Annotated in this window: 53 protein-coding genes (1 of these 53 cut by a window edge); 34 read left to right on the forward strand and 19 right to left on the reverse strand. The window is 57.5% G+C overall.

What is annotated here, in order from left to right:
* The 4 genes in view from gyrB to dnaA are tightly spaced (at most 39 nt apart) and all read right to left on the reverse strand, a layout consistent with a single transcriptional unit that may run on beyond the window.
* Nucleotides 1–73, reverse strand: partial view of a DNA topoisomerase (ATP-hydrolyzing) subunit B gene (gene gyrB, locus J2Y56_RS06475; protein WP_007948108.1) — the start only. Its footprint begins 2,345 nt before the window's first position; the window shows 73 of its 2,418 coding nt (coding positions 1–73); it begins with the start codon at nucleotides 71–73; its stop codon lies off the left edge, out of view.
* 5 nt (nucleotides 74–78) lie between these two features.
* Nucleotides 79–1,182 carry a DNA replication/repair protein RecF gene (gene recF / locus J2Y56_RS06480; RefSeq protein WP_310349323.1) on the reverse strand — a complete coding sequence of 368 codons (1,104 nt, stop codon included), beginning with the start codon at nucleotides 1,180–1,182 and terminating at the stop codon, nucleotides 79–81.
* Nucleotides 1,183–1,202: 20 nt separating this feature from the next.
* Complete coding sequence (gene dnaN / locus J2Y56_RS06485; RefSeq protein WP_007948106.1) at nucleotides 1,203–2,306, reverse strand: DNA polymerase III subunit beta; 1,104 nt, start codon at nucleotides 2,304–2,306, stop codon at nucleotides 1,203–1,205.
* A 39-nt stretch (nucleotides 2,307–2,345) separates the two neighbouring features.
* Nucleotides 2,346–3,869, reverse strand: coding sequence for a chromosomal replication initiator protein DnaA (gene dnaA / locus J2Y56_RS06490; RefSeq protein WP_007948104.1), 1,524 nt, complete (start codon nucleotides 3,867–3,869; stop codon nucleotides 2,346–2,348).
* Between the two features lie 566 nt (nucleotides 3,870–4,435).
* Here dnaA and rpmH point away from each other — a divergent pair.
* From rpmH to J2Y56_RS06600, 22 genes are all read left to right on the forward strand, one after another.
* Nucleotides 4,436–4,570: a 50S ribosomal protein L34 gene (gene rpmH / locus J2Y56_RS06495; protein ID WP_003213577.1), complete on the forward strand. Its 135-nt coding sequence runs from the start codon at nucleotides 4,436–4,438 to the stop codon at nucleotides 4,568–4,570.
* A 16-nt stretch (nucleotides 4,571–4,586) separates the two neighbouring features.
* Nucleotides 4,587–4,988: a ribonuclease P protein component gene (gene rnpA / locus J2Y56_RS06500; RefSeq protein WP_027926203.1), complete on the forward strand. Its 402-nt coding sequence runs from the start codon at nucleotides 4,587–4,589 to the stop codon at nucleotides 4,986–4,988.
* Nucleotides 4,981–5,226, forward strand: coding sequence for a membrane protein insertion efficiency factor YidD (yidD, locus tag J2Y56_RS06505; protein WP_310349326.1), 246 nt, complete (start codon nucleotides 4,981–4,983; stop codon nucleotides 5,224–5,226). The genes rnpA and yidD overlap by 8 nt, the downstream gene beginning before the upstream one ends.
* Nucleotides 5,227–5,228: 2 nt before the next feature.
* Nucleotides 5,229–6,914 (forward strand): membrane protein insertase YidC, encoded by a 1,686-nt coding sequence (gene yidC, locus J2Y56_RS06510; protein WP_007948101.1) that lies wholly within the window; start codon nucleotides 5,229–5,231, stop codon nucleotides 6,912–6,914.
* Nucleotides 6,915–6,993: 79 nt separating this feature from the next.
* Complete coding sequence (gene mnmE / locus J2Y56_RS06515; protein ID WP_007948100.1) at nucleotides 6,994–8,364, forward strand: tRNA uridine-5-carboxymethylaminomethyl(34) synthesis GTPase MnmE; 1,371 nt, start codon at nucleotides 6,994–6,996, stop codon at nucleotides 8,362–8,364.
* Between the two features lie 551 nt (nucleotides 8,365–8,915).
* Entirely contained in the window at nucleotides 8,916–10,808 is a 1,893-nt protein-coding gene (gene mnmG / locus J2Y56_RS06520) for a tRNA uridine-5-carboxymethylaminomethyl(34) synthesis enzyme MnmG (protein ID WP_007948099.1), read from the forward strand.
* Nucleotides 10,805–11,449: a 16S rRNA (guanine(527)-N(7))-methyltransferase RsmG gene (rsmG, locus tag J2Y56_RS06525; protein ID WP_310349330.1), complete on the forward strand. Its 645-nt coding sequence runs from the start codon at nucleotides 10,805–10,807 to the stop codon at nucleotides 11,447–11,449. Before mnmG ends, rsmG begins: the two co-directional genes overlap by 4 nt.
* 18 nt (nucleotides 11,450–11,467) lie before the next feature.
* A complete protein-coding gene (locus J2Y56_RS06530; protein WP_007948095.1) occupies nucleotides 11,468–12,265 on the forward strand; it encodes a ParA family protein in 798 nt (265 codons plus the stop codon).
* A 9-nt stretch (nucleotides 12,266–12,274) separates the two neighbouring features.
* Nucleotides 12,275–13,147: a ParB/RepB/Spo0J family partition protein gene (locus J2Y56_RS06535; RefSeq protein WP_008027541.1), complete on the forward strand. Its 873-nt coding sequence runs from the start codon at nucleotides 12,275–12,277 to the stop codon at nucleotides 13,145–13,147.
* 148 nt (nucleotides 13,148–13,295) lie between these two features.
* Complete coding sequence (locus tag J2Y56_RS06540; RefSeq protein ID WP_007948092.1) at nucleotides 13,296–13,703, forward strand: F0F1 ATP synthase subunit I; 408 nt, start codon at nucleotides 13,296–13,298, stop codon at nucleotides 13,701–13,703.
* Between the two features lie 16 nt (nucleotides 13,704–13,719).
* On the forward strand, nucleotides 13,720–14,589 hold the full coding sequence (gene atpB / locus J2Y56_RS06545) for a F0F1 ATP synthase subunit A (protein ID WP_007948091.1): 870 nt from the start codon (nucleotides 13,720–13,722) through the stop codon (nucleotides 14,587–14,589).
* Nucleotides 14,590–14,722: 133 nt separating this feature from the next.
* A complete protein-coding gene (gene atpE, locus J2Y56_RS06550; protein WP_002555987.1) occupies nucleotides 14,723–14,980 on the forward strand; it encodes a F0F1 ATP synthase subunit C in 258 nt (85 codons plus the stop codon).
* A 56-nt stretch (nucleotides 14,981–15,036) separates the two neighbouring features.
* Nucleotides 15,037–15,507, forward strand: a complete 471-nt coding sequence (locus J2Y56_RS06555; protein ID WP_007948090.1) for a F0F1 ATP synthase subunit B — start codon at nucleotides 15,037–15,039, stop codon at nucleotides 15,505–15,507.
* Nucleotides 15,508–15,519: 12 nt separating this feature from the next.
* Nucleotides 15,520–16,056 (forward strand): F0F1 ATP synthase subunit delta, encoded by a 537-nt coding sequence (locus J2Y56_RS06560; RefSeq protein ID WP_007948089.1) that lies wholly within the window; start codon nucleotides 15,520–15,522, stop codon nucleotides 16,054–16,056.
* 21 nt (nucleotides 16,057–16,077) lie between these two features.
* Nucleotides 16,078–17,622: a F0F1 ATP synthase subunit alpha gene (gene atpA / locus J2Y56_RS06565; protein ID WP_007948088.1), complete on the forward strand. Its 1,545-nt coding sequence runs from the start codon at nucleotides 16,078–16,080 to the stop codon at nucleotides 17,620–17,622.
* 50 nt (nucleotides 17,623–17,672) lie between these two features.
* Entirely contained in the window at nucleotides 17,673–18,533 is an 861-nt protein-coding gene (gene atpG, locus J2Y56_RS06570; protein WP_007948087.1) for a F0F1 ATP synthase subunit gamma, read from the forward strand.
* Nucleotides 18,534–18,560: 27 nt separating this feature from the next.
* Nucleotides 18,561–19,940: a F0F1 ATP synthase subunit beta gene (gene atpD, locus J2Y56_RS06575; protein ID WP_007948086.1), complete on the forward strand. Its 1,380-nt coding sequence runs from the start codon at nucleotides 18,561–18,563 to the stop codon at nucleotides 19,938–19,940.
* A gap of 45 nt (nucleotides 19,941–19,985) precedes the next feature.
* Nucleotides 19,986–20,411, forward strand: coding sequence for a F0F1 ATP synthase subunit epsilon (locus tag J2Y56_RS06580; RefSeq protein WP_007948085.1), 426 nt, complete (start codon nucleotides 19,986–19,988; stop codon nucleotides 20,409–20,411).
* Nucleotides 20,412–20,527: 116 nt separating this feature from the next.
* Complete coding sequence (gene glmU, locus J2Y56_RS06585; protein WP_007948084.1) at nucleotides 20,528–21,895, forward strand: bifunctional UDP-N-acetylglucosamine diphosphorylase/glucosamine-1-phosphate N-acetyltransferase GlmU; 1,368 nt, start codon at nucleotides 20,528–20,530, stop codon at nucleotides 21,893–21,895.
* Nucleotides 21,896–22,075: 180 nt separating this feature from the next.
* Nucleotides 22,076–22,852 carry a DeoR/GlpR family DNA-binding transcription regulator gene (locus J2Y56_RS06590; RefSeq protein WP_007948083.1) on the forward strand — a complete coding sequence of 259 codons (777 nt, stop codon included), beginning with the start codon at nucleotides 22,076–22,078 and terminating at the stop codon, nucleotides 22,850–22,852.
* A gap of 1 nt (nucleotide 22,853) precedes the next feature.
* Nucleotides 22,854–24,701: a glutamine--fructose-6-phosphate transaminase (isomerizing) gene (glmS, locus tag J2Y56_RS06595; protein ID WP_310349334.1), complete on the forward strand. Its 1,848-nt coding sequence runs from the start codon at nucleotides 22,854–22,856 to the stop codon at nucleotides 24,699–24,701.
* Between the two features lie 388 nt (nucleotides 24,702–25,089).
* Entirely contained in the window at nucleotides 25,090–25,650 is a 561-nt protein-coding gene (locus J2Y56_RS06600) for a magnesium transporter (protein WP_310349337.1), read from the forward strand.
* A gap of 32 nt (nucleotides 25,651–25,682) precedes the next feature.
* Here J2Y56_RS06600 and J2Y56_RS06605 read toward each other — a convergent pair whose 3' ends face one another.
* Genes J2Y56_RS06605 through J2Y56_RS06625 form a run of 5 tightly spaced genes read right to left on the reverse strand, consistent with a single transcriptional unit; the run spans nucleotide 25,683 to nucleotide 30,714 of the window.
* A complete protein-coding gene (locus tag J2Y56_RS06605; protein WP_310333326.1) occupies nucleotides 25,683–26,006 on the reverse strand; it encodes a cytochrome C oxidase subunit IV family protein in 324 nt (107 codons plus the stop codon).
* A 13-nt stretch (nucleotides 26,007–26,019) separates the two neighbouring features.
* Nucleotides 26,020–26,724 (reverse strand): heme-copper oxidase subunit III family protein, encoded by a 705-nt coding sequence (locus J2Y56_RS06610; RefSeq protein ID WP_007948078.1) that lies wholly within the window; start codon nucleotides 26,722–26,724, stop codon nucleotides 26,020–26,022.
* A 6-nt stretch (nucleotides 26,725–26,730) separates the two neighbouring features.
* A complete protein-coding gene (locus J2Y56_RS06615; RefSeq protein ID WP_150779572.1) occupies nucleotides 26,731–27,423 on the reverse strand; it encodes a cytochrome c oxidase subunit 3 in 693 nt (230 codons plus the stop codon).
* Nucleotides 27,420–29,192: a cytochrome c oxidase subunit I gene (ctaD, locus tag J2Y56_RS06620; RefSeq protein ID WP_310349420.1), complete on the reverse strand. Its 1,773-nt coding sequence runs from the start codon at nucleotides 29,190–29,192 to the stop codon at nucleotides 27,420–27,422. The genes J2Y56_RS06615 and ctaD overlap by 4 nt, the downstream gene beginning before the upstream one ends.
* Nucleotides 29,193–29,241: 49 nt before the next feature.
* Nucleotides 29,242–30,714, reverse strand: coding sequence for a c-type cytochrome (locus J2Y56_RS06625; RefSeq protein ID WP_310349342.1), 1,473 nt, complete (start codon nucleotides 30,712–30,714; stop codon nucleotides 29,242–29,244).
* A gap of 393 nt (nucleotides 30,715–31,107) precedes the next feature.
* Here J2Y56_RS06625 and J2Y56_RS06630 point away from each other — a divergent pair, with 393 nt between their 5' ends.
* The 4 genes from J2Y56_RS06630 to J2Y56_RS06645 all read left to right on the forward strand — a co-directional run bounded on the left by J2Y56_RS06630 (nucleotide 31,108) and on the right by J2Y56_RS06645 (nucleotide 35,266).
* Entirely contained in the window at nucleotides 31,108–31,443 is a 336-nt protein-coding gene (locus J2Y56_RS06630) for a hypothetical protein (protein WP_007948074.1), read from the forward strand.
* A 72-nt stretch (nucleotides 31,444–31,515) separates the two neighbouring features.
* Nucleotides 31,516–32,418 (forward strand): LysR family transcriptional regulator, encoded by a 903-nt coding sequence (locus tag J2Y56_RS06635; RefSeq protein WP_310333327.1) that lies wholly within the window; start codon nucleotides 31,516–31,518, stop codon nucleotides 32,416–32,418.
* A gap of 129 nt (nucleotides 32,419–32,547) precedes the next feature.
* Nucleotides 32,548–33,174 carry a glutathione S-transferase family protein gene (locus J2Y56_RS06640; RefSeq protein ID WP_007948072.1) on the forward strand — a complete coding sequence of 209 codons (627 nt, stop codon included), beginning with the start codon at nucleotides 32,548–32,550 and terminating at the stop codon, nucleotides 33,172–33,174.
* A 61-nt stretch (nucleotides 33,175–33,235) separates the two neighbouring features.
* A complete protein-coding gene (locus tag J2Y56_RS06645; RefSeq protein WP_310349345.1) occupies nucleotides 33,236–35,266 on the forward strand; it encodes a pyridoxamine 5'-phosphate oxidase family protein in 2,031 nt (676 codons plus the stop codon).
* Nucleotides 35,267–35,300: 34 nt separating this feature from the next.
* On the opposite strand, the gene J2Y56_RS06650 is transcribed toward J2Y56_RS06645, so the two are convergent.
* From J2Y56_RS06650 to J2Y56_RS06685, 8 genes are read right to left on the reverse strand one after another with little or no spacing between them, the layout of a single operon-like run.
* A complete protein-coding gene (locus J2Y56_RS06650; RefSeq protein ID WP_310349348.1) occupies nucleotides 35,301–36,431 on the reverse strand; it encodes a glycosyltransferase family 4 protein in 1,131 nt (376 codons plus the stop codon).
* Nucleotides 36,432–37,562, reverse strand: a complete 1,131-nt coding sequence (locus J2Y56_RS06655) for a glycosyltransferase family 1 protein (protein WP_150779580.1) — start codon at nucleotides 37,560–37,562, stop codon at nucleotides 36,432–36,434.
* Complete coding sequence (locus tag J2Y56_RS06660) at nucleotides 37,546–38,922, reverse strand: glycosyltransferase family 1 protein (protein WP_310349351.1); 1,377 nt, start codon at nucleotides 38,920–38,922, stop codon at nucleotides 37,546–37,548. The genes J2Y56_RS06655 and J2Y56_RS06660 overlap by 17 nt, the downstream gene beginning before the upstream one ends.
* Nucleotides 38,919–40,184 (reverse strand): ABC transporter ATP-binding protein, encoded by a 1,266-nt coding sequence (locus tag J2Y56_RS06665; RefSeq protein ID WP_310349354.1) that lies wholly within the window; start codon nucleotides 40,182–40,184, stop codon nucleotides 38,919–38,921. The genes J2Y56_RS06660 and J2Y56_RS06665 overlap by 4 nt, the downstream gene beginning before the upstream one ends.
* Nucleotides 40,184–40,981, reverse strand: coding sequence for an ABC transporter permease (locus tag J2Y56_RS06670; protein ID WP_310349358.1), 798 nt, complete (start codon nucleotides 40,979–40,981; stop codon nucleotides 40,184–40,186). Before J2Y56_RS06670 ends, J2Y56_RS06665 begins: the two co-directional genes overlap by 1 nt.
* Entirely contained in the window at nucleotides 40,982–42,424 is a 1,443-nt protein-coding gene (locus tag J2Y56_RS06675) for a mannose-1-phosphate guanylyltransferase/mannose-6-phosphate isomerase (protein ID WP_310349359.1), read from the reverse strand.
* Nucleotides 42,425–42,427: 3 nt separating this feature from the next.
* Entirely contained in the window at nucleotides 42,428–43,399 is a 972-nt protein-coding gene (gene gmd / locus J2Y56_RS06680; protein WP_310349362.1) for a GDP-mannose 4,6-dehydratase, read from the reverse strand.
* Entirely contained in the window at nucleotides 43,396–44,310 is a 915-nt protein-coding gene (locus J2Y56_RS06685) for a GDP-mannose 4,6-dehydratase (RefSeq protein WP_310349365.1), read from the reverse strand. The genes gmd and J2Y56_RS06685 overlap by 4 nt, the downstream gene beginning before the upstream one ends.
* A gap of 429 nt (nucleotides 44,311–44,739) precedes the next feature.
* Here J2Y56_RS06685 and J2Y56_RS06690 point away from each other — a divergent pair, with 429 nt between their 5' ends.
* The 7 genes from J2Y56_RS06690 (at nucleotide 44,740) to J2Y56_RS06720 (ending at nucleotide 53,963) form a co-directional block, all read left to right on the forward strand.
* Entirely contained in the window at nucleotides 44,740–46,329 is a 1,590-nt protein-coding gene (locus J2Y56_RS06690) for a glycosyltransferase (RefSeq protein ID WP_310349368.1), read from the forward strand.
* Nucleotides 46,323–47,627: a glycosyltransferase gene (locus tag J2Y56_RS06695; RefSeq protein WP_310349371.1), complete on the forward strand. Its 1,305-nt coding sequence runs from the start codon at nucleotides 46,323–46,325 to the stop codon at nucleotides 47,625–47,627. The genes J2Y56_RS06690 and J2Y56_RS06695 overlap by 7 nt, the downstream gene beginning before the upstream one ends.
* Complete coding sequence (locus tag J2Y56_RS06700) at nucleotides 47,624–48,517, forward strand: class I SAM-dependent methyltransferase (protein WP_310349374.1); 894 nt, start codon at nucleotides 47,624–47,626, stop codon at nucleotides 48,515–48,517. Before J2Y56_RS06695 ends, J2Y56_RS06700 begins: the two co-directional genes overlap by 4 nt.
* Nucleotides 48,514–49,671, forward strand: coding sequence for an acyltransferase (locus J2Y56_RS06705; protein WP_310349378.1), 1,158 nt, complete (start codon nucleotides 48,514–48,516; stop codon nucleotides 49,669–49,671). Before J2Y56_RS06700 ends, J2Y56_RS06705 begins: the two co-directional genes overlap by 4 nt.
* Complete coding sequence (locus tag J2Y56_RS06710) at nucleotides 49,665–50,492, forward strand: class I SAM-dependent methyltransferase (RefSeq protein ID WP_405046845.1); 828 nt, start codon at nucleotides 49,665–49,667, stop codon at nucleotides 50,490–50,492. The genes J2Y56_RS06705 and J2Y56_RS06710 overlap by 7 nt, the downstream gene beginning before the upstream one ends.
* Nucleotides 50,493–50,662: 170 nt before the next feature.
* Complete coding sequence (locus J2Y56_RS06715) at nucleotides 50,663–51,859, forward strand: DUF3142 domain-containing protein (protein WP_310349379.1); 1,197 nt, start codon at nucleotides 50,663–50,665, stop codon at nucleotides 51,857–51,859.
* A complete protein-coding gene (locus J2Y56_RS06720; RefSeq protein WP_310349383.1) occupies nucleotides 51,846–53,963 on the forward strand; it encodes a hypothetical protein in 2,118 nt (705 codons plus the stop codon). Before J2Y56_RS06715 ends, J2Y56_RS06720 begins: the two co-directional genes overlap by 14 nt.
* 3 nt (nucleotides 53,964–53,966) lie before the next feature.
* On the opposite strand, the gene J2Y56_RS06725 is transcribed toward J2Y56_RS06720, so the two are convergent.
* On the reverse strand, nucleotides 53,967–54,596 hold the full coding sequence (locus tag J2Y56_RS06725; RefSeq protein WP_310333339.1) for a LysE family translocator: 630 nt from the start codon (nucleotides 54,594–54,596) through the stop codon (nucleotides 53,967–53,969).
* Between the two features lie 145 nt (nucleotides 54,597–54,741).
* On the opposite strand from J2Y56_RS06725, the gene J2Y56_RS06730 reads away from it, so the two are divergent.
* Nucleotides 54,742–55,212 (forward strand): Lrp/AsnC family transcriptional regulator, encoded by a 471-nt coding sequence (locus J2Y56_RS06730; RefSeq protein ID WP_007943346.1) that lies wholly within the window; start codon nucleotides 54,742–54,744, stop codon nucleotides 55,210–55,212.
* A 112-nt stretch (nucleotides 55,213–55,324) separates the two neighbouring features.
* Here J2Y56_RS06730 and lpdA read toward each other — a convergent pair whose 3' ends face one another.
* Nucleotides 55,325–56,725 carry a dihydrolipoyl dehydrogenase gene (lpdA, locus tag J2Y56_RS06735; RefSeq protein WP_310349386.1) on the reverse strand — a complete coding sequence of 467 codons (1,401 nt, stop codon included), beginning with the start codon at nucleotides 56,723–56,725 and terminating at the stop codon, nucleotides 55,325–55,327.
* Nucleotides 56,726–56,835: the final 110 nt, after the last annotated feature.

The following is a 56,835-nucleotide window of genomic DNA, read 5'->3' on the forward strand; positions in this document are numbered from 1 at the left end:
GACGTTTGCGTACGGCATCCAGGCCTTTCAGCACTTTAATGCTCGTTGAGTCGTACGTATTTTCTTCGCTCAATGCCTTCACTCCCGATGGTCGTGGGTCTGGGTGATACGGCCCTGTTCCACGTGGAACAGAGCGACTGGCGTTTCCGTCTGCCAGCCTTCCCTCAATAATTCGTGATCTACACAGGTGATAAAGACCTGGCAGCGTAAGTCTTCCAGCAAGCGGCAAAGCGCGCGGCGGTGAAGCTCGTCCAGTTCGGACGGCAGGTCATCCACCAGATAAATACACTGGCCGCGTCGGGCCTGGCTAACCAGGTGCCCTTGGGCAATCCGCAATGCACAGACCACCAACTTCTGCTGACCCCGGGACAAAATGTCCGCGGCATTATGTGCGCCCAGTCTGAGGCGCAAATCAGCGCGTTGTGGTCCAGCCTGGGTGTGACCCATTTGCTGGTCCCGGTGAAGGGACCCAGCGAGTACGGCGCTCAGTTCGCGGTCTTTGTCCCAGCCTCGGTAATAGCTGAGGGTCAAGCCTTCAAGCTCAACCAGTTCGCTCAAGGTCTGTTCAAAGACTGGTTTCAAGGCTTTGATGTAAGCGCGGCGGTATTCATCTATTTCTGCGCTGGCCTGGCACAGTTCCCTGTCCCAAACCGCTTGCGAAACGGCGTCAAGTGTACCATGTCGCAGCCAAGAGTTTCTCTGGCGCAGGGCCTTCTGCAAGCGCTGCCAAGTGGACATGAAACGCGGTTCCACGTGGAACACGCCCCAGTCGAGAAACTGTCGCCGAATCTTCGGCGCGCCTTCCAGTAAGCGGAAGCTGTCAGGGTTGATCAGCTGGAGTGGCAGGATCTCCGCCAACTGCGCCGCGCTGCGGGCATTCTGACCGTCGATGCGAATTTGAAATTCACCCTGACGGTCACGCGAGATACCCAACGCGCTGTGCCCACCCTCAGCCAATTCAACCTGGCCAAACACGGTGCACGCCAATTGCTCGTATTGAATCACCGGCAACAGACGGCTGCTACGAAACGAACGGGCAAGCCCCAGCAGATGGATGGCTTCCAGAACACTGGTTTTGCCGCTGCCGTTGGCGCCGTAAAGAATGTTGATTCGGGGGGAGGGGGAGAAGGTCACCGGGTGCAAATTGCGCACCGCGGTGACCGAGACGCGACTTAGCGACATCTAGCTTCTGCTGAACATGATTACAGGCGCATCGGCATGACAACGTAAGCCGAGTCGTCGTTGTCGGACTCTTGCACCAGCGCACTGCTGTTGGAGTCGGACAGGATCAAGCGAACTTGCTCAGTGGTCATCACACCCAGCACGTCGAGCAGATAGCTGACGTTGAAGCCGATTTCCAGGGAGCCACCGTTGTACTCAACGCCAACTTCTTCTTCCGCTTCTTCCTGTTCCGGGTTGTTTGCCTGGATTTTAAGCTGGCCGTTGGCCAGTTGCAGACGGATACCACGGTACTTCTCGTTCGACAGAATCGCAGTACGGCTGAAGGCTTCACGCAGCGCTTGACGGTCGCCGAGTACCAGCTTGTCGCCGCCTTTAGGCAGAACACGCTCGTAATCCGGGAATTTACCGTCAACCAGTTTCGAGGTGAAGGTGAACTCGCCGGTGGTCGCACGGATGTGGTGCTGACCCAGGACGATGCTGACGATGCCGTCCGGCTCGGTCAGCAGTCGTGCCAGTTCAAGGATGCCCTTGCGTGGAACGATGACCTGATGGCGATCCGGCTGACCGATATCGGCCTGCATCGAGCACATGGCCAGACGGTGACCGTCGGTGGCCACGGCGCGAATGATGCCGGCCGAGACTTCCAGCAGCATACCGTTCAGATAGTAACGAACGTCCTGCTGGGCCATTGCAAAGCTGGTGCGCTCAATCAGGCGACGCAGCTTGCTTTGCTCCAGGCTGCAGGTCAGCGAGCCGGGGCCTTCTTCCACGGTAGGGAAATCGTTGGCCGGCAGGGTCGACAGGGTGAAGCGGCTACGGCCAGCCTTCACTACCAGTTTCTGTTCGTCGACCTTGATGTCGATCAGCGCGTCGTTTGGCAGGCTCTTGCAGATGTCCATCAACTTGCGCGCGGGCACAGTGATGGAACCTGGATCAGCCGGCTCTTCAAGTTGCACACGACCGACCAGCTCGACTTCCAGGTCGGTACCGGTCAGCGACAATTGCTGGCCTTCGACAACCAGCAGCACGTTGGAGAGCACCGGCAAGGTCTGTCGGCGCTCGACGACGCCTGCGACCAGTTGCAGGGGTTTCAACAGGGCTTCGCGTTGAATGGTGAAATGCATGGTCTAGTCCCTTGCCTTAATAAGCTGCGCTGGTGTTCATCAAGTGGTCAGTGTACGCAGCAGGTTCTTGTAGTCCTCGCGGATGTCCGCGTCGGATTCCTTAAGTTCGTTGATCTTGCGGCAGGCGTGCAAAACAGTGGTGTGGTCGCGGCCGCCAAACACATCGCCGATTTCCGGCAGGCTGTGGTTAGTCAACTCTTTGGACAATGCCATTGCAACCTGACGCGGACGTGCGACCGAACGTGAACGACGCTTGGACAGCAAGTCGGAGATCTTGATCTTGTAGTACTCGGCGACCGTGCGCTGAATGTTATCCACAGAGACCAATTTGTCTTGCAGCGCCAACAAGTCCTTCAGGGATTCGCGAATCAGTTCGATGGTGATGTCGCGGCCCATGAAGTGCGAGTGGGCGATCACGCGTTTCAGCGCGCCTTCCAGCTCACGGACGTTGGAGCGAATGCGTTGGGCAATGAAAAACGCGGCGTCATGTGGCAGATCGACTTTGGCCTGGTCAGCCTTTTTCATCAGGATCGCGACGCGCGTTTCCAGCTCCGGCGGCTCGACGGCAACCGTCAGGCCCCAGCCGAAGCGGGATTTGAGACGCTCTTCAAGGCCTTCAATTTCTTTCGGGTAGCGGTCACTGGTGAGAATGACCTGCTGGCCACCTTCAAGCAGGGCGTTGAAGGTGTGGAAAAACTCTTCCTGGGACCGTTCCTTGCGGGCGAAGAATTGAATGTCATCGATCAGCAACGCATCCACCGAACGGTAGAAGCGCTTGAACTCGTTGATCGCATTCAGTTGGAGCGCCTTGACCATGTCAGCCACGAAACGCTCGGAATGCAGGTAAACGACCTTGGCATTCGGGTTCTTCTTTAATAGATGGTTACCCACAGCGTGCATCAAGTGGGTCTTACCCAAGCCAACGCCGCCATAAAGGAAGAGCGGGTTGTAACCGTGCTTGGGATTGTCCGCCACCTGCCAGGCCGCGGCCCGGGCCAATTGGTTGGACTTACCTTCAACGAAATTTTCAAAGGTGAAGGTGCGGTTCAGGTAACTGGTGTGCTTGAGCGCGCCTTCAACTTGCACGGTGCGCTGTTCGGAGCGCACCGGTGCTTGTTGCGAGCTCGCGCCAGCCATCGGGTCGAAGCTGTCGCGGGACGGCTCTTCATTGATCTCGGCCACTTTTTGCGTTGCACGTTTGGTCGGTGCGCTGGCAGTCGGCGCTGGTGCCGGAGCACTCACGGGTGCTTGAGCAGCCTGAGCCTGAGACGCAGCGGCAGCCAACGGCGCATTCGGAGCAGCACGCGGTGCCGAACTGCGTTTGCTGCCTATTAATAAGGACAGCACCGGCGCCATGCCGTTGCCGTGCTCATCGAGCAGTTCAAGAACGCGGCCCAGATACTTTTCGTTGACCCAGTCGAGAACAAAGCGGTTCGGTGCGTAGACACGCAACTCGTCGCCTTCGGCTTCGACCTGTAGTGGACGGATCCAAGTGTTGAATTGTTGGGCTGGCAGCTCTTCGCGCAAAAGCTCCACGCACTGCTGCCAAAGTTCCACTGACACGGATATCCCCTAAGTTGAAAGCCGGTGAGGCAAAAACAAGCGGCCATTGTAGCGACCAGACGCCGACTTATCCACACGTAGGTGGATCACTGAACAAGAACAATCAACGCTTTATACGCAAAAAACACGACGAGTGGTCTGTGCATAAGCTCTGTGGATAACCGGGTCTAAGGTCGTTGCACAAGTAGGGGGGAAACTCGGTGGATAACCAGCCTGTGGATAACAAGCCCTTTCACCCACAGGTTATCCGACAGCGCAGCACAGGCTGCCCCCTGTTTTCCACGGTAGTTGTCATTCTCTGTACAGCACGGATTAGAAGGCTCAAAGGCAGTTATCCACAGATGATCGCTTGCCTAGCTTTTATAAGCTTTACAGAAAAGCTTTAAATAATTCCTTTCTTATATTTATTTCTGACGGCGGGTTAATCACGGGCAAAACCTCTGGAGATCTATTTATAAGGAAACGTTGGTTGGAAATTGACCTAGAGGCTTGCTTTCTCTAGAATCCCCGGTCTCTTAAAACGGGGGCCATTCCGGCCCGTTGTGGACGAACCAGGTAACACGACAATGAAACGTACTTTCCAACCAAGCACTATCAAACGCGCTCGTACCCACGGTTTCCGTGCTCGCATGGCTACCAAGAACGGTCGTGCCGTCCTGTCGCGTCGTCGCGCCAAAGGTCGTGCGCGTCTGGCAGTTTGATAATCCGGCACTGGAGGTGAGTCAGGACTTCAGTCGGGAAAAGCGTCTGCTTACTCCCCGGCATTTCAAGGCAGTCTTTGACTCCCCTACCGGCAAGGTTCCGGGGAAAAATCTCCTGCTCCTTGCGCGCAACAACGATCTTGATCACCCCCGTCTCGGGTTGGTTATCGGGAAAAAGAGCGTAAAGCTCTCCGTCGAGCGCAATCGCCTCAAACGTCTGATGCGCGAATCGTTCCGTCTGCACCAGGATTCACTGGTCGGCTGGGACATCGTTATCGTCGCGCGCAAAGGTTTGGGTGACGTAGAAAACCCCGAATTGATTCAGCATTTCGGCAAACTCTGGAAGCGTCTGGCACGCAGCACGCCGGTACCAGCAGTCAAAACCGAAACTGTAGGGGTAGACAGTCCCGATGCGTAAACTGGCACTCGTTCCGATCCAGTTTTATCGCTATGCCATTAGTCCTCTGATGGCCAGTCACTGTCGCTTCTACCCCAGTTGTTCCTGCTACGCGTATGAAGCCATAGAAAATCATGGCCTTCTGCGCGGTGGCTGGCTGACCTTTCGTCGTTTAGGTCGCTGTCATCCGTGGAATCCCGGTGGTTATGACCCGGTTCCATTTATCCCTACCTCCCGTTCTTCTTCGATGGCCGAGTAATCATGGATATCAAACGCACGATCCTGATCGTCGCCCTGGCAATCGTGTCCTACGTTATGGTTCTTAAATGGAACCAGGACTATGGTCAGGCTGCCCTGCCGACTCAGAATGTTGCTTCCAGTACTACCGCACCGGGCTTACCGGATACGGCTACTGGCAATAATGCTTCTGTCAGTGACGACATTCCACGCGCCGCAAGCGATACCAGTGCCACTGCACCTGCTGAAACACCAGTAGCTGCAAGCAAAGACCTCATCCAGATCAAAACGGATGTGCTCAACCTGGCCGTCGATCCACAAGGTGGGGATGTTGCCCAGCTGACGCTGCCGCTGTATCCACGTCGCCAGGACCATCCGGATATCCCGTTCCAGTTGTTCGATAACGGCAACGAGCTGACTTATCTGGCTCAAAGCGGTTTGATCGGCACTGATGGTCCGGATGCAAGTCCTGCCGGTCGTCCGGTCTGGTCCTCGGAGAAAAAGGTTTACCAACTGGCTGACGGTCAGGACCAATTGGTCGTAGACCTGAAATTCAGCAAGGACGGCGTCAACTACATCAAGCGTTTCACTCTGAAACGCGGCCAGTACGATGTCGGCGTTTCCTACTTGATCGACAACGAAAGCGCCAAACCTTGGTCGGGTGCGATGTTCGCCCAACTGAAGCGTGATGCCAGCTCCGATCCTTCTTCCAGCACTGCCACCGGCACCGCGACTTACCTGGGCGCAGCCCTGTGGACAAGTAACGAGCCGTACAAGAAAGTGTCGATGAAGGACATGGACAAGGCTGCGCTGAAAGAAACCGTCAACGGTGGTTGGGTTGCCTGGTTGCAACACTACTTCGTGACTGCGTGGATTCCGGCGAAGGGCGAAAACAATGTCGTCCAGACCCGTAAAGACAGCAAAGGCAACTACATCATCGGCTATACCGCCCCGGCAATCACCGTTGCGCCAGGTGCGAAAGCTGAAGTCAGCGCTGTTCTGTACGCCGGGCCGAAAAGCCAGGCAGTCCTGAAAGAGTTGTCCCCAGGTCTGGAATTGACCGTCGACTACGGCATTCTGTGGTTCATTGCCCAGCCAATCTTCTGGCTGTTGCAACATATCCACGCGCTGGTCGGTAACTGGGGCTGGTCGATCATCTTCCTGACCATGCTGATCAAAGGGATTTTCTTCCCTCTGTCGGCCGCCAGCTACAAATCCATGGCGCGCATGCGTGCAGTGGCTCCGAAACTGGCCGCGCTGAAAGAGCAACATGGCGATGACCGGCAGAAAATGTCGCAAGCCATGATGGAGCTGTACAAGAAAGAGAAGATCAATCCGCTGGGTGGTTGCTTGCCAATCCTCGTGCAGATGCCGGTATTCCTTTCGCTGTACTGGGTTCTGCTGGAAAGCGTTGAAATGCGCCAAGCGCCGTTCATGCTGTGGATCACTGACCTGTCGATCAAGGATCCGTTCTTCATTCTGCCGATCATCATGGGTGCAACCATGTTCATCCAGCAGCAGTTGAACCCGACACCTCCGGACCCGATGCAGGCCAAGGTAATGAAGCTGATGCCAATCATCTTCACCTTCTTCTTCCTGTGGTTCCCGGCTGGTCTGGTGCTGTACTGGGTAGTGAACAACTGCCTGTCCATCGCCCAACAGTGGTACATCACACGTAAAGTTGAAGCGGCTGCCAACGCAGCTGCCTGATTTACACTGTAGATAACCACTCAAAACGCCCCCTAGTGGGGCGTTTTGCTATCTGTCACTTTTGTCTGGATACCGGTTTATGAGCGCTCCTCGTGAAACCATCGCAGCTGTCGCGACCGCTCAAGGTCGAGGCGGCGTAGGCATTGTCCGAATTTCCGGACCGTTGGCGAGCCTTGCAGCCAAGGCCATCAGCGGTCGGGAACTGAAACCCCGGTTTGCCCATTACGGGCCGTTCCTCAGTGCAAACGAAGAGGTGCTGGACGAAGGCATCGCGTTGTATTTCCCGGGACCGAACTCCTTCACCGGCGAAGACGTGCTTGAACTGCAGGGCCATGGCGGGCCGATCGTTCTGGATATGCTGCTCAAACGTTGCCTGGAACTGGGCTGCCGTCTTGCCCGCCCCGGCGAATTCAGTGAGCGCGCCTTCCTCAACGATAAACTCGACCTGGCTCAGGCTGAAGCCATCGCCGACTTGATCGAGGCAAGTTCTGCACAAGCTGCACGCAACGCACTGCGTTCCTTGCAGGGCGCCTTTTCCCAGCGTGTGCATAACCTCACGGAGCAACTGATAGGCCTGCGCATCTATGTCGAGGCGGCCATCGACTTTCCAGAGGAAGAAATCGACTTCCTTGCCGATGGTCATGTCTTGGCCATGCTCGACAAAGTACGCGATGAATTATCCACAGTGTTGCGCGAAGCCGGGCAAGGCGCCTTGCTCCGGGACGGGATGACGGTGGTAATTGCCGGTCGGCCGAATGCTGGTAAGTCCAGCTTGTTGAATGCCCTGGCGGGGCGGGAAGCGGCGATCGTGACCGAAATTGCGGGCACAACCCGGGACATTCTTCGCGAACATATCCACATTGATGGCATGCCGCTGCACGTGGTTGATACCGCTGGTCTGCGAGATACTGACGATCACGTGGAAAAAATCGGTGTTGAACGCGCGTTGAAAGCCATCGGTGAAGCGGATCGCGTGTTGCTGGTCGTCGATGCGACTGCTCCTGAAGCGTCAGACCCCTTCGCATTGTGGCCGGAATTCCTCGAAATCCGCCCCGATCCAGCGAAAGTCACGCTGATCCGGAACAAAGCGGATCTCACCGGCGAAGCCATTGCCCTGGAAATCAGTGAAGATGGCCACGTCACGATCAGCTTGAGTGCCAAGTCTGCGGGCGAAGGTCTGGAGTTACTGCGCGAACACCTCAAGGCTTGCATGGGTTACGAGCAAACCTCAGAGAGCAGCTTCAGTGCACGCAGGCGTCACCTTGAGGCACTCCGTCATGCCAGCGCATCTCTTGAGCACGGCCGCACGCAGTTGACCCTGGCAGGTGCCGGCGAGTTGCTGGCCGAGGATTTACGTCAGGCTCAGCACTCGCTGGGTGAAATCACCGGTGCATTCAGCTCTGATGATCTGTTGGGACGAATCTTTTCCAGCTTCTGTATCGGTAAATAGCCCTTTCGTTGTTCACAGACAGGACATTCGCGCCTGTCTGCTCCCTCCTTTTTTGTAAATTTTCCAGCAGTGCCGAGCTGATTGCTTCTGCTTGAGCGGCTTTTCCGTATCCGGGATTTGCTCAATCCAGGTTTTTCTGTGGATTAAGCCCTGTGAATAACTGCGTCTAAGGGCAGTTGATAACAGGGCCTAAAAACTGAAGATAACCGCCTCTGTGGATAACCACCGCTTTCATCCACAGGCTTAAACCGGTTATCCAAGGGCCTCGTTGCCACATGACCACAGGGTTTTGAATCTCTGTACATATTGATAATAAAGGCCTGTAGCAATCTATCCACAGAAAGGCACCTCAGTAGAAATAAACATAAAAACAAAGATTTAATAAATTTCTCTCTTTTTAATTTCTATAACCCCGACTTCTCCACAGCTGGTTAAATTTTGTGCAAAGGGTTCTTTAGGAAGGACGAAGTCCCTATACTTGCCGACCAGGTCCAGAAACCTGAGCTCAAACCATTTCTGATTACCTAACTGAAGCAGGCACGAGGTGCGTGGTGGATTTCCCTTCCCGTTTTGAAGTGATCGTCATCGGCGGCGGTCATGCCGGTACCGAGGCAGCACTGGCCTCAGCACGTATGGGTGCAAAAACCCTGTTGCTGACGCATAACGTGGAAACCCTCGGAGCAATGAGTTGCAACCCCGCCATTGGCGGGATCGGTAAAAGCCATCTGGTCAAAGAAATCGACGCCCTTGGCGGCGCGATGGCCATGGCAACCGATAAAGGCGGCATCCAGTTTCGCGTGTTGAACAGCCGCAAAGGCCCGGCCGTGCGTGCAACTCGCGCTCAGGCAGATCGGGTTCTGTACAAAGCCGCTGTCCGCGAAGCCTTGGAGAACCAGCCGAACCTGTGGATATTTCAGCAAGCCGCTGACGACTTGATCGTCGAGCAGGAACAAGTGCGTGGTGTTGTCACCCAAATGGGCCTGCGTTTCTTCGCGGACTCTGTGGTGTTGACCACTGGCACCTTCCTCGGCGGACTTATCCACATCGGAATGCAGAATTACTCCGGTGGTCGAGCCGGTGATCCGCCATCGATCGCCCTGGCTCACCGTCTGCGTGAATTGCCACTGCGTGTAGGTCGCCTGAAAACCGGTACGCCACCACGCATCGACGGTCGTTCCGTGGATTTCTCGGTCATGACCGAGCAAGCAGGTGACACACCGATCCCGGTGATGTCGTTCATGGGGTCCAAAGAGCAGCATCCAAAACAGGTGAGCTGCTGGATTACCCACACGAACGCCCGGACTCACGAAATCATTGCCTCCAACCTTGATCGTTCGCCGATGTATTCCGGGGTGATCGAAGGCATCGGCCCGCGTTATTGCCCGTCGATCGAAGATAAGATCCATCGCTTTGCCGACAAGGAAAGCCATCAGGTCTTTATCGAGCCGGAAGGTTTGACCACCCACGAGCTGTATCCGAACGGGATATCCACCTCCTTGCCGTTCGACGTGCAATTGCAGATCGTGCAGTCGATCCGTGGCATGGAAAACGCGCACATCGTTCGACCTGGCTACGCCATCGAGTACGACTACTTCGACCCGCGTGACCTGAAGTACAGCCTGGAAACCAAAGTGATAGGCGGCCTGTTTTTCGCAGGGCAAATCAATGGCACCACCGGTTACGAAGAAGCCGGCGCCCAGGGTTTGCTGGCCGGTGCCAACGCTGCACTGCGCGCACAAGGCAAAGAGGCCTGGTGCCCGCGCCGCGACGAGGCGTACATCGGTGTATTGGTCGACGACCTGATTACCCTCGGTACTCAAGAGCCGTACCGGATGTTTACTTCCCGTGCCGAGTACCGCCTGATCCTGCGCGAAGACAACGCCGACCTGCGCTTGACCGAAAAAGGTCGCGAGCTGGGTCTGGTCGATGACGCGCGTTGGGCGGCATTCTGCAAAAAACGTGAAAGCATCGACCTGGAAGAACAGCGTCTGAAAAGTACTTGGGTTCGCCCTGGCACCGAGCAGGGCGATGCAATTTCCGAAAAGTTCGGCACTCCGCTGACCCACGAATACAATTTGCTCAACCTCTTGAGCCGTCCGGAAATCGACTACGCTGGCCTGATCGCCGTGACTGGCGGGGGTGCAGATGATCCGCAGGTCGCCGAACAGGTCGAAATCAAGACCAAGTACGCCGGTTACATCGACCGTCAACAGGATGAAATTGCACGTCTGCGGGCCAGCGAAGATACAAAACTGCCTGTGGATATCGATTACACGAATATTTCCGGTCTCTCCAAAGAGATCCAGAGCAAGCTCGGTGCGACCCGTCCAGAGACCCTGGGCCAGGCGTCACGTATCCCGGGCGTAACCCCGGCAGCCATTTCGCTGTTGATGATTCATTTGAAAAAACGCGGCGCGGGCCGTCAGTTGGAGCAAAGCGCTTGAGTTCGTTGGTCACCTCGCAACACGCCGAAGAGTTATCCACAGGTGCTCGCCAGCTCGGTGTCACACTGACAGAAGCCCAGCACGCGCAGCTGCTGGGTTATCTGGCCCTGTTGATCAAATGGAACAAGGCCTACAACCTGACCGCCGTGCGCGATCCGGACGAAATGGTCTCTCGTCACTTGCTCGATAGTTTGAGCGTGATGTCGTTCATCGAAAACGGTCGTTGGCTGGACGTCGGCAGCGGCGGCGGCATGCCGGGCATTCCGTTGGCCATCCTGTTTCCAGAGTCCCAAGTGACCTGCCTGGACAGCAACGGCAAGAAAACCCGCTTCCTGACCCAGGTCAAACTCGAACTCAAACTGGATAACCTGCAAGTTATCCACAGTCGCGTCGAAGCCTTCCAGCCTGCACAGCCGTTCAACGGGATCATTTCCCGGGCGTTCAGCAGCATGGAGAACTTCAGCAACTGGACTCGCCACCTCGGCGACGCCGATACACGTTGGTTGGCAATGAAGGGCGTTCATCCGGCTGATGAGCTGGTAGCATTGCCGGCAGACTTCCACCTCGATAGCGAACACGCCCTGGCCGTACCTGGTTGCCAAGGCCAACGCCATCTGCTGATACTGCGCCGCACGGCATGATTGGGAACACAAGCAAGAATGGCTAAGGTATTCGCGATTGCGAACCAAAAGGGTGGTGTGGGTAAAACCACCACCTGCATCAACCTCGCAGCTTCCCTGGTCGCTACCAAGCGTCGGGTACTGCTGATCGATCTCGATCCACAGGGCAACGCCACCATGGGTAGCGGTGTGGATAAACACGGTCTGGAAAACTCGGTCTACGACCTGCTGATCGGTGAATGCGACCTGGCCCAGGCCATGCACTTCTCCGAACACGGTGGTTACCAGTTGTTGCCGGCTAACCGTGACCTGACGGCGGCTGAAGTGGTTCTGCTGGAAATGCAGATGAAGGAAAGCCGCCTGCGCAGTGCGTTGGCGCCGATCCGTGAAAACTACGATTACATTTTGATCGACTGCCCGCCGTCGTTATCGATGCTGACGCTGAACGCACTGGTTGCCGCCGATGGGGTGATTATCCCCATGCAGTGCGAGTACTTCGCGCTCGAAGGTCTGAGCGACCTTGTGGATAACATCAAGCGCATCGCCGAACTGCTGAACCCGAATCTGAAAGTCGAAGGTTTGTTGCGGACCATGTACGACCCGCGCCTGAGCCTGATGAACGATGTGTCCGCACAGCTCAAGGAACACTTCGGCGAGCAGCTCTACGACACCGTGATTCCGCGCAACATCCGCCTGGCCGAAGCGCCTAGTTACGGGATGCCGGCATTGGCGTACGACAAGTCATCGCGGGGCGCCATTGCCTATCTGGCTTTGGCGGGCGAGATGGTTCGCCGTCAACGCAAAAACTCACGCACCGCCGCTGCTCAGGCAACTTAAGGAATCCCCATGGCCGTCAAGAAACGAGGTCTCGGACGTGGACTGGATGCACTGCTGAGTGGTCCGACTGTCAGCTCGCTGGAAGAACAAGCGGTTCAAGCCGATCAACGTGAGTTGCAGCACCTGCCCCTGGATTTGATCCAGCGTGGCAAGTACCAACCCCGTCGGGATATGGATCCTCAAGCACTGGAAGAACTGGCGCAGTCGATCAAGGCCCAGGGTGTGATGCAGCCGATCGTGGTCCGCCCGATCGGTAGTGGTCGCTTCGAAATCATCGCCGGCGAACGCCGCTGGCGCGCGAGCCAGCAGGCCGGCCAGGAAACCATCCCGGCGATGGTTCGTGATGTACCGGATGAAACGGCCATCGCCATGGCGCTGATCGAGAACATCCAGCGTGAAGACCTCAATCCGATCGAAGAAGCCGTGGCGTTGCAGCGTTTGCAGCAGGAATTCCAGCTGACTCAGCAACAGGTTGCCGAAGCGGTGGGCAAATCCCGCGTGACCGTGGCCAACCTGCTACGCTTGATCGCGTTGCCGGAGGTTATCAAAACCATGCTGTCGCACGGTGACCTGGAAATGGGTCATGCGCGGGCTTTGCTCGGTTTACCGGAGAATCAACAGGTAGAAGGGGCGCGACACGTTGTCGCACGGGGGCTGACTGTGCGCCAGACTGAAGCACTGGTTCGCCAGTGGTTGAGTGGCAAACAGGAACCTGCCGAACCGGTAAAACCGGACCCGGATATAGCCCGACTTGAACAGCGTCTGGCTGAGCGCCTAGGCTCTGCGGTGCAGATTCGCCACGGTAAGAAGGGGAAGGGGCAGTTGGTGATTGGTTACAACTCCCTCGACGAGTTACAGGGTGTGCTTGCACACATTCGTTGAAACATTTCCTCATGTAGCGTGCAGTCGGAAATCACTACCTGACAGTTGAATAGGGGCTGAACCGCCCCTATACTCTGCGCGCATTTTGTCGGCACAAATTATGCCAAGTTATTGAATTCTGGCAGCCGATCATTGGGGAGCAAAAACGATGGAGAGCCGCACGCCAAACCGCTTGCCGTTCCATCGCCTGGCAGTTTTTCCGGTCTTACTGGCTCAATTTGTCGTTTTGGTACTGGCCGCCCTGGCGCTCTGGTACTGGCATGGAGTCGTAGCCGGGTACTCAGGACTCTGCGGAGGCCTGATAGCCTTGCTTCCCAATGTTTATTTCGCTCACAGGGCATTTCGGTTTTCCGGCGCCCGAGCAGCTCAAGCCATCGTCCGGTCATTTTATGCCGGCGAGGCGGGCAAACTGATTTTGACGGCAGTGCTCTTTGCATTGACGTTTGCAGGTGTGAAGCCATTGGCGCCGCTAGCTGTATTCGGCGTCTTCGTGTTGACCCAACTGGTCAGCTGGTTCGCGCCCCTGCTGATGAGAACAAGACTTTCGAGACCTTAGGGCGTTTGAGGCAACCATGGCAGAGACAACCGCTTCGGGCTATATCCAGCACCACTTGCAGAACCTGACCTTCGGTCAGCACCCAACTGGCGGGTGGGGTTTTGCCCACACCGCAGCAGAAGCCAAGGAAATGGGCTTCTGGGCTTTCCACGTCGATACTCTCGGCTGGTCGGTCGCGTTGGGTCTGATCTTCGTTCTTCTTTTCCGCATGGCGGCAAAGAAGGCGACTTCCGGTCAGCCTGGTGCTTTGCAGAACTTCGTTGAAGTATTGGTCGAATTCGTCGATGGCAGCGTGAAAGACAGCTTCCATGGCCGTAGCCCGGTGATTGCACCGCTGGCACTGACCATCTTCGTCTGGGTCTTCCTGATGAACGCCGTCGACCTGATCCCGGTCGACTGGATTCCTCAGCTGGCCATCCTGATCACTGGCGATTCGCACATTCCGTTCCGTGCCGTATCGACCACTGACCCGAACGCTACCCTGGGCATGGCCCTGTCGGTGTTCGCGTTGATCATTTTCTACAGCATCAAGGTCAAGGGCATCGGCGGCTTCCTCGGCGAACTGACCCTGCACCCGTTCGGCAGCAAGAACATCTTCGTTCAAGCCCTGCTGATTCCGGTGAACTTCCTGCTGGAGTTCGTGACGCTGGTGGCCAAGCCAATTTCCCTGGCACTGCGTCTGTTCGGCAACATGTACGCCGGCGAGCTGGTCTTCATTCTGATTGCTGTGATGTTCGGCAGTGGTCTGCTCTGGCTTAGCGGCCTGGGCATTGTTCTGCAGTGGGCGTGGGCTGTGTTCCACATCCTGATCATCACCCTGCAGGCGTTTATCTTCATGATGTTGACCATCGTTTACCTGTCGATGGCGCACGAAGAGAACCATTAAGACCAGTCTCGACTAGTCTGATGTCCCACTCGGTCAAACGAGTGGGTGCCCGAACAGGGCTATGAAACGATTTGTTTTACCGCTTTAAAATCTAAAAAACCTAAACCATACGACGTAAAAGTCGGGAGGAAAGATGGAAACTGTAGTTGGTCTAACCGCTATCGCTGTTGCACTGTTGATCGGCCTGGGCGCACTGGGTACCGCAATTGGTTTCGGCCTGTTGGGTGGCAAGTTCCTGGAAGGCGCAGCGCGTCAGCCAGAAATGGTTCCGATGCTGCAAGTTAAAATGTTCATCGTTGCCGGTCTGCTCGACGCCGTAACCATGATCGGTGTTGGTATCGCTCTGTTCTTCACCTTCGCGAACCCATTCGTTGGTCAACTCGCTGGCTAATTACTCGAACCTTCGAGTAGTTGGTGTGATGTGTAACGAACGAGCGAGGTGTTGGCGTGAACATTAATGCAACCCTGATTGGCCAGTCCGTTGCGTTCTTCATTTTTGTACTGTTTTGCATGAAGTTCGTGTGGCCTCCGGTCATCGCGGCTTTGCACGAACGTCAGAAGAAGATTGCGGATGGACTGGACGCTGCCGCCCGAGCAGCTCGCGACCTGGAATTGGCCCAAGATAAAGCGGGTCAACAACTGCGCGAAGCTAAAGCTCAGGCAGCCGAAATCATTGAGCAAGCCAAGAAACGCGGTAACCAGATCGTTGAAGAGGCTGTTGAAAAAGCCCGTATCGACGCTGACCGTGTGAAGGTTCAGGCTCAGGCCGAGATCGAACAGGAACTGAACAGTGTCAAAGACGCGCTGCGTGCCCAACTGGGTAGCCTGGCAGTCTCCGGCGCCGAGAAGATCCTGGGTTCCACAATCGATCAAAACGCGCACGCGGAGCTGGTAAACAAACTGGCTGCTGAAATTTAAGCGAGGGCGATCATGGCAGAATTGACCACGTTGGCCCGACCTTACGCTAAGGCAGCCTTCGAGCACGCCCAGGCCCACCAGCAACTGGCCTCTTGGTCAGCCATGCTCGGCCTGGCTGCAGCAGTGTCGCAAGACGACACTATGCAGCGCGTGCTCAAGGCCCCGCGACTGACGAGCGCAGACAAGGCCGCCACGTTTATTGACGTGTGCGGCGACAAGTTTGATGCCAAGGCACAGAACTTCATTAACGTCGTTGCCGAAAACGACCGTCTCCCGCTTTTGCCGGAGATCGCCGCTCTGTTTGACCTGTACAAGGCCGAACAAGAGAAATCGGTAGACGTTGAAGTGACCAGTGCTTTTGCATTGAACCAAGAACAGCAAGACAAACTCGCCAAGGTTCTCAGTGCACGACTCAACCGGGAAGTGCGCCTGCAAGTCGAGGAAGACAAATCCCTTATTGGGGGCATTGTCATCCGCGCCGGCGACCTGGTTATCGATGGCTCGGTTCGCGGCAAACTCGCGAACCTTGCCGAAGCATTGAAATCTTGAGTTTGAAGGGGCAGCAGAGCAATGCAGCAACTCAATCCTTCCGAAATAAGTGAAATTATCAAGGGCCGCATCGACAAGCTCGATGTGACCTCCCAAGCCCGTAACGAAGGCACTGTCGTCAGCGTATCTGACGGTATCGTGCGGATTCACGGTCTGGCCGACGTCATGTACGGCGAGATGATCGAGTTTCCGGGCGGCGTCTTCGGTATGGCTCTCAACCTGGAGCAAGACTCTGTAGGTGCCGTTGTATTGGGTGCATACCAGTCTCTGGCTGAAGGCATGAGCGCCAAGTGCACTGGCCGCATCCTCGAAGTTCCGGTTGGTAAGGAACTGCTGGGTCGCGTAGTCGACGCACTGGGTAACCCGATTGATGGCAAAGGTCCGCTGAACAACACCTTGACCGATGCGGTCGAGAAAGTTGCTCCAGGCGTGATCTGGCGTAAGTCGGTAGACCAGCCTGTACAGACTGGCTACAAGGCTGTCGATGCCATGATCCCTGTCGGCCGTGGCCAGCGTGAGCTGATCATCGGTGACCGTCAGATCGGTAAAACCGCTCTGGCGATCGACGCGATCATCAACCAGAAAAACAGCGGAATCTTCTGCGTCTATGTAGCCATCGGTCAGAAACAATCGACCATTGCTAACATTGTTCGCAAGCTGGAAGAAAACGGCGCACTGGCTAACACCATCATCGTGGCAGCGAGCGCTTCGGAATCTGCAGCACTGCAATACCTGGCACCTTATGCCGGTTGCACCATGGGTGAATTCTTCCGCGACCGCGGTGAAGACGCGCTGATCGTTTATGACGATCTGTCCAAGCAAGCAGTGGCTTATCGCCAGATCTCCCTGCTGCTGCGCCGTCCACCAGGCCGTGAAGCTTACCCAGGCGACGTGTTCTATCTCCACTCCCGTCTGCTGGAGCGCGCATCCCGCGTTTCGGAAGAGTATGTAGAGAAGTTCACCAACGGCGCAGTGACCGGCAAAACCGGTTCCCTGACCGCACTGCCGATCATCGAAACCCAGGCTGGTGACGTTTCCGCGTTCGTTCCGACCAACGTGATCTCCATCACCGACGGTCAGATCTTCCTGGAATCGGCCATTTTCAACTCCGGGATCCGTCCTGCAGTGAACGCCGGTGTTTCGGTATCCCGTGTGGGTGGTGCCGCTCAGACCAAGATCATCAAGAAGCTCTCCGGTGGTATCCGTACCGCTCTGGCTCAGTACCGTGAACTGGCGGCATTCGCCCAGTTTGCATCTGACCTGGACGAAGCGACCCGTAAGCAACTTGACCATGGTCAGCGCGTTACCGAGCTGATGAAGCAGAAGCAATACGCACCAATGTCGATTGCTGACATGGCGCTGTCGCTGTATGCCGCTGAGCGTGGGTTCTTGACTGACGTCGCAATCGCCAAGATCGGTAGCTTTGAACAAGCGCTGATTTCCTTCTTCAACCGCGATCACGCCGATTTGATGGCGAAGATCAACGTGAAGGGCGACTTCAACGACGAAATCGATGCGGGCATGAAAGCCGGTATCGAGAAGTTCAAGGCGACCCAAACCTGGTAAGCCGCAGCGGGAGCCGCAAGGCTCCCGCTTGCTAACCTGATAGGTGTTACATGGCAGGCGCAAAAGAGATTCGCAGTAAGATTGCGAGCATCAAAAGCACGCAAAAGATTACCAGCGCCATGGAAAAAGTGGCGGTCAGTAAAATGCGCAGGGCACAAATGCGCATGGCTGCTAGCCGTCCTTATGCGGAGCGCATCCGCCAGGTTATTGGTCATTTGGCCAACGCCAACCCGGAATATCGCCACCCGTTCATGATCGAGCGTGAAGTAAAGCGCGTCGGTTACGTTGTGGTGAGCTCTGACCGTGGTTTGTGTGGTGGTTTGAATACCAACCTGTTCAAGGCCCTGGTCAAGGACATGGCGGTAAACCGCGAAAACGGCGTCGAGATTGATCTGTGTGTAGTGGGTAGCAAGGGTGCGGCTTTCTTCCGCAACTTCGGCGGCAACGTCGTAGCAGCTATCAGCCACCTGGGTGAAGAGCCGTCGATCAATGACCTGATCGGCAGCGTCAAGGTGATGCTGGATGCCTACCTGGACGGCCGTATTGACCGCCTGTCCGTGGTATCCAACAAGTTCGTCAACACCATGACGCAACAGCCTACCGTGGAGCAGTTGGTTCCGCTGGTGGCAACCCCGGATCAAGGACTCAAGCACCACTGGGACTATCTCTACGAACCGGACGCCAAAGAGCTGCTTGACGGCTTGATGGTTCGTTACGTGGAGTCGCAGGTCTACCAGGCGGTGGTCGAGAACAACGCGGCTGAACAAGCTGCGCGGATGATCGCGATGAAGAACGCTACCGACAACGCCGGTGATTTGATCAGCGATTTGCAGCTGATCTACAACAAGGCGCGTCAGGCTGCGATCACCCAAGAGATCTCGGAAATCGTCGGCGGCGCTGCCGCGGTTTAACGGTTCAAATATTCAGAGGATCCAGCTATGAGTAGCGGACGTATCGTTCAAATCATCGGCGCCGTTATCGACGTGGAATTCCCACGCGACAGCGTACCGAGCATCTACAACGCGCTGACTGTACAAAGCGCGGCCGCAACCACTCTGGAAGTTCAGCAACAGCTGGGCGACGGCGTGGTTCGTACCATTGCGATGGGCTCCACCGAGGGCTTGAAGCGTGGTCTGGACGTCATCGACTCCGGTTCCGCCATCTCCGTACCGGTCGGTAAAGCGACTCTGGGCCGGATCATGGACGTTCTGGGCAACCCGATCGACGAAGCTGGCCCGATCGACACCGAAGAGCGCTGGGGCATTCACCGTCCTGCGCCAACCTTCGCTGAACAAGCGGGCGGCAACGACCTGCTGGAAACCGGCATCAAGGCCATCGACCTTGTTTGCCCGTTCACCAAGGGTGGTAAAGTCGGTCTGTTCGGTGGTGCCGGTGTAGGCAAAACCGTAAACATGATGGAATTGATCCGTAACATCGCCATCGAGCACAGCGGTTATTCCGTGTTCGCCGGTGTGGGTGAGCGTACTCGTGAGGGTAACGACTTCTACCACGAGATGAAGGATTCCAACGTTCTGGACAAAGTGGCACTGGTTTACGGTCAGATGAACGAGCCGCCGGGTAACCGTCTGCGCGTAGCACTGACCGGCCTGACCATGGCCGAGAAGTTCCGTGACGAAGGTAACGACGTTCTGCTGTTCGTCGACAACATCTATCGTTACACCTTGGCCGGTACTGAAGTATCCGCACTGCTGGGCCGTATGCCTTCCGCAGTAGGTTACCAGCCGACCCTGGCCGAAGAGATGGGTACTCTGCAAGAGCGTATCACTTCGACCAAAAACGGTTCGATCACCTCGATCCAAGCGGTATACGTACCTGCGGATGACTTGACTGACCCGTCGCCAGCGACCACTTTCGCCCACTTGGACGCCACCGTCGTTCTGTCCCGTGACATCGCTTCCCTGGGTATCTACCCGGCAATCGATCCACTCGACTCGACTTCGCGCCAGCTGGACCCGAACGTAATCGGCCAGGACCACTACGACACTGCTCGCGGTGTACAGTACGTTCTGCAGCGTTACAAAGAACTGAAGGACATCATTGCGATTCTGGGTATGGACGAGCTGTCGGAAGAAGACAAGCAGTTGGTAAACCGTGCTCGTAAGATCCAGCGTTTCTTGTCGCAGCCGTTCTTCGTGGCTGAAGTCTTCACCGGTTCTTCGGGTAAATACGTTTCCCTGAAAGACACCATTGCTGGCTTCAAAGGCATCCTCAACGGTGACTACGACCACCTGCCAGAACAAGCGTTCTACATGGTCGGCGGCATCGAAGAAGCGATCGAGAAAGCCAAGAAACTGTAATCCCGGCGCCCGGAAACGGGCGCTAATTTAGGTTGAGGCAATCAGATGGCTATGACAGTCCATTGCGATATCGTCAGCGCGGAAGGAGAAATCTTTTCCGGTCTGGTCGAGATGGTGATTGCGCACGGTGCACTCGGTGATCTTGGTATCGCACTGGGTCACGCGCCGTTGATCACTAATCTCAAGCCGGGCCCGATCCGCCTGGTCAAGCAGGGCGGGGAAGAGGAGGTGTATTACATCTCCGGCGGTTTCCTCGAGGTTCAGCCGAACATGGTCAAGGTTCTTGCCGACACCGTGCAACGCGCTGGCGACCTGGACGAAGCCTCCGCTCAGGAAGCCGTTAAGGCTGCCGAGAAGGCCTTGCATGAGCGGGGCGCGGAATTCGACTACGGTTCTGCTTCCGCACGTCTGGCCGAGGCTGCAGCTCAGCTGCGCACCGTCCAGCAGATCCGCAAGAAGTTTGGCCACTGATAGGCCATTACTTGTTGCGCGATTGATTAAAAAGGGTAGCCTCGGCTACCCTTTTTTCTATTCCGACTTTCATCACCTGGTCGCAGCCGCTGACCACCCAGGATTGGTAGCCAGTCATGTCTCTAGAAATCGTTATCCTCGCTGCCGGCCAAGGCACCCGCATGCGCTCGGCGTTGCCAAAAGTTCTGCACCCGATCGCCGGCAATTCAATGCTTGGCCATGTTATCCACAGCGCCCGACAACTTGATCCACAGCGCATCCATGTAGTGATTGGCCATGGCGCCGAAGCGGTACGTGAGCGCTTGGCGGCGGACGATCTGAATTTCGTTCTGCAGGACAAACAACTGGGTACCGGTCATGCGGTAGCACAGGCTGTGCCGTTCATTGAGTCCGATACCGTACTGATTCTTTACGGTGACGTGCCACTTATCGAAGTCGATACCCTGCAACGCCTGCTCAAGAAAGTGGCGCCGCAGCAACTGGGCTTGCTCACTGTTGAACTGGACGACCCGACCGGCTATGGCCGAATCGTCCGTGATACCAACGGCAAGGTCACCGCCATCGTTGAGCAAAAAGACGCCAACGAAGACGAGCGTGCGATCACTGAAGGCAACACCGGCATTCTTGCCCTGCCTTTCGCACAACTGGGTGGCTGGATGAGCCGTCTCTCCAACAACAATGCCCAAGGCGAGTACTACCTCACCGACGTGATCGCCATGGCGGTCAGCGATGGGTTGGTGGTGGCCACCGAGCAACCTCACGATGCCATGGAAGTGCAGGGCGCCAATGACCGCAAGCAACTTTCCGAACTCGAGCGTCACTATCAATTGCGCGCCGGCCGCCGTTTGATGGCTCAAGGCGTGACCCTGCGTGACCCGGCTCGTTTCGATGTGCGTGGTGAAGTCACTGTCGGCCGCGATGTGCTGATTGATATCAACGTGATCCTCGAAGGCAAAGTAGTCATCGAAGACGACGTGGTGATCGGCCCGAACTGTGTGATCAAGGACAGCACCTTGCGCAAAGGCGTGGTGATCAAGGCCAACAGCCATATCGAAGGCGCAATTCTGGGCGAGGGCAGCGATGCCGGTCCGTTCGCGCGTCTGCGTCCGGGCACCGTACTTGAGGCTCGCGCGCATGTGGGTAACTTCGTCGAACTGAAGAACGCACATTTGGGTGAAGGCGCGAAGGCCGGTCATCTGGCTTACCTTGGGGACGCCGAGATCGGTGCGCGCACCAACATTGGCGCAGGCACCATCACCTGCAACTACGACGGCGTCAACAAGTGGAAAACCGTGCTGGGTGAAGATGTGTTCATCGGTTCCAACAACTCGTTGGTGGCGCCTGTGGATATCTCTTCCGGTGCAACCACGGCGGCCGGTTCGACCATTACGCAGAATGTGGATAACGCACAGTTGGCGGTGGGCCGGGCACGGCAAAAGAATATCGACGGCTGGAAGCGGCCGGAAAAGGTCAAGAAGAGCTGAGTTATCCACAGCGCTTCAAAATCAAAAAATCGCAGTTTGCGGCAGGTGCTCAAAGCGACCCCACCGCAAGCTGCGATTTTTTAGTTATGCACAGGCCTTTTTATCGCAACGCGCTTGACGAAAATTCGCCAATAGGTTTTGATTGCTTCCGTTATCTTTCGAATCGAAACTTACCCAGCCATGTCGAAGCGCAATACACCCCAACGCCGACACAATATTCTCACCTTGCTCAACGAGCAGGGCGAAGTGAGTGTGGATGAGCTGGCAAAGCGCTTTGAAACTTCGGAAGTTACGATTCGCAAGGATTTGGCGGCGCTGGAAAGTAACGGCCTGCTGCTGCGTCGTTATGGCGGTGCGATCACCATGCCTCAGGAGCTGGTCGCTGACATCGGCCAGCCCGTCTCCAAATACAAACAAGCCATCGCCCGCGCCGCTGTCACACGTATTCGTGAGCATGCGCGAATCATCATCGACAGCGGCAGTACCACGGCTGCGATGATTCCTGAACTCGGTCAACAGCCAGGTTTGGTGGTGATGACCAATTCGCTTCACGTTGCCAATGCGTTGAGCGAGCTCGAACACGAGCCGGTGCTGTTGATGACCGGCGGTACTTGGGACCCGCATTCCGAGTCCTTTCAGGGACAGGTCGCCGAGCAGGTCCTGCGCTCTTACGATTTTGACCAGTTGTTTATCGGTGCCGATGGCATCGATCTGGTCCGCGGTACCACCACTTTCAACGAATTACTGGGATTGAGCCGGGTCATGGCAGAAGTCGCCCGCGAAGTCGTCGTGATGGTGGAGGCCGACAAGATCGGCCGCAAAATCCCCAACCTGGAACTGCCATGGAGCAGCGTCCATACCCTTATTACCGATGATCGCCTATCGCTTTCGGCGCGCGATCAGATTCAGGCTCGCGGAATCAATTTGATTTGCGCGGCTGTCAGTCAGGAGAAATAGCATGTGTGGAATTGTCGGCGCAGTCGCAGAACGTAGCATCACCGCCATCCTGCTCGAAGGCCTCAAACGCCTGGAATACCGTGGCTATGACAGCGCCGGTGTGGCGGTCTTCACCAACGATGAAAAACTCGAACGCATGCGTCGTCCGGGCAAGGTCAGCGAGCTGGAAAACGCGCTTGAAGCCGAGCCACTGGTGGGTCGCCTCGGCATCGCCCATACCCGCTGGGCGACACACGGCGCACCCTGCGAACGTAACGCCCACCCGCATTTCTCCGGCGACCTGGCCGTGGTGCACAACGGCATCATTGAAAACCACGAAGCCTTGCGCGAGCAGTTGAAAGCTTTGGGTTACGTGTTCACCTCGGACACCGACACTGAAGTCATTGCCCACCTGTTGAATCACAAACTCAAGGATTTGCCCGACCTGACCGCTGCCCTCAAGGCTACGGTCAAAGAGCTGCACGGTGCTTATGGCCTGGCGGTCATCAGCGCTCAGCAGCCGGACCGTCTGGTTGCCGCTCGTAGCGGCAGCCCGTTGGTGATTGGCCTGGGCCTGGGTGAAAACTTCCTCGCTTCCGACCAACTGGCCCTGCGCCAGGTTACTGACCGTTTCATGTACCTGGAAGAAGGCGATATCGCTGAGATTCGCCGCGACAGCGTGCATATCTGGGACGTTGACGGCAAAGCCGTCGAGCGCGAAACCGTGCAGTATCGCGACGGTGCCGAAGCGGCGGACAAGGGCGAGTTCCGTCACTTCATGCTCAAGGAAATCCACGAGCAACCGTCTGTTGTTCAACGCACCCTCGAAGGTCGTCTGAGCCCGAACGGCGTGCTGGTTCAAGCGTTCGGTCCACAGGCGGCCGAACTGTTCGCCAAAGTGCGCAACGTGCAGATCGTTGCCTGCGGCACCAGCTATCACGCCGGTATGGTTGCCCGTTACTGGCTGGAAGAACTGGCCGGCATCCCGTGCCAGGTCGAAGTCGCCAGCGAATTCCGCTACCGCAAAGTCGTGGTGCAGCCAGACACCCTGTTCGTGACCATTTCCCAGTCCGGTGAAACCGCCGACACCCTGGCCGCACTGCGCAACGCCAAGGAGCTTTCAAGAGAAGAAGGGGGCTACATCGCCAGCCTGGCGATCTGCAACGTCGGCATCAGTTCGTTGGTGCGCGAGTCCGACCTGACGCTGCTAACCCAGGCCGGTCGCGAAATCGGCGTGGCCTCGACCAAAGCCTTCACCACTCAACTGGTAGGCTTGCTGTTACTGACCCTGTCCCTGGGTCAGGTTCGCGGGACATTGGCCAAAGGCGTCGAAGCGACTCTGGTTGAAGAGTTGCGTCGTCTGCCAACCCGCTTGGGCGAAGCCCTGGCCATGGACAGCACCGTGGAGAAAATCGCCGAGTTGTTCGCCGAGAAGAACCACACCCTGTTCCTCGGCCGCGGCGCGCAATTCCCGGTAGCGATGGAAGGGGCCCTGAAACTCAAGGAAATCTCCTACATCCACGCTGAAGCCTACCCGGCTGGCGAGCTGAAACACGGCCCATTGGCGCTTGTGGATAATGACATGCCCGTGGTGACCGTGGCGCCGAACAACGAACTGCTGGAGAAGTTGAAATCCAACCTCCAGGAAGTTCGCGCCCGTGGCGGCCAATTGATCGTCTTTGCAGACGAGCAGGCCGGTATGACCAATGGTGAAGGCACGCACGTTGTGCACATGCCGCACATCCACGACATCCTTTCGCCTATCCTCTACACCATCCCGCTGCAGTTGCTGTCGTACTACGTTGCTGTGTTGAAAGGCACGGACGTTGACCAGCCGCGGAACCTGGCGAAGTCGGTGACGGTGGAATAAGTTATCCACAAGTGATCCCGGTTGCTTCCCTGTGTCGGGGAAGCAACCGCAATCGTTTTTGAAATTCACAATCTTGTCGTCAGGTTGGGACACTACTGCGCTGCACCCTGCACTGCGCCCAACAGCATGGGATTCCCCTCTCTTCCAGTAATGCTTCTGCCGTTCCCCTCTCATGGCACTTCGCCCACAGAATTGGTCGGGAATGCCCGAGCCTCTGATGTCTTAAGCTCTTGACGTTTAATTCCCTGCATGATAGCGGGTGCTATACTTCTTTCGAATTGCATGAAGTGTGCAATGTTCCCCACGGGTACAGATACCGACGGCAAATCTCGGTTAAAGGCTGCAGGACAGAGGAGGTCTACAGCAAACGCGAGATGGGAGGTGTGGCATGAATCGGCACTATTACATCAGTGACAATCTCGACGATCTCGAAGCCGTTGAAAATGAATTGGAGGCCTGCGGCATCAATTCCGAACAAATTCATGTGCTCAGTGAAAAAGTTGCTGATGTTGAACAACATCACCTCCACGAGATCAGCTCGTTAATGGAACAAGATGCTGTTCACTCTGGGGAGATTGGTGCGGTGGTCGGTTTGCCACTCGCAGCGCTGGTCCTGGGTGGCGCCTATTGGCTGGGCTGGACCGAATCCGCCGCAGGCTGGATGCCTTTTATCTTCCTTGCCATTGTTATTTTGGGCTTCTGCATCTGGGAAGGCGGTTTTTTTGGGTTCCAGGTGCCGAACACTCACTTTCGCAATTTCAAGCAGATGATAGAAGATGGAAAACATATCTTCTTCGTGGATGTTGAACCGAATCAGGAATCGCTATTGACCCGGGTCATCGAACATCATCCAACACTGAAGATCGCCGGCATGGGAGCGGCTGCCCCCCACTGGACAGTCGCCTGGCAGCACAAATGGCATCAGTTCAAGCGAGTGATATCGGGTTAGCCCCCGCAAACTCAAGGTCATCGGGAAGCTGCTTATTGGCTGAAGGAAATGACCCGGCTGAGGAAAACATAGTCCGCCTCGGAGGCCATTAGTCCTATGAGCACCAGCAAACATAAAGGTGGCACCAATATGGCGTAGACCATCGCCAGCCGCTCCCAGGCCATATGCATGAAGATGGAGACAATTAAACCTGCCTTCAACAACATGAAAGTAATAATCAGGGACCACCGAAGGTAACCATGGAACTGGAAATAGTCGACCAGGTACGAGAGCGTACTGAGGACGAATAACAGCCCCCAGATTTTAAGGTACAAACTGATTGGATGTTGCTGACCCTGACTATGACCCTGTGCCATCACCCGTGCTCCTCTACCATAAATAGAAGAAAGCAAAAATAAACACCCATACCAAATCCACGAAGTGCCAGTAAAGCCCGGCTATCTCTACGTTCTGATAGTTTCCGGAGCGCTCATAATCTCCCCGCGATACTTTCAGCGCGACAATGCTGAGGTAGAGGGCGCCGATTGACACATGCAGTCCGTGGAAACCGGTAATCATGAAAAAGCTGGCACCAAATTGTGCCGCCCCCATGGGGTTTCCCCAGGGACGCACTCCTTCGGCGATGAGCTTGCTCCATTCAAATGCCTGCATGCCGACGAAGGCCACACCCAAGGCAGCGGTCGCCAGCATCAGGGCAGTGGTTTTCGCGCGATCACGGCGATAGGCGTAGTTAACGGCCATGGCCATGGTGCCACTGCTACTGATCAGTACAAAGGTCATGATGGCGATCAGAATAAGCGGGATTTCTTTACCGCCGATCGTCAATGCGAACACTTCACTGGGGTTCGGCCAAGCCGTGGTGATGGTCATGCGTACCGACATGTAGCCAGTTAAAAAACAGCTGAATATAAAAGTATCGCTGAGCAGGAATATCCACATCATCGCCTTGCCCCAAGGGACCTGCTTGAAGGCCTCCCTATCCGAGGACCAGTCGCTGGCGATGCCCTGCCATCCCGGTGCAGGCGGTAGATTGGATGAACTGGTTTCGCTTGGGGCAAGTGGTTGCGATGCCATGGCTTTTCACCTCAGGCCGCAGAATCTGGCGATTGCTTCATAGGTTTGCGGCGTGCTGGCCAGCAGCGCGAATAGCACGAACCAAAGGCCCAGCAAGTAATGCCAATAGATGGCACAGAGCTCTACGCTGGCGCTGATTTGTGCCAGTGGTACATGACGCAGAAATTTAGCGACGATCCAGCCCCAGGCGATCAGCCCCCCCAGCAGGTGGAGCCCATGCAGGCCGGTCAACAGATAGAAGAAACTGTTGGCCGGATTGCTGGCGACAAAGTAGCCCCAGGCGACAAACTGCTGCCAGACCCAGAGTTGCCCCACCAGAAAGGCAATGGCAAACACGCCCCCCAATGCAAAACCAATGGCCGTTGCGCCCAGTCGCGCTTGTCGGGCGGCCATTCGCGACCATTGCAGTGCGATGCAGCCGAATACCAGAAAAGCCGAATTCAGCCATAACTGCCAGAGATTGGCTAACGGCGCCAAGGGCTCTGTCAGGGGCAGCCAGTCGGCCATTTGTGAGCGGGCAATAAAGGCGATCAGGAAGAGAAAGAATAACGAACTCACGACAACCAGAAACAAGCGCAGGCCCACTCTTGCGGTCTGGTTTCTTTCGGCACCCTCGCCGGCCTGAATACCCTCCGGATCGCGACTCCAGCTACCGCCGGGGTCCGCGCCGTCGGCGTTTCTCAATAGCAACCTGCTCATGTTTTAACGTCCGCTATCTTTCCGGCACTCAGTTGGCGCATATGCTCCAGTTCTTCGGCGGAGACCGTTTGCGGAACGAAATCCTGTTCTATTCCCGGCACGCTGTAGTCATAGGCCCAGCGATGCACGACCGGCAGCTTGGCTCCCCAGTTACCGTGTATCGGCGGAGTGTTCGGCGTTTGCCATTCCAGACTGGCCGCCCCCCAAGGATTACTGCCTGCGGGCTTGCCCTTGAATGCACTCCAGGCCAGGTTGAACAGGAACAGCAGCTGGGAAACGCCAACGGTCAATGCGATCACCGTAATGACGGCATTCAAATCTTGCGCTGACTGCGGGATGAACGCGTAGTTTTCATAGGCGTAGTAACGGCGTGGCATGCCCTGGAATCCCAGGTAGTGCATGGGGAAGAAGATGGCGTAGGTGCCCAGAAAGGTAATCCAGAAATGCAGCTTGCCCAGGGTGTCGTTCAACATGCGCCCGGTTATTTTCGGGTACCAATGATAAATGCCGCCGAACACCACCAGTACCGGTGCAACACCCATGACCATATGAAAATGGGCTACGACGAAATAGGTGTCCGACAGCGGAATATCCACGATCACATTGCCCAGAAACAACCCGGTCAGGCCGCCGACCAGGAAGGTGACGATAAAGGCCAGGGCAAACAGCATCGGCACGGTCAGGTGGATGTCGCCGCGCCAAAGAGTCAGCACCCAGTTGTAGACTTTCAGTGCGGTCGGCACCGCGATGATCAGGGTGGTGACGGCGAAGAAAAAGCCAAAGTAGGGGTTCATTCCGCTGACATACATATGGTGCGCCCAGACCACAAAGCTGAGTACGCCAATCGCGATAATGGCCCACACCATCATTCGGTAGCCGAAGATATTTTTACGCGCATGCGTGCTGATCAAGTCGGAGACCAGACCAAACGCCGGGAGGGCAACAATGTAGACCTCCGGGTGGCCGAAGAACCAGAACAGGTGCTGGAATAATATCGGGCTGCCACCCTGGTGATCGACCTGCTGCCCCAGCGAGATCATCGCCGGCATGAAGAAGCTGGTGCCCAACAGCTTGTCGAACAGCATCATGACCGCACTGACAAATAACGCCGGGAACGCCAACAAGGCCATAATCGAGGCCATGAAAATCCCCCATACGGAGAGCGGCATGCGAAACAATGTCATGCCGTGCGTACGCGCCTGCAACACCGTGGTGACGTAGTTCAACCCGCCCATGGTGGCAGCGACAATAAAAATCGCCAGTGAGACGAGCATCATGACGATGCCCCACTCGACCCCTGGTGTCCCCTGAGAAATGGACTGTGGCGGATAGAGCGTCCAGCCCGAACCGGTGGGGCCGCCCGGGACAAAGAAACTGGAGAGTAATACCACTACCGCTAGCAGGTAGAACCAGTAACTCAGCATGTTGACATAGGGGAAGACCATGTCGCGGGCGCCCACCATCAGCGGGATCAGATAGTTGCCGAAGCCACCCAGAAACAAGGCTGTCAGCAAGTAAATGACCATGATCATGCCGTGCATGGTCATTGCCTGATAGTAAGCACTGGCGTCCATGAACTCCAAAGTGCCGGGGAAGCCTATCTGTATGCGCATCAAGCCGGACAACACCAAGGCGATAACGCCCACGAATATAGCCGTCACGGAATATTGGATGGCTATGACCTTGTGGTCCTGACTCCAGATGTATTTGGTCAGGAAACTTTTGGGTTCGTGCAGTGCTTCTGTCTCAGCTTGCTCCGCATAGGCCATCACGTCATCCTCCTATCGAAGTTTCGGTGCATTCCTGGCTGCTTTACGGCTACTTCCCTGGCTCCGCCTTGCTCGCATCGGCGTCGGCATTCGCTATGGATTTGATAAAAGCGATCAGTGCGTTCAACTCCTGATCACTCGGAGCAAGGGGCGGCATGACGGCTGCATAGCCTTTGACGACTTTGGCGCCGGGATTAAGAACCGACTCCTTTATAAAACCGTCATCGACCTTGATACTCGTACCGTCGGCCAGGGTTTCTGTCTTGCCATACAGGCCCTGCCAGCCGGGGCCGATACCCTTGCTGCCATCGACACTGTGACAGGCCAGACAACCGAGCGACCCGGCCAGGCGCTGACCCTGCGTCGCCAGGTCGTCACCGGTGTCCGACGCGTCGCTGGGAGAGGGTTCATTGTCTTGCTGCGCTGCACCCAGCGATTTGATCAGGGCGACGAGAGCACCCAGTTCTTCGTCATTGAGAGTATAGGCCACCATGACCGGCGGGTAGCCCTGTACCAGTCGGGCCTTTGGATCGAGAATCGACTCTTTCAGATAGGCCTCATCGACCTGCACGCTGGTGCCATCGACAAGCTGTTCAGTGCGGCCGTACAAACCCTTCCATCCCGGGCCGAGACTGGAACTGCCATCCTGGCTATGGCAGGCACCGCAGCCGTATTTTTCGACCAACTGACGACCTTTTTCCAGCACGCTGTCCCGACTGGGTTTGGCGGCATTCGTTAATGTCTGAGCAAAAGTCGGCTGGCTGTTCAGCCATTGATCAAAGGCGCCCAGCTCTTCCACGATCATCTGGCCGCGCATGTTGTAATGACCTACACCACAAAATTCAGCGCAAAGGATTTCGTATTTCCCGACTTTGGTTGGCGTAAACCAAAAGTACGACACCATCCCCGGCACCATGTCCATCTTGCTGCGAATTTGCGGTACATAGAAATTGTGCAACACATCTTTAGAGCGCAGTAATACTTTGACTGGCTTATCGAGCGGCAGGCGAATTTCATTGTTTCTTATAAGCACATCGTCTTGCCCAACAGGATCCTTGGGGTCAAGGCCGAAAGGATTGGTTGAATCAACAAACTTGATATCCGACTTTCCCAGCTTCCCGTCCTGGCCAGGAAAACGAAAGGCCCACTGCCACTGCTGGGCGACCACTTCAAGTTCATAAGCATTTTTCGGCACCCGGATGAAGTCACTGTAAACAACCAGGCCTGGCGCCAACATCGCGGCAATACCGACCGAGGTCACGATAATCAACCATGTTTCCAGCTTTTTGTTTTCTGGCTGGTAAGCCGCCCTGGAGCCCTCCTTGTGACGATAACGCATCACGGCAACCGCCATGAATACCGTGATGGCGATGAAAAATATTCCGCTAATGATCAGGGTGATGAACAGGGTGGTGTCTATTGACCCCCAGTTGGACGCTGCCGGGGTCGCGTGCCAAGGCGCAAGTATATGAAACAGCACTGATGCAATAACGATTAGAATCAAGATAATTGCTATTGCCATTTCTCTTCATCCTATTCCTGTTGTTCACTGGTGATGCAAACGCATCGCCACTGACGTCCAAGCAGGGCAGACAAGTACCATCCATTGCGACGGTAAAATCAGCAAGAAGTATAGTGCATGGGCGGAACCAGCGCTTTTTCCGGGAAAACGGATGATCAATATTCCAATTGGAACATTAAGTTAATTGTTTAAAGCGATTCGCTACATATATCGATAGATATTCAGCCTCGCCTCATGAGACTACATGACATTTGCCGACACGGTTACAGCAGCGCGGTCCGATCGCCGGCTATACTCAATTCCGATGACGGATGGCAGAACCGGCCAAAAACGGCTGTCATTGAGAAGAGAACAGAGATACAGAGTCCAACAGTCCACAACGGAGGTTTCGTCATGAGTGCCCTGACGATCGAGGGGTGGTGCAAACCCAGCAGAGACAAAAAATCCACCCCCGTGGGTGAAATCCATTTTTACGTCGATGTCCCTCTCCGTCAGCGCCTGGAGCAAGCTGAAGAACACCTGCAAAAGTCGCACGATCGTGAAGTCATGGTCGATGTCGACATGGCTACATTGGATCTGAAAATACCCGAAGGATATGGCCCCTTGTCCGACTGTCAAATGCGCGTCTACTTGCACCATGAGCGCGGTCAGTACCATTTGGTCGGGCATAGAGCGAGCGATGGAAGCTTGATTTATACCAACGCGGTTTTGATTGATCAGCAGCTTTAGAAGCCACTACGTGATACTAAAAATCGCAGCCTACAACTGCGATTTTTTTTATCTGAGTAAAGGACATGCCCCATGGACCGATTTCAGGAAATGCAGGTCTTCGCTGCCGTTGCGCAGGAACAGGGGTTCTCGGCGGCAGCGAGGCGTTTGGGCCTGTCGGCGGCCAGTGTCACCCGTGCGGTGGCAGCGCTGGAGGAGCGTATTGGCACGCTATTGCTGACGCGCACCACTCGCAGCGTGCATTTGAGTGAGGCGGGGCAGCGATATCTGGAAGATTGTCGGAGGATTCTTGCCGAAGTGCAGGAAGCGGAGGATTCGGCGGCGGGCAGTCATGCCCAGCCTCGTGGGCAACTGACGATCACCGCGCCGGTTTTGTTCGGTGAGATGTTTGTCACGCCGTTGATGGTCGGTTATCTCACGCAATTCCCTGAAGTCAGCATCAATGCCTTATTGATCGACCGTGTTGTAAGCATGGTCGAAGAGGGTATTGATGTGGCGGTGCGTATCGCTGAGCTGCCTGACAGCAATCAACATGCGATTCACGTAGGCGAGGTGCGGTGGGTGATCTGCGCTTCCCCGGCGTTTTTGGCGGCCCGTGGCAGGCCACGGCACCCCAGTGAGCTCAGCGGTGCCCCGGTCGTTGCAACATCGGCCATTGGGCAGCACAGAACCTGGTCATTCCTTGACGCGCATGAGCTGCTGAATGTTCGCCCGGAACCGCGTCTGGTGGTCACCGCCAATCAGGGGGCCATCACGGCGGCATGCCTGGGTTTGGGATTCACCCGGGTCCTGTCTTATCAAGTGGCCAGTAAGGTGGCCGCCGGTGAGCTGGAGATCGTGCTGGCCGACTTCGAGTTGCCTCCGTTGCCCATTCATGTGATCTACCAGGGGGGCCGCAAGGCGCCCACGCGAGTCCGCAGTTTTGTCGACTTCACAGTGAAGGCATTAAGAGAGCATCCAGCCCTGCGCGGTTGATGGGTTATTTCGCTGGGTGAAATAATGGATTGCGTTTGCTGGGTATTCTGATGTTTTGGATGCGGGTGGAAGATAGCGTCCCTCGGTGCTGATCTTTCCTGAACGGCGCCACACCCAGCGGAGTCGACCATGCAAGCGATCAAACTCTACAACTTCCCTCGTTCCGGCCATGCTCACCGTGTGGAACTGATGTTGTCGTTGCTGCAACTGCCGACCGAGCTGATCCTGGTCGATTTGGCCAAGGGTGAGCACAAGCAACCGGGCTTTCTGGCGCTCAATGCGTTTGGTCAGGTTCCGGTGCTTGATGATCAAGGCGTGGTGTTGGCCGACTCCAACGCGATCCTGGTTTATCTGGCGCAGAAATATGGAAACGGTCGCTGGCTACCAACCGATCCGGTTGCAGCTGCAAAGGTTCAGCGGTGGTTGTCCGTTGCCGCCGGACCGATTGCCTTCGGCCCGGCCAGGGCGCGGCTGATCACGGTGTTTGGCGCGCCTTATAACGCGCAAGAGGTCATCGCTTATTCCCATACCGTGCTCAAAGTGATCGATCAGGAATTGGCCACAACGCCGTACTTGGCGGGCGCCGAGCCCACCATCGCCGATGTGGCCGCCTACAGCTACATCGCCCATGCGCCGGAAGGCAATGTCTCGTTGGACGACTACGCCAACATCCGCACCTGGCTGGCGCGTATTGAAGCCTTGCCTGGTTTCGTCGGCATGCCGCGCACCGTGGCCGGTTTGCAAAAAACAGCCTGATACTTTGGCCCGACCTGCTCGGGCTGTTCACTGTGCGCGATGGGCGCAGGGGAGAACCGTTATGGATCATTCACCTTGGCACGCCGGCGAGAAACAGCTGCAAGCCCATGTCGGCGTTGCCGAACGAATGGAGACGTTTGGTCGTAAGGTGATTCGCAATCAGATGCCGGATCAGCACCGTGCGTTCTATCAGCAACTGCCGTTCATGCTGTACGGCGCGGTAGATGCCGATGGCAACCCTTGGGCCAGCATTCTTGAAGGGCCTCCAGGCTTTGCTCATTCTCCCGACCCTTCGCGGCTGCAGTTCGACTGTTTGCCGAGTGCCGACGACCCCGCTCAACTGCGAAACGGGGACGCCATCGGACTACTCGGTATCGAGTTGCACACCCGGCGTCGCAACCGCCTCAATGGTCGAGTCGGCAGCATGACGGCCGGCGGATTCGGTATGACGGTGGAGCAATCCTTTGGCAATTGTCCGCAATACATTCAATTGCGCCAGTTTCACTCGGTACCGTTGGCGGACCCTGCGAACCGCGTCGCACAGCACTTGAATGAACTGGATGACGCGGCCAGGGCCATGATCATCGAGGCGGACACGTTCTTTGTCGCTAGCTACGTGGACGTCGAGGGCCAGCGTTCAGTGGATGTTTCTCATCGGGGTGGGCAGGCTGGTTTCGTACAGGTAGAGGGCAATCGCCTGACCATTCCGGACTTCGCCGGCAACCTGCATTTCAACACCCTGGGCAATCTGCTGATCAATCCTCGCGCTGGTTTGTTGTTTATCGATTTCAATTCAGGTGACCTGCTGCACCTCAGCGGTCGCACCGAGATCATCCTCGACGGCCCGCAAATCGACGCCTTTCAAGGCGCCGAGCGGCTGTGGACCTTCGAGGTCGAGCGCGTGGTGCGTCGCCCTGCGGCGCTGGCCTTGCGCTGGCGCTTTGACGGCGTGTCGCCTACCAGTTTGCTGACCGGCACTTGGGCGCAGGCCAATGCACGTCTACAAGCCAAGGCCTTGGGCGATCACTGGCGGTCGCTGCGGGTGACGCGCATCGAACAGGAAAGCCTACACATCCGTTCGATTTATCTGGAGCCCACCGATGGTGCCGGGTTGCCGGTATTTCAGGCTGGGCAGCATTTGCCCCTGCGACTCAACATTGCCGGTGACGTGCATATCCGCACGTACAGCCTGTCGAGCGCGCCTTCTGATGATTTTTTCCGTATCAGCGTGAAGCGTGACGGGTTGGTGTCATCACACCTGCATGAGCGGATTCATGTCGGTGATGTGCTGGAGGCTCGCGCGCCTCAAGGGCATTTCACCGTGGCACCCCACGAGCGGCGTCCGCTGGTTTTGCTAGCCGCTGGAGTGGGGATTACGCCGCTGCTGTCGATGGTGCGTGAGGTGGTTTATCAAGGCTTGCGTACGCGGAGCATCCGCCCGACCTGGTTCTTCCAGAGTTCGCGAACCTTGGCCGATCAACCGTTTCGCCCGGAACTGAACCGCTTGCTCGACGGGCTCGGCGACGCGGTGCGCGTTCTGCGTTTGCTCAGTCAGCCGGAGCCCGATGCAGTCGAAGGGGATGATTTCGACATGACCGGGCGGATCGACGCTGACTTGCTCAAGACCACGCTTGAGGTGGAAGACTACGATCAGCTGGATTTCGTTCTCTGCGGCCCAGGCAGTTTTACCCAGGCGATGTACGACAGCCTGCGCGATATGGACATTCGTGATTCGAGGATCCACGCCGAAACCTTTGGCCCGTCGACGTTGCGCCGGATACCCGACCCGGATGCCGTGGTCATCGAGCAACCACCGGCCGCCACGACGTCGGTGCCGGTGGTGTTCGAGCGCTCCGCCAAAGAGGCGCGCTGGAAGCCCGACAGCGGCAGTTTGCTGGAATTGGCCGAAAGCCGTGGTTTGCGCCCGGAATTCAGTTGCCGCGGTGGGTCTTGCGGGACGTGCAAGACCCGCCTGATCGGTGGGACGGTAACTTATCCACAAGTGCCGGCAGAAGTGCCAGGCGCTGGCGAGGTGCTGATTTGTTGTGCGGTACCGGCGCAGGGGTCGCAGGCGTTGGTGCTGGACCTGTAACCCCGGGGCAAGCCCGCTCCCACAAAAAATGCAGTCAGGCGTAGGACAGGGATTTTTCTTCCAGCAGCTCTTCGTACAACTCGGTCCACTTGCGGCCCATCTCGTCAGCTGTGAATAACTGCCGATAACGCGCCTCGGCCTTTACGCCCATTTGCGCCGCACGCGTCGGGTTTTCCCATAGCGTGCGCATTGCTTCACGGAAGGCCAGTGGATTACTTGGAGGGACTACCAGCCCGGTCTGGTTGTGAATGTTGATGTAGCTGGTGCCGGTGCCGATCTCGCTGGAGATCATCGGTTTGCCATACATCGCGCCTTCCAGCAGCGAAATACCGAATGCTTCGGAGCGCAGGTGCGACGGGAACACGATGGCGTAACTCAGCTGCAACAGCGCCACTTTATCTTCGTCCCCCAGGCGTCCGAGGAAGTGAATATTGCGTAAACCCAAGGCTGCCGCCTGGGCGTGAAGTTCCTTTTCCAGTGGGCCGGCACCGACAATCACGGTGGGGTAATCCAGATCCTTCAAGGCATCGAGCAGGATGTGCAGACCTTTGTAGTAACGCATCACCCCTACAAACAGAAAAAACTTATCCCCAAGCTTCTGCCGCCAGTGGGCCATGCGTTCGCTGCCGGGCTGTGGATAACCTGCCTTGTTCAAGCCATAAGGAATTACGCGGGTCTTGTCTTGAAACTGCTGCAGTACATCGCTGGTGTGCAGGTAGTTGGGCGATGCGGCGACGATTCGGTCGGCGCTGGCCAGAAAGCGGTTCATCAGCGGACGGTAGAGTTTGAGCAGGTGTTTCTGGCGAATGATGTCGGAGTGGTAGGTCACCACGCTCGGTTTATTCACACCGCTGGCGAAATGCACCAAGTCCATGAACGGCCATGGGAAGTGATAATTGACCACGTCGGCTTCTGCCGCCAATTCGCGAAACTGTTTGAAGACGCTCAAGGAAAACCCCGTGGAGGCGAACTGAATGTCGAGTCTGGCCCGATGAACTTCGTGATTGCCAAGTTGAACCACCGGCGGGGTCGGGTCGGCACTGAGTGTCAGCACCTGGCCTTCAACACCGTGTTGGGCGCCGCTTTCGCACAACTGGAAAATCACTTGTTCGATCCCGCCGACGGAATCAGGCAGGTACGTCTTGAAAAAATGAAGAACTCGCATTCAACCTCCCATAGCCTGGCGGTAGGCGCGGGCCGTAACCTGCGCGCAACGTTCCCAGGTAAAAAGCCTTGCTTGATGTAGTCCGGCTTCTCGGCATACCTGCCAATGCGCTTGATCGTCGATCAGACGGCTCATTGCATCGCGCAAGCCGTCGGGTTCGTCCTGTTCAACATAGTTGCCCGCAGCGCCTGCGACTTCGGGCATGGCCGAACGCCGAGTCAGAATGACCGGCGTACCGCTGGCCATGGCTTCCAGCACCGGCAGGCCAAAGCCTTCGTAGAGCGACGGAAAAATCAACGCACGAGCGCCGGCCAACAGCTGCGCCACGTGTTCGTCAGGCAGATAGCCCAGCAAACAGACGTGACCGCAGGCCAATGCTTGATGCATTTCTTCGCTGAACTGCTCGCGCTGCCAGCCGGCCATGCCGACGATCAGCAGAGGAAAACGCTGACGGACCGATTCAGGCAATCGGGCATGGGCGCGCAGGGCCAAGGTCAGGTTCTTGCGCGGCTCCAGGGTGCCGACGCAGAGGAAGTATTCTCGCGGCTCTACGGCATGGGCCTTGAGTACCGCGTCGATGGCCTCAGGAGACCTTGGGTGGAAACGCGCGGCTACGCCTAGTGGCGCGACGACGAACCGTTGCGCCGGGAGCCCGAAATGCGCCTGAGCTTCGTCAGCAATGTACTGCGAGTCGGTGAGAATCAGGCTCGCCTGTCGTACACCGTCGGCCAGCCGCCGTTCGATTTCTCGCAAGCGCGCGGGCGGTTGCGTTTCGGGGTATTGCAGGTGAGTCAGGTCATGCAGGGTGATCACCGTCGGACCGTCGAACGACAGCGGCCACAAGCTCGGTTCGTGGTAGAGGTCGATGGCGCGTGCGCGACCTTGATCGAAGCGTTTCTGCTCCAGCCAGCGCCGGGCCTGATAGGCTCCCGGAATTTGTCGCAGCAGCGGCGTCAGTCGGGAATAACCGGGCATGGCTGCTTCAGGCAGCACGGAGCTCCAACCCCAGCCATGAAACAGTGCCAGTTCAACGTCGGGCTCACTCGCAAGGGCGTTCGCCAGTTCGGCGACGTAGTGGCCGATGCCGGTGCGCGGTGCCTGGAGGATTCGGGCGTTAAGGGCAATTCGCATGCTGACTCTCAGACACCGACAGCGAACTGTCCAGGTTGCGCTCGATCCGTTGCACCAATTGCGCACTCGCTTCGCGCCAGCTCAGCCAACACCATTGATCGAGGCCGAGCGGCGCCGGAAATTTTCCAGAATGTTCGATCTCGATCACCAGGCTGGTCAGGCTCTGCGGGTCCTCCAGAACGAAATACGCCATGTAGTCGCCACCTATTTCCCGGAAGACCGGAATGTCGCTGCCCATTGCCGGTAAACCGCGCTGCATGGCTTCCACCAGCGGCAGCCCGAAGCCCTCGACGTAGGACGGGAACACCAGCGCCGTGGCGTGGGAATAGGCGTACTCAAGGCTCCTGTCCGAAAGCGTGTTGAACATGAACAAGCGGCGGTTCAACTCAGGATGCTGACGGATACGCTCGACTAACGCGTCACACTTCCAGCCAATCTTCCCGACAATGCATAACCTGGCCTTGGATCCGGCTGTCCAGGCGCGCTCGAAGGCGTCGAGCAGATACACATGGTTTTTGCGTGGTTCGATGGTGCTTACCATCAGGAACACTGGCTCATCTGCCTTGTACATGCGTAACAAGTCACGATCGACTTCAGAACGGGCATCGCTCAAGTCCAGTTCGGAACCGAGGTGGAAATAGTCGAACCAGCGCTGCTCGACCCGCTGCGTGCCGATCCGGCGCGTCATCTCCTGATGCACCTGATCGCGGATGGTGGTGGAGATCGCCACATATCCATCGGCGGTGCGGGCGATCCAGTCGAACCAGTCGTTGAACACCTTGACCAGTCCGGCATCGCAAAATTGCGGATGGGTCAGCGGGATCAGGTCGTAGATGACCGAAACGATGCCGACTCCGTCACGCTTGAGTTGCTCTGCCAAGGGGAAAAAGTTGGCGTGCCAGGACGAGTCAAGCAACACCAGTTGATCACCGGCCCGATGCTGCAACGGCACGCAGCGCTCGGGAATTTGCTTGCCCTTGAGGGCTCGGTCGAGCAGGCGCATCGGCAGTCTGAGGCAGGCAAATGCTGCAAGGCGGCAACCGACATACAGCACCCGCCGGGCGAAATGTGAATGACTGAAGGGGCGCCGCCGTTCCAACGCGCGGTGGCGCAACCAGAACGTGTTGGCCCACTGTTCCAGCTTCACGCGCAGGCTCATCAAATTGATTTTCGGTGTCTTCAACGGCGCCAGGCTGTTCACCTGATAGAGGCCGCCATTGATCATCACCACCGGGATGCACTCGCGCTTCGCATCGGCCGCCGGCAGTTGTTGGATGACGTTACGTACGACGCGTTGAATGCCCGAGTTAGCGTTTGGGTGTTCGAAGACGTAGGTGCATTCCACCAACAATCGGGTCATTGCCACACCTCCGGGGCAGCTGTGTGTACGATATTTTCACTGGAGCGGGTGATCGTGGTCTGCGCCTGCAACCACGAGCAGCCAACGAAGTCTTCCTGGCGATTGTTGATCACATGGAAGACCAGGCCGTAGTCGCGCCATTCGAAATTGCGATCCAGGTGCGAATCCAGGCGCGACAGGCTCAACGCGACCGAGTAATTGCCCTTGCCCAGACGCATGTCGAAGGCAAAACGGAAGGTGACACGCTCACCGGCACTCAGGTCGGTGACGGGTTTGTCCAGGCGATGGGTGTTGATACCGTAAATGGCCTGGCCCAGACGATCCTTGATCATGAAGCCCAGGATCAGTCGTTCGATGTCCTCTCGAACCTCGGTCTGGACTTCCAGCACCATCGGCTGACCAACTTCCGCTACTTCGACCGAGCGCCCCTGCGCGTCGAGCAGGCGCACGCTCAGAATCCCGGCCTCACCGGTGCCGGAAATGGTTTGTACCTGGCCGTTGGCGAGCATCTCCTGGCGCACCGTCTGGCCTTCGCGCTGAGCCAGCATGGCGTTGTAGTAGTCCATGACCTCTTCAGGTTTACCGTGCATGGCCATGCGCCCGTTCTCCAGGAGAATGGCGGTGTCGCAGATCGACTGAATCGCCGAGCGATCATGAGAGACGATCAGCAGGGTTGTGCCCGCTTTGCGGAAGCTGCGGATGCGGTCAAAGCTTTTGTGCTGGAAATAGGCGTCGCCCACTGACAACGCTTCGTCGACGATCAGAATGTCCGGGCGCCGCGCAGTGGCAACGCTGAATGCCAGGCGCATCTGCATACCGCTGGAGTAGGTGCGCACCGGGTGGTCGATGGAGTCGCCAATTTCCGCAAAGCTTTCGATTTCCGGCATCAACGCTTCGATCTCTTCAATCTGCATGCCCAGCAACTGGCCGGCCATAAAGACGTTCTGCCGTCCGGTAAAGTCCGGGTGGAATCCCATGCCCAGTTCCAGCAGCGCAGCAACCCGACCTTCCAGTTGAATCTGGCCACAGGTCGGCTGAGTCGTGCCGGTGATCATCTTCAACAGCGTGCTTTTGCCTGCGCCGTTGACGCCGACGATACCGACGGCATCACCGGGTTTGATCTCGAAATCGACACCTTGCAGGATCCAGTGCAGATGGTGATGGGTACCGGAAAACGGTATTAGCCACTCGACCAGGCGGCTCCAGCGATTCGGATACTGCTTGTAAGCCTTGCCCAGGCCACTGACACGTATATGTCCCATCAGAGCTCGTCCACCATTTCACCGACGCGCTGACGGAAAAGCCGCAGCGCCATGACGCAGAACAACAGTCCAATCACCATCAACGGGATCAGCGAGTTCCAGTCCGGCCATTGGTTGTAGAGGAATACGTTCTGGTAACTGTTCATCAGCGCCGTCATCGGATTGAGCCCAATCAGGTGCTGAATACCCTGCGGCAGGATCGAGACGGGATAAACGATCGGTGTGAGCCAGAACCAGAACTGCAGGCAAATGCCGAAAAGCTGCCCGACATCTCGAAAGAACACGTTGAGAATACCGAGGATCATCCCCAGCCCGGCGGCAAAAATTACCTGCAGGATCAGTAGCGGCACCAGCGCCAGCAAGGCCATGCCGGGCATCCGCCCGGAGATCAAAAGAAAGCCCAAAAACAGCCCCATGATGATCGCGAAACTGATCCCGGCATTCAGTAGGGCGATCACCGGCAGGCAGATGCGCGGGAAGCTGATTTTCTTCAGCAGGTTGGCGTTTTCCAGAAACATGCTCTGGCTGCGTGTGGTGATTTCCGCGAATAGGCCCCAGGTCAACAGGCCGGCGCACAGGTAAACGCTGTAGGCCAGGCCATCGTCCACACCCGGCAAGCGGGCGCGCATGATCTGGGAAAAAATCACCGTATACACGACGATCATCGACAGTGGGTTGAGTACGGTCCACAGGGCACCGAACAGCGAATTGCGATACCGCGCTTGAAACTCTCGCTTGACGCTGCCGAAGATGAATCCGCGGTAACTCAATAGCGAACGGTACAGAGAAAGCAGCATTCAAATCGTCCTGCCGTATTGGTCTTCGAAACGAACGATATCGTCCTCTCCCATGTATTCGCCGCTTTGCACTTCGATAATCACTAGGTCGATCACGCCCGGGTTTTCCAGGCGATGTTTGTGACCGGCGGCAATGAACGTCGATTCGTTCTTGGCCACCAGCTGGGTGCCGGTACCGTTGTTGGTCACCTTGGCCATGCCTTCGACAACCACCCAATGCTCGTTGCGATGGTGGTGCATTTGCAGCGACAACTTGCCCCCGGGTTTGACCACGATACGTTTTATTTTGAAGCGCGGGCCTTCTTCGAGCACGGTGTAGGTGCCCCAAGGTCGGCTGACTGTGCGGTGCAGGCGATAGGCTTCGTGCTCTTTGTCCTTGAGCTGCTTGGCCACCCGGCGGACATCCTGGGCGCGATCAGCATGGGCCACCAAAAGCGCGTCGGCGGTATCGATGATGATCAGGTTATCCACACCCACAGCCGCCACCAGACGGTCTTCGCTCTGGACAAAATTGTTGTGACTGTCGATGAACACCGCTTCGCCACTGGCGCGGTTGTTTTGTGCATCTGCCGGCACCAGCGCGGCCACCGCGCCCCACGAGCCGATGTCGCTCCAGTCGAAAGTGGCGGGCACCACAACCACCTTGTCGGAACGTTCCATCAGGGCGTAGTCGATGGAAATGTCAGTGATTTCGGCGAATAACGTCGGGGACAACTCCTGTTGCAGGCACTCGACGGTTTCCACCGGGTTACTGGCCGCCATGCAGGCTTTCGCCTGCTCGAGTAACTCTGGGGCGTGTATTTCCAACTCGGCCAGCACGGCAGCGATCGAGAAGCAGAACATCCCGGAATTCCACAGGAAGTTGCCACTTTCCAGGTATTGCGTCGCGGTTTGCAGGTCGGGTTTCTCGACGAAGCGCCGCACCTTGGCCGCTCCTTTATGGTCCAGCGCCGCGCCGGTTTCGATGTAGCCGAATCCGGTTTCCGGAGCGGTCGGCACCACGCCGAACGTCACTAGAAATCCATCTTTGGCCAGATTGACGGCGTGTTCCACAGCGGTCTTCAAGGCGTCTACGTTGACAATCAAATGGTCGGCCGGCATCACCACCATGATCGCTTCGTCGCCGTGCAGGGCTTTGAGCGACAGCGCAGCCGCCGCAATGGCCGGGGCCGTGTTGCGACCGGTCGGCTCAAGCAGAAAGTGCCCGCGATGGCGACCGAGGTGTGCTTCCTGATAGTGATCCTTGCTCTGGAAGAAGTAGTCGCGGTTGGTCACCGTGACGATATCACCCCAGCCATCGAGCAAACCCGCGGCACGGCGGTAGGTTTTGCCCAGCAGCGACTGACCATCGGGCAAGGTCATGAAGGGTTTGGGATGGCCTTCGCGGGACACCGGCCACAAACGAGTACCGGCACCGCCGGAGAGAATCACGGGAATCAGCATGGCCTACTCCTTGGCGACGCGTTTCATGTCCGCATCCATCATCATGCGGATCAAGGTATCCAGATCGGTCTTTGGCTTCCAGCCCAGTACGCGCTGGGCTTTTGCCGGGTTGCCCAGCAATATTTCCACTTCGGCCGGGCGGAAAAACGCCGGGTCGATTTTTACAAAATCGCGATAGTTCAGGTCGACGTGGTCGAAGGCGATCCGGCACATTTCGCGCACGGTGGTGGTTACGCCGGTGGCGACCACGAAGTCATCGGGCTTGTCTTGTTGCAGCATCAGCCACATGGCTTCGACGTAATCGCCGGCAAATCCCCAGTCGCGTTTCGCGTCGATGTTGCCCAGAAGAAGTTCCTGCTGTTTGCCCTGCTTGATGCGGGCGGCAGCGTCGGTCACTTTACGGGTCACGAACTCGATGCCGCGCAGTGGCGATTCGTGGTTGAACAGGATCCCGCTGCTGGCGTGCAGGTTGAAGCTTTCGCGGTAGTTCACGGTGATCCAGTGGCCATACAACTTGGCCACGCCGTACGGGCTGCGCGGGTAGAACGGGGTGTTTTCATCCTGCTGCTCGGCCTGGATCAGGCCAAACATTTCGCTGGTGGACGCTTGATAAAAACGCGTATGCGGACTGAATTGGCGAATGGCTTCGAGCAGATGAGTCACGCCCAGGCCGTCGACGATGCCGGTGGTAACCGGCTGGTCCCAGGAGGCGGCGACAAAGCTTTGCGCGGCCAGGTTATAAACCTCGTCCGGAGCCGACTTGATGACCGCGCGCTGCACCGAGCAGGCATCGGCCATGTCGCCGTCCAGGTAAACGATGTCGTGCTCGACGCCCATCTCGCGCAGACGCCAGCGCGAATCGCTGCTGCGCCGTGCCACCAGCCCGTGGACTTTATAACCCTTGTCGAGCAGTAATTTGGCCAGATAAGCGCCATCCTGGCCGGTGATCCCTGTGATCAGTGCACTTTTTGTCATTCGTGTCGTACTCGTGTCTCCCAGTCGGACAAGACCGCCCGCAGGGATTGTTTTATTGTGATTTCAGGCGCCCATCCTGTGGCCTGGACCAGTTTGGCAGAGCTACCACAAACGCGACGCTGATCTGCGCGGCGAAGGCGTGTCGGGTCTTGAATCAATTGCATGGCGACCTGGGCGAGGTCCCCCAGTTGTTCGATCAAACTGCGAATGCTCTGCTCGTGCCCCGAGCAGATGTTGTAGACCTGTCCCGGTACGCCCTTTTCCAGCAGTGCCAGGTAGGCCGAAATGACGTCGTTTACATCCAGGAAGTCGCGTGTGACGTCGATGTCCCCGATTTCCAGTTGCGGTGCTTGCAAGCCTTGTTTGATTCGGCTGATCTGCCGCGCAGCGCTGGCGATGACGAAGCTTTCACTCTGCCCGGTGCCAATGTGGTTGAACGGGCGGGCGACCATGACCGGCCAGCCTTCACTCAGCCCCCATTGCAGACTCAGGAATTCCGCCGACAATTTGCTCACGGCATAAGGATTGCGCGGGCAGGGTGGCTGCTGTTCGGTAATGGGCAGATCGGTTTCGGTGACCTGGCCGTACACGTCACCAGAGCTGACGTACAGAAATGTACCGGTGAAGCCACGGGCCTTCAGCGCTTGAAGCAGGTTCAAGGTGCCGAGCAGGTTAATGCCGAGCGTGCGCGCCGGATCGCGGAAGGCTTCAGGAACGAAGGTCTGGCCAGCCAGGTGAATGACCGCGTCGGGCATCTCCGGCCACAGGCCTTCGAGGCTGTCTGGTTCAGTGAGATCGTATCGGTAAGTGGCAGGCAGAAGCGCCCATTCCGAGGCATCAGCCTTCAGGCGGGATTGGAAGTGTTGCCCGACGAATCCACTGAGACCCGTCACGAACAGACGCTTTTTCAAACAGCAGCCCCTTGGTCATTCATTTCGTCCATTCCCTACAGGTTTTAAGGAGAGGTCTGACAGACCGGTTGGATTACCGGGTCGAAAGACTGGCGAAATATGTTTGTTGTAGTTGTTTGGTAGCCAATCTGTGCCATTTGTTCGGCAATTTCAACAGGTCCATCCGTGACCAGTCAGTTCTCATCAGAGTCACTCGATTTATTCTCGCCCGGCGGTTCACGATTCCTCAACGGATGTGTTTAGAATGCCCCTCGTCACGATAACCGGTGTTTGTTCGAAGTCTTCCGGGACTGCGCGAATCCGGCCATTAAAACAAGAACGTAGACGGGCAAGCAGACGATGGGCGAGGACTGGCGAACGCCGGCTCGATCCATGGCTTTACCGTCATAGAGTGGGGCTGCCGGGATGGCGGTTTCCTCGTGGGATGCCATGAATTTCATTCTTTACTCGGACGTCAACGACAGCTCCATCAGCCAGAGCCTGGGTCGTCCCGAATACAGTTATTTCTTCGTGCTCAAAGCGTATCGCCCGGTACTCGAAAGCCTTGGACGCGTTCATGTGGTGACGTCGGCCGCTGATGTCGACCCGTTGTATCGGCAGTTGCAACAAGCCGGGCAGGAAAGCCTGTTTCTCTCGTTCTCGCCGCCGCATAAGACCCCGACCGACCTGCAATGCCCGATGGTGTGTGTTGTAGCCTGGGAATTTGACTCGATCCCGGCCGAGCACTGGGACAACGATCCCCGGCATGACTGGAGCCAGACCCTGGCGCGTCATGGTCGGGTGATTACCTTGTCCAGCCACACTGCCCAAGCCATCCGCCGAACCATGGGCGAAGACTTCCCGGTGCTGGTGCTGCCCACGCCGTTGTGGGAACGCTTCGCTGATGTGCGTCAGCAGTACCCGAGTACGCCGGTAAACCAAGGCACCACGTTGCAGATCAAGGGCTGCATCATCGATAGCCATTTTCTTGGCCTGTCGGCCGATGGTTTGATCGCGCCGTTGCTCAACGAGCAGGAACCGGAAACCTGTGGCTTGAGTTTTGAAGAGCCGGAACCAGCGCTAGAGCCAGAACCCGAAGTGCCGCCGCCGCTAACCTTGCGTCGGCGTGCGTTCATCTCCAAACATTATCTGGCGATGTGGTATCGCGAAGCTGTTCGCGATCTGGTGCCGGACGCTGTCCGCCCATTATTGGCCCGATTCCGCTCGCCTCCGCTACCGTCATTACCTGAGCCAGAGCCATTGCCTTTAGCAACAGCCGTGAGCGAAGTGCTGGAGCCGGTCGAGCACCCGCAGGCTTGTCTGCCCGATACCAGCAATCGGGTCGACATCGAAGTGAGCGGAGTGGTGTATGTGAGCGTGTTCAACCCCGACGATGGCCGCAAGAACTGGCACCATCTGATCTCCGCGTTTTGCTGGACGCTGCGTGATGCCGAAGACGCCACGCTGGTGCTGAAAATGACCCAGAATGATTTGTCGACCTATTACGTCGAGCTGATCACCTTGTTGTCGCAGCTTTCGCCATTCGCCTGTCGGGTCGTGGTCATGCACGGCTATCTGCAAGACGAAGAGTTCGCCAGGCTTTACGGTGCGGCGAGTTTCTACGTTAACGCGTCCCGTTGCGAAGGCTTGTGCCTGCCGTTGATGGAGTTCATGTCTTGCGCCCGGCCCGTGATTGCGCCAAACCACACGGCGATGCGCGACTATATCGATGAGCGGGTCGCGTTTATCATCAAGTCCAGCCATGAGCCGACAACCTGGCCGGAAGACGCGCGCATCCTCAATCGCACCCTGCGCCATCGACCAGACTGGGGCTCGTTGAAAGCCGCCTATGAGGACAGCTACGCCATGGCCAAAAACGACCCCAAGGCCTATCAAGCCATGGCGATGGCCGCAAATGAGCGCATGCGTGATTACTGCAGCTTTGCTCCGGTACAGCGACGCCTGGCGCTATTCCTCCGGCAAATGCCGAGCAGCGAAACCACGCCATTGGCAGCCGAGGCCGGGACTGCATCATGCTGATCATCATTCATTCGGAAACCAACAAGAGCAATATCCAGCAGAACCTGGGGCGGCCCGAGTACAGCTACTACTTTGTCCTCAAGGAATTCCGTCCGGTGTTGCAGCGGCTGGGCCAAGTCATCGAAGTCAGCAACCCTGACGAATTGGTTGATCGTTTGTATTTCGATTGCCTGAGCCGCGGCGAGGATTGCGTCTTTCTGTCTTTCTCGCCGCCGCATCGCACGCCGATTCATTACGCGTGCCCGATCATCCCTGTGTTCGCGTGGGAGTTCAGCACTATTCCCACCGAAAGCTGGCAGGGCGAACCCCGCCACGACTGGCGCGTGGTCTTGGATGCGTCCGGCATGGCAATCACCCATTCGACGTTCACGGCCAAAGCCGTGCGTGATGTGATGGGCGCCGACTATCCGATCTGTGCCATTCCAGCACCGGTGTGGGACCGCTTTGCCGCACGCGGGGAGCAACTGGCCAAGAGCCCGGTGGTGGAGCCGGTACGGCTGAATCTGCATGGCCTGTTGATCGACAGCCGCACTACGGATTTGCGCCCCTATGGCCCGCCAGCGTTGCGTGAAGGGATACCGATCTCGTTCGCCGGCCCACCGCAGGATTGCCAGTTGCAACTTGAAGGCGTGGTCTACACCTCAGTGTTCAACCCTTACGACGGGCGCAAGAACTGGCAGGACATGATTAGCGCGTTCTGCACCACTTTCCGCGATATCCCCGATGCGACGCTGGTGTTGAAACTCACTCACCATGACATAGCCAACGCACTGAACGACATGCTGCACCATGTTTACAAAAACCAGTCCTTCCAGTGCCGGATCGTGTTGATCCACGGTTATCTGGCCGACGTTGATTATGAGGGGTTGGTCCAGGCCACCAGTTTCGTGGTGAACAGCTCGTACGGCGAGGGGCAGTGCCTCCCGCTCATGGAGTTCATGTCTTGCGGCAAGCCGGCGATCGCGCCGCTGAACACGGCGATGGTCGACTACGTCGATAGCGATAATGCGTTTATCGTCAATTCCACTGAGGAGCTGACTGCCTGGCCGCACGATCCTCGGGCAGCCTACCGCACTCTGCGTTACGTGACGGATTGGGATTCGTTGTGTACGGCTTATCGCGTCAGTTATGACGTGGCGAAAACCGATGTCGAGCGCTACGCAAGGATGTCGGCCCATGCGGTCCGCAGTCTCGAACAGTTCTGCAGCCAGGCCAGCACCGAACAGCGTCTGCTGACGTTTTTCGAACAACGGCTGCAACGTGTCAAGACACCACCCGTGGAAGCTTCGCACGCATGATCCGGCGCTTGCTTTCCCGACTGCGGCCCGCACCGCTACCGATGCCAGCGCCTCAGCCTGCACCGGCCGGCGGCGTGTCTCCGCGAGATGCCGGCTTGCATGATGCCATCCTCGACGGCTGGTTTTTGAACGACAGTGGCGAGCTGCTCAAGGGCTTTGCCATCTCCACCGACGACACCTTACTGGACGTCGGCTGTGGCGAAGGGGCCGCGACTTTGTTTGCAGTGCGTCAAGGCGCATCGGTGATCTTCACCGACAGCGAGCACGACAAGGTCCGCGACCTGGCCCGGCAAGTGGATGCGCAATCGGATAAAGCTAATCTCGGTCTGGTCAGCAACAGCCTGCCATTGCCGCTGGCCGATGGTTGCGCGAGCAAGGTGGTGTGCATGGAAGTGCTGGAGCACATTGATCAACCCGAGCCGTTCATGGCCGAGTTGGTGCGCATGGGCCGTCCGGGCGCGTTGTATCTGCTCAGCGTTCCAGCGCCGGTGGGCGAGCATTTGCAGAAGGGCATCGCTCCCGCGAGTTACTTCCAGGCGCCCAATCACGTACAGATTTTCTCCCCCGAACGCTTTGCCGCATTGGTTGAGGGCGCGGGTCTGGTGATCGAGCATCGCCAGGCCACCGGATTTTTCTGGGTCATGGGCATGATCTTTTTCTGGGCCAGTGAACGGGCTGCCGGGCGCGACCTCAGTGGCGCGGTGCGTGATCACATCCAGGCACCGTATCCGCCGCTGATGGAAGGCTGGGCGAAAACCTGGCAGGACTTGCTGGCGCAACCCAACGGTTTGGCGATCAAGCAGATGCTCGATCAGTTCATGCCCAAGAGCCAGGTGATCATCGCGCGCAAACCGGTTGATGCCGATGCAGCGTCCAGGAGGACGGCATGAGTAACGACAAACGGATCATGGACATCGAGTTGTTGCGTGGCATTGCGGTACTCGGCGTGCTGTTTCATCACCTGCAAGACAGCCTCTTTGCAGCCTCGGTGCCTTTGCTGCAAACCATCACCGCGTTCGGTCAGCCATGGTGGGGCGTTGACCTGTTTTTTGCGATCTCCGGATTTGTCATCGCACGCAGTTTGATTCCGGCATTACAAGGTTGCAGCACCCGTCAGGAGTACTGGCAGCAGACGCGTAATTTCTGGCTGCGCCGGGCCTTTCGATTGTTGCCATCGGCCTGGTTGTGGCTGGCGCTGATGTTGCTGGCCTGCCTCTTTCTAAACCGCTCCGGCGCCTTCGGTACGTTGCACGCCAATGTACAGGCGACGCTGGCCGGTGTGGCGCAATACGCCAACTTCCGCTTCGCCGACAGCTTCTATCACTACGAATATGGCACCAGTTTTGTGTACTGGAGCCTGTCACTGGAAGAGCAGTTCTACCTGCTGTTTCCGTTGCTGATTATGGTTTGCCGCAAGCACTTGGTCTGGGCCTTGTTGGTGCTGGTCGCCGTGCAGCTGTTCACGCTGCGCACGCCGATTCTGATGGTGGTTCGCACCGATGCGCTGGCCCTCGGTGTGCTGTTGGCGATGTGGAGTGCGCACCCTTCGTACCTGCGCTGGGAACCGACGTTGTTGCGTCGCCCAGGGGCCGGTGTTTCGGCGTTGATTGTGCTGTCGCTGGCTCTCAGTTTCCTGGCGACTGACCGCTTTACGTTCACCCAATACCGCATCGGTGTGATTGCCGTGTTGTGCGCGATGCTGGTCTGGGTGGCGTCCTACAACCGCGATTACCTGATGCCACGGGGCCTGCTGAAGAATCTGATGACCTGGGTCGGCAGCCGGTCCTATGGGATTTACCTGATCCACATCCCGGCGTACTTGCTGGTACGCGAAATCACATTCCGCTTACAGGCTGCCGGACTGCCCAATCCGGCGGGCCATCCGATTCTGACGTTCCTGATGGCTGGCGGCCTGATCGTTCTGCTGAGCGAACTCAACTACCGTTACATCGAAATGCCCATGCGTAACCGCGGCGCCTCGCTGGTCAAACGCCTGAGCACGTCCCGAACAGCCGCCCCATCCTCTGGAGCTACCTCATGCTGAGCCTGTTGAAGAAAATCACGTCGGGCATGCCCGCTCCCGCGCAACCAGTAACGGACAAGATCGACAAAGTCGACCCGTACATGCTCGGGCTGCACGACGCGGTACTCAGTGGCTGGTTCAATCAGCAAACCGGCGAGTTGTTCACCGGCTTCCCGGTGACCGCCGATGACACTCTGCTGGATGTGGGCTGTGGTGACGGCGGTAACGTGCATTTCTGCGGCATGCGCGGGGCGAAGATCATCATCGCCGACATCGATGCGGCCAAGGTCGAAGCCACCCGTCAGCGTTTGAGCGAAACCCCGGCCCGCGACGTCGAATGCCACGTCACCGATTGCAATCCGCTACCGATTGCCGACGCCACGGCCACGCGCGTGGTGTCCACCGAAGTTATCGAGCATGTGGACGACCCGGCGCAGTTCCTTGCTGAACTGGTGCGTGTCGGCAAGCCGGGTGCTCTGTATTTGCTCAGCGTTCCACACCCCAGCTCCGAAGACCTGCAAAAGGACATCGCCGCGCCGGAGTATTTCCAGAAGCCCAACCATATACGCATCATCAGTGAAGAGCAGTTCAAGGCGATGGTCAGTGACGCTGGCCTGGAAGTGCTCAGCCACAGCCAGTACGGATTTTACTGGTCGATGTGGATGCTGCTGTTCTGGGAAGCCAAGGTCGATTTCAACAATCCCGACCATCCGTTGCTCAATCACTGGGCCGACACATGGCAAGCCATATTGGCTTCACCTCGTGGCGCGCAGATCAAACAGGCACTGGATGCGGTCGTGGCGAAAAGTCAGGTGATCATTGCCCGCAAGCCTATGGTGTAGACGGCCATGTAGCAGCTGCCGAAGGCTGCGTCCGGCTGCGAAGCAGTCGTAAATCCTGAATACACGGTTTACCTGAAAAATCGCGACGCCTGACTATACGACTGCTTCGCAGCCGGACGCAGCCTTCGGCAGCTGCTACAAAGGTCAGCTTTTGGCTCAAGGGTTTTTTCATGTTGTTTTTCACGCGTTTGATCGTGTCGCTGTCGGCCCTGGTGCTGCTCAGCGGTTGCGAGCAACAAGACGCGCCCCCGCTCGATCAACAACTCTACATCTGGCAACGGCAATGGACACCGGCCCATGATGCTGCCCTGCGCGACAGTCGCGCAGACTTTTCGACACTACGGGTGCTGGCCTTGCAGGCGTTTCCTCAAGCTGGCTGGCATCGGGCGCGGATTGATCCGGGGTTGCTCAAACGCGATGGTCGGCCGTTGATTGCAGTGATTCGTCTTGATGCTCAGCTCAAGTCGCTGGACCAGGACGAGATGACGGCGCAGATCCAACAAGTTCTCAGCGACTGGCAAGGGCAGGGCCTGACACTGACTGGGGTGGAAATTGACCACGATGCGGGCAACGCTCGGTTGCCGGCGTATCGAGCTTTTCTGGCCCACCTGCGGGGAGTTTTACCGAAGACTTTGCCGCTGAGCATTACGGCGTTACCGGCATGGCTGGACAGTCCCGAACTGCCGGCGCTGTTATCGACCGTCGATAGCAGCGTATTGCAAGTGCACGCAGTGAGCGATCCCAGGAGTGGGCTGTTCGAGCCGGCACAGGCGCGGCAGTGGGCCAGGCGTTGGAGTCGGATCACAACGAAGTCTTTCTATCTCGCGCTGCCGGCTTATGGCGTGGCCCTGTTGCCAAGCGCCGGTGGCGCACCCGTTGTGGAAAGCGAGGTGCCGGTGGGGCGGAGTGGCGAGCGCCGGGAATTGCTGGCTGATCCGCTGCAACTGAGCACACTCGCTGCAGAATTGCGCGCCGATCCGCCTGCGCATCTGGCCGGCCTGATCTGGTTTCGCCTGCCGCTGGCGGGCGACCGTCGAGCCTGGAGCCTGACAACGCTGGGCGCGGTGGCTCGCGGTGACGCGCTCGATAGTCGCTTGAGTGTGGAACTGAGTGCGCAAGACGGTCTCTATGACATCAGCCTCAGAAACCAGGGCAACCTCGACACTGCTTGGCCCGAACGCGTGACCCTGGCCGTACAGGGCTGTGAGGGGGTTGATGCGTTGGCCGGTTATGCATTGCAACAAAGCCCGGATCTGCTTACCTTCACCCGCCTTGGCGACGGCCGAATAGCCGCCGGTGGACAGCGAGCGGTCGGTTGGGCGCGCTGCACAAAAATTGATCAAGGAGGTTCGAATGTTCACCCGTAACTGGCCCCGTCATCTGCTCTGTTTGAGCCTCAGCTGGCCGCTGGGTGCGGCGCTGGCTTGCGGCCCGGACTTCCCGATGCGCTTGCTGGACAACCGTGGACAGTCGCTTGCGGAGCTGCCGGAAGGCAACTTTCAGTTCGAGGTCAATCGTCTCGGGCATGCGATCAAGGGGCTCAAGCATATTGCGCAGTCCCCCAACGGCATGGAGGCGGCTGACTACCTGGAACAGCGAAACACCGCCGAGCAGGCCGGACTGACAGCGGAACAGCAAGCACTGGTGAAACAACTGCGCAGCCGGACGGATGCCCATCAGGTCGAAGCGCAGGGCGCGAGCCTGCCAGCCGAGCTCAAGCTGTATCTGGCGGGCGCTGCGGCGTTCAGTGCGGGCGATCATCGTTTGGCCGCCGAATACTTCGAAAAAGTGCTGGCGCTGCCGGCCGATCAACGCGCCTTGCGCAGCACCTGGGCCGCGTATTCGCTGGGCCGGGCGCTATTTGCCATGAGTGCCGAGGCGGGCGCGTCGCCCGATCTGCTGGCGCAGGCGCGCAAGGCGTTCGAGCAGACCCGTCAGCTGAGCATCGACGACTTCAGCGACCCACTGGAACTGGGTGTCGCCAGCCTCGGTGAAGAAGCTCGTGTGGCCCGGACCGCCGGCGACTGGGACAGCGCCATCGAACTCTACGCCGCACAAAATCTCCATGGTTCAGCGGTCGGTTACACCTCGTTGAAGCTGTTGATGGCGGATCTGTTGGCGATGCCGGACGATCAATTGAGCGCGCTGCTCAAGGATAAACCGGTGCAACAACTGGCGACCGCGTCCTTGATCAGCCGCCTGGGCTGGTCATTCGGTGAACAACCAGCGAACGAGTTGAAACTGATCAAGCTGCTGCAAAGCAGCACGCGCGGCAGCCTGGATAACGCGGATCGACTGGCCGCGATGAACTATCAACAAGGCGATTACGCCAGCGCCAAGGCCTTCCTCGAACACGCCGGCGACGGCGGCCTGGCGTGGTGGTTGCGGGCGAAACTGGCGTTGCGCGAGGGCGATAAAAACGCAGCGGCTGCGGCGTATGCCAAGGCGGCTCAGGCGTTCCCGCAGGATGAATCATGGGGTGATCGCCGGACACCGGACTACGACTATGAAACGCTTCAGCCCAAGTGCCGGGTCGAGGGTGAAAGTGCGATTCTGGCGCTGCAACGCGGGGATTACCTGCAAGCATTCGATCAGCTGTATCGCAGCCAGAGTATCTACTGGCTCGATGCCGCGACGGTGGCCGAGCGGGTGCTGACCGTCGATGAACTCAAGCATTACGTCGACACGCAGGTGCCCGCACCACCGCCGTTGAGCCAGCAGGATCGCGACAACTACGTGCCGCTTCCGGTGGCCGCCAAATTGCGCAATCTGCTCGGGCGCCGATTGCTGCGCGAAGAGCGCTACGACGAAGCGCTGACCTACTTCGACAATGCTGATCTGCAGAAAAAAGCGCGGTTGTATGCGCAGCAACGTCAGCTGGCCGACGCCGCGTGGTGGCCGACCAAACGCGCTAGCGCTCTGTTCAATGCTGCCTGGACGGCGCGCGAGTGGGGAATGGACATTCTCGGTTACGAAATGGCCCCGGACTATGCCACGTTTGGCGGCAACTACAGCCTCGAAAACACTGAGCTGAAGGTCGGGCCATTAGTCGCTGAAGGTGAAGTCCAGCGCCAGCAAGCCAGTGCCGCCAAACCCGATGTGCGCTATCACTATCGATTTGTGGCCACGGCATTGGCCAGTCGCGCCGCCGATAATTTGCCTCACACCAGCCAGGCCTTTGCGGCGGTACTGTGTGCGGCAGCGGGCTGGAACAGCAGCCTTGAAGAGCAAAGTGCGTTGTACCAGCGCTATGTGAAAGAAGGGCCTTATGTGGCGTGGGCCGTGGATTTTGGTCACCAGTGCCCTTATCCCGACTTTGAGAATGCCAGCAAACGTTATGTGACCCAGGCGACTGATGCGACGCGTGCGGTTCTGCGACCCTACAAGTGGCCGCTGCAGATTGGCGGTGTCATCGGCGTGACAGCCGTGGCGTTGCTGTTGATCAACCGTCGTCGCCATCGGGCGCCATAAGGCTTACGCCTGTTGCACAAAGGTCAGCCGCACCGCGAAGCCGATCAACAGGCTGCCAAACAGCCACTGCTGAAGTCGCTGGGCCGAAGGACTGCGTTGCAGCCAACGGCCCAGCGCCGCACCGACCAGTGCATAGGCGCTGTCGAAGATGAAGCCGACACCGACCAGCACCACGCCCAGGATCGCGAATTGCCTGAGGACTGATCCTGCGTGTGGATCGATGAACTGTGGTAGCAGCACCGAACAGAACAACAACGCTTTGGGATTGAGCAAATTGGTGAGCAGGCCGCGCTGGATTGCCGCCGGCCATCGCGATTTCGCTGCCGTTGTGTCAGTGCCGTTCAGGTTCGGCAGCATCGTGGTGCGCAGGCATTGAATACCGATCCACAGCAGGTACGCGGCACCGGCCAGACGTACCACATCGAAGGTCCACGGCGCGGCTTTGAACAACGCCGCCAACCCCAACGCGGCCAACGCCACATGACAACCCCGGGCAATGCCCAGGCCGATTGCCGTTGCCAATGCAGCCCCTTTTCCCTGGCGGACGCCAGTTTGCAGCAACAGGATCATGTCGGGCCCTGGTAACAAATACACCACCGCCAACGCCATGAAAAACACCCAGAGTCCTGCCATGTTGCGCCCCTTTCGTTGTCGATTCGGTAGGGCCAGTCTAGGGCGCAAGGGCAGGGCAGGTGGTTGCGTAGTCAGCTTCTAAAGCGATGAGGATTGGCATAATCTGCCACTTCAAGACGATTGAACCATCAGGATCTGCCAAATCATGAAACTGGACGCCTACGACCGTAAAATCCTCGCTGCCCTGCAACGGGACGGTCGATTGAGCAATGTGCAACTGGCGGAAGAAATCGGCTTGTCCGCCTCACCCTGTTTGCGGCGGGTGCGGATGCTGGAAGAGGCCGGGGTGATTCGCGGCTATCAGGCCAATCTGGATCGTGACGAGGTAGGGCTCGGGCTGACGGTGTTTGTCGGGGTCAAAGTTGAACGTCATAACGACGAGCAAGCCGAAGCCTTTCGTGTGGCCGTGACGGCGCTGCCAGAAGTGATTTCGGCATTTCTGGTGTCCGGGGAATCGGATTTTCTACTGCAAGTCGTGGTGCCGGATTTACGCGGGTACGACCGTTTTCTCACGGAGCGGCTGCTGAAACTGCCGGGTGTGAGCGACATTCGCAGTAACTTTGCGATTCATACGGTGAAGGCACCGGGGGCGTTGCCGTTGGGGCACTTGCCTTAAACCGAGTAGGCCCCTTCGCGAGCAAGCCCGCTCCCACAGAACGACACAAATTAAATGTGGGAGCGAGCCTGCTCGCGAAGGCGGTAGACCGGATAACGAAAAACTTAAAGCCTTACATCTGCGTCGCCATCCCCTCCACATTCATCGCCGCCTGGCGCAACGCCTCGGACCGTGTGGGGTGTGGATGGCAAGTCAGCGCAATGTCCTCGGCCGAGGCGCTGAACTCCATTGCCACGCAATACTCGCCAATCATTTCACTGACGCTCGGGCCCACCAGGTGGACGCCGAGAATTTCATCGGTGCGTTCATCGGCCAGCACTTTGGCGAAGCCTTCGGTTTCGTGGTTGATCTTGGCCCGACTGTTGGCGGTGAATGGAAATTTACCGACCTTGTACGCGCGACCTTCGGCCTTGAGCTGCTCTTCGGTCTTGCCGACGCTGGCCAGTTCCGGTTTGGTGTAGACCACGCTAGGTATAAGGTTGTAATTCACTTCACCCGCCTTGCCGACGATCTGTTCAACGCAGGCCATGGCTTCGTCTTCCGCCTTGTGGGCGAGCATCGGCCCGGACGTGACATCGCCGATCACCCACACGCCCGCCGCTTCGGTGCGGTGCCCTTTGTTGGCGAGCATGCCGCGCTTGTCTGTGGCGAGGCCGACGTTTTCCAGGCCAAGACCTTTCGTATAAGGCCGGCGCCCGATGGACACCAACACGTAATCGGCCTCCAGCAACTCAGCGGTACCGCCTGCCGCCGGTTCAATGCTGAGCTGAACACCGCTCGCCGATGACGTGGCGTGGGTGACTTTCGAACTCAACTTGAAGGTGATGCCCTGTTTACTTAACGAGCGCTGAAGTGTTTTGCCGGCCTCAACATCCACACCCGGACAGATGCGATCGAGAAACTCGACGACCGTGACTTGAGCTCCCAGGCGCCGCCACACAGAGCCCAGCTCGAGGCCGATGACGCCGGCGCCGATCACCACCAGATGTTTTGGTACTTCGCTGAGCGACAGCGCGCCGGTGGAGTCGAGGATTCGGTGGTTATCGATGTCGACGCCCGGAAGGGGAGTGGGCTCGGAGCCGGTGGCGATGATGATGTCCTTGGCGCTCAGCCCGGTTTTGCCCCCAGCACTGTCGGTGACCGTGACTTTGCCAGGTCCGTCGATGTGGCCCCAGCCCTTGATCCAGTCGACTTTGTTTTTGCGAAACAGAAATTCGATGCCCTTGGTCAGCCCGGTAACGCTTTCATCCTTTTGCTTCATCATCTGAGCGAGGTTGAGGGTGGGTTTGACCTCAATGCCCAGGTTGGCGAATTCCGCGCCCATGGCCGCGTCGTAGAGTTCGGAGGCGTGCAACAGCGCCTTGGACGGCATGCAGCCGACGTTCAGGCACGTACCACCGAGGGTCGCGCGACCTTCGACGCATGCCACTTTCAAACCCAGCTGGCCTGCGCGGATCGCTGCGTTATAACCGCCGGGGCCACCGCCCAGAATCACGACGTCGTAGCTGCTCATGGATGGACTCCTGAATTGAAGGGATCGGGCTGGTTAAAAGTAGTAGCTGAAAGGATTTAGAACAATAATTTCACCAATATTGTTATACCGTAACGAAATGCGGTGTCCGC

Origin of the sequence: Pseudomonas sp. BE134 (genome assembly GCF_031456105.1) — a bacterium.
Taxonomy (GTDB): domain Bacteria; phylum Pseudomonadota; class Gammaproteobacteria; order Pseudomonadales; family Pseudomonadaceae; genus Aquipseudomonas.

What these genes read in the sequence shown, in the direction of transcription:
- recF (WP_310349323.1), bottom strand. Translation starts at nt 1,182, where the DNA reads ATGTCGCTAAGTCGCGTCTCGGTCACCGCGGTGCGCAATTTGCACCCG.
- dnaN (WP_007948106.1), bottom strand. Translation starts at nt 2,306, where the DNA reads ATGCATTTCACCATTCAACGCGAAGCCCTGTTGAAACCCCTGCAACTG.
- rpmH (WP_003213577.1), top strand. Translation starts at nt 4,436, where the DNA reads ATGAAACGTACTTTCCAACCAAGCACTATCAAACGCGCTCGTACCCAC.
- yidD (WP_310349326.1), top strand. Translation starts at nt 4,981, where the DNA reads ATGCGTAAACTGGCACTCGTTCCGATCCAGTTTTATCGCTATGCCATT.
- yidC (WP_007948101.1), top strand. Translation starts at nt 5,229, where the DNA reads ATGGATATCAAACGCACGATCCTGATCGTCGCCCTGGCAATCGTGTCC.
- mnmE (WP_007948100.1), top strand. Translation starts at nt 6,994, where the DNA reads ATGAGCGCTCCTCGTGAAACCATCGCAGCTGTCGCGACCGCTCAAGGT.
- J2Y56_RS06530 (WP_007948095.1), top strand. Translation starts at nt 11,468, where the DNA reads ATGGCTAAGGTATTCGCGATTGCGAACCAAAAGGGTGGTGTGGGTAAA.
- J2Y56_RS06535 (WP_008027541.1), top strand. Translation starts at nt 12,275, where the DNA reads ATGGCCGTCAAGAAACGAGGTCTCGGACGTGGACTGGATGCACTGCTG.
- J2Y56_RS06540 (WP_007948092.1), top strand. Translation starts at nt 13,296, where the DNA reads ATGGAGAGCCGCACGCCAAACCGCTTGCCGTTCCATCGCCTGGCAGTT.
- atpB (WP_007948091.1), top strand. Translation starts at nt 13,720, where the DNA reads ATGGCAGAGACAACCGCTTCGGGCTATATCCAGCACCACTTGCAGAAC.
- atpE (WP_002555987.1), top strand. Translation starts at nt 14,723, where the DNA reads ATGGAAACTGTAGTTGGTCTAACCGCTATCGCTGTTGCACTGTTGATC.
- J2Y56_RS06560 (WP_007948089.1), top strand. Translation starts at nt 15,520, where the DNA reads ATGGCAGAATTGACCACGTTGGCCCGACCTTACGCTAAGGCAGCCTTC.
- atpA (WP_007948088.1), top strand. Translation starts at nt 16,078, where the DNA reads ATGCAGCAACTCAATCCTTCCGAAATAAGTGAAATTATCAAGGGCCGC.
- atpG (WP_007948087.1), top strand. Translation starts at nt 17,673, where the DNA reads ATGGCAGGCGCAAAAGAGATTCGCAGTAAGATTGCGAGCATCAAAAGC.
- atpD (WP_007948086.1), top strand. Translation starts at nt 18,561, where the DNA reads ATGAGTAGCGGACGTATCGTTCAAATCATCGGCGCCGTTATCGACGTG.
- J2Y56_RS06580 (WP_007948085.1), top strand. Translation starts at nt 19,986, where the DNA reads ATGGCTATGACAGTCCATTGCGATATCGTCAGCGCGGAAGGAGAAATC.
- glmU (WP_007948084.1), top strand. Translation starts at nt 20,528, where the DNA reads ATGTCTCTAGAAATCGTTATCCTCGCTGCCGGCCAAGGCACCCGCATG.
- J2Y56_RS06590 (WP_007948083.1), top strand. Translation starts at nt 22,076, where the DNA reads ATGTCGAAGCGCAATACACCCCAACGCCGACACAATATTCTCACCTTG.
- glmS (WP_310349334.1), top strand. Translation starts at nt 22,854, where the DNA reads ATGTGTGGAATTGTCGGCGCAGTCGCAGAACGTAGCATCACCGCCATC.
- J2Y56_RS06600 (WP_310349337.1), top strand. Translation starts at nt 25,090, where the DNA reads ATGAATCGGCACTATTACATCAGTGACAATCTCGACGATCTCGAAGCC.
- J2Y56_RS06605 (WP_310333326.1), bottom strand. Translation starts at nt 26,006, where the DNA reads ATGGCACAGGGTCATAGTCAGGGTCAGCAACATCCAATCAGTTTGTAC.
- J2Y56_RS06610 (WP_007948078.1), bottom strand. Translation starts at nt 26,724, where the DNA reads ATGGCATCGCAACCACTTGCCCCAAGCGAAACCAGTTCATCCAATCTA.
- J2Y56_RS06615 (WP_150779572.1), bottom strand. Translation starts at nt 27,423, where the DNA reads ATGAGCAGGTTGCTATTGAGAAACGCCGACGGCGCGGACCCCGGCGGT.
- ctaD (WP_310349420.1), bottom strand. Translation starts at nt 29,192, where the DNA reads ATGGCCTATGCGGAGCAAGCTGAGACAGAAGCACTGCACGAACCCAAA.
- J2Y56_RS06625 (WP_310349342.1), bottom strand. Translation starts at nt 30,714, where the DNA reads ATGGCAATAGCAATTATCTTGATTCTAATCGTTATTGCATCAGTGCTG.
- J2Y56_RS06630 (WP_007948074.1), top strand. Translation starts at nt 31,108, where the DNA reads ATGAGTGCCCTGACGATCGAGGGGTGGTGCAAACCCAGCAGAGACAAA.
- J2Y56_RS06635 (WP_310333327.1), top strand. Translation starts at nt 31,516, where the DNA reads ATGGACCGATTTCAGGAAATGCAGGTCTTCGCTGCCGTTGCGCAGGAA.
- J2Y56_RS06640 (WP_007948072.1), top strand. Translation starts at nt 32,548, where the DNA reads ATGCAAGCGATCAAACTCTACAACTTCCCTCGTTCCGGCCATGCTCAC.
- J2Y56_RS06645 (WP_310349345.1), top strand. Translation starts at nt 33,236, where the DNA reads ATGGATCATTCACCTTGGCACGCCGGCGAGAAACAGCTGCAAGCCCAT.
- J2Y56_RS06650 (WP_310349348.1), bottom strand. Translation starts at nt 36,431, where the DNA reads ATGCGAGTTCTTCATTTTTTCAAGACGTACCTGCCTGATTCCGTCGGC.
- J2Y56_RS06655 (WP_150779580.1), bottom strand. Translation starts at nt 37,562, where the DNA reads ATGCGAATTGCCCTTAACGCCCGAATCCTCCAGGCACCGCGCACCGGC.
- J2Y56_RS06660 (WP_310349351.1), bottom strand. Translation starts at nt 38,922, where the DNA reads ATGACCCGATTGTTGGTGGAATGCACCTACGTCTTCGAACACCCAAAC.
- J2Y56_RS06665 (WP_310349354.1), bottom strand. Translation starts at nt 40,184, where the DNA reads ATGGGACATATACGTGTCAGTGGCCTGGGCAAGGCTTACAAGCAGTAT.
- J2Y56_RS06670 (WP_310349358.1), bottom strand. Translation starts at nt 40,981, where the DNA reads ATGCTGCTTTCTCTGTACCGTTCGCTATTGAGTTACCGCGGATTCATC.
- J2Y56_RS06675 (WP_310349359.1), bottom strand. Translation starts at nt 42,424, where the DNA reads ATGCTGATTCCCGTGATTCTCTCCGGCGGTGCCGGTACTCGTTTGTGG.
- gmd (WP_310349362.1), bottom strand. Translation starts at nt 43,399, where the DNA reads ATGACAAAAAGTGCACTGATCACAGGGATCACCGGCCAGGATGGCGCT.
- J2Y56_RS06690 (WP_310349368.1), top strand. Translation starts at nt 44,740, where the DNA reads ATGAATTTCATTCTTTACTCGGACGTCAACGACAGCTCCATCAGCCAG.
- J2Y56_RS06695 (WP_310349371.1), top strand. Translation starts at nt 46,323, where the DNA reads ATGCTGATCATCATTCATTCGGAAACCAACAAGAGCAATATCCAGCAG.
- J2Y56_RS06700 (WP_310349374.1), top strand. Translation starts at nt 47,624, where the DNA reads ATGATCCGGCGCTTGCTTTCCCGACTGCGGCCCGCACCGCTACCGATG.
- J2Y56_RS06705 (WP_310349378.1), top strand. Translation starts at nt 48,514, where the DNA reads ATGAGTAACGACAAACGGATCATGGACATCGAGTTGTTGCGTGGCATT.
- J2Y56_RS06710 (WP_405046845.1), top strand. Translation starts at nt 49,665, where the DNA reads ATGCTGAGCCTGTTGAAGAAAATCACGTCGGGCATGCCCGCTCCCGCG.
- J2Y56_RS06715 (WP_310349379.1), top strand. Translation starts at nt 50,663, where the DNA reads ATGTTGTTTTTCACGCGTTTGATCGTGTCGCTGTCGGCCCTGGTGCTG.
- J2Y56_RS06720 (WP_310349383.1), top strand. Translation starts at nt 51,846, where the DNA reads ATGTTCACCCGTAACTGGCCCCGTCATCTGCTCTGTTTGAGCCTCAGC.
- J2Y56_RS06725 (WP_310333339.1), bottom strand. Translation starts at nt 54,596, where the DNA reads ATGGCAGGACTCTGGGTGTTTTTCATGGCGTTGGCGGTGGTGTATTTG.
- J2Y56_RS06730 (WP_007943346.1), top strand. Translation starts at nt 54,742, where the DNA reads ATGAAACTGGACGCCTACGACCGTAAAATCCTCGCTGCCCTGCAACGG.
- lpdA (WP_310349386.1), bottom strand. Translation starts at nt 56,725, where the DNA reads ATGAGCAGCTACGACGTCGTGATTCTGGGCGGTGGCCCCGGCGGTTAT.